This window comes from Rhodococcus sp. UNC363MFTsu5.1 (assembly GCF_000686785.1).
Taxonomy (GTDB): Bacteria; Actinomycetota; Actinomycetes; order Mycobacteriales; family Mycobacteriaceae; genus Rhodococcus_G; species Rhodococcus_G maanshanensis.
Map to the genome: position 1 here is coordinate 1 of NZ_JMLO01000005.1, position 57,671 is coordinate 57,671.

General features: G+C 68.7%; 51 protein-coding genes (1 of these 51 running past the window's edge). 8 read left to right on the plus strand and 43 right to left on the minus strand.

The window, feature by feature from the left end; all coding sequences use genetic code 11:
- From BR31_RS27920 to BR31_RS0108275, 5 genes are all read right to left on the minus strand, one after another.
- Positions 1-2,315: AMP-binding protein (locus BR31_RS27920; RefSeq protein ID WP_197023575.1), on the minus strand; the 2,315-nt coding region annotated here is incomplete at its 3' end.
- 629 nt (positions 2,316-2,944) lie between these two features.
- A complete protein-coding gene (locus tag BR31_RS0108260; RefSeq protein WP_027500542.1) occupies positions 2,945-3,370 on the minus strand; it encodes a PPOX class F420-dependent oxidoreductase in 426 nt (141 codons plus the stop codon).
- 40 nt (positions 3,371-3,410) lie between these two features.
- Positions 3,411-4,160 (minus strand): SDR family NAD(P)-dependent oxidoreductase, encoded by a 750-nt coding sequence (locus BR31_RS0108265; RefSeq protein WP_027500543.1) that lies wholly within the window; start codon positions 4,158-4,160, stop codon positions 3,411-3,413.
- Entirely contained in the window at positions 4,157-5,164 is a 1,008-nt protein-coding gene (locus tag BR31_RS0108270; RefSeq protein ID WP_027500544.1) for a phosphotransferase family protein, read from the minus strand. The genes BR31_RS0108265 and BR31_RS0108270 overlap by 4 nt, the downstream gene beginning before the upstream one ends.
- Positions 5,165-5,175: 11 nt before the next feature.
- Positions 5,176-6,384 (minus strand): acyl-CoA dehydrogenase family protein, encoded by a 1,209-nt coding sequence (locus BR31_RS0108275; protein ID WP_027500545.1) that lies wholly within the window; start codon positions 6,382-6,384, stop codon positions 5,176-5,178.
- Between the two features lie 146 nt (positions 6,385-6,530).
- Between BR31_RS0108275 and BR31_RS0108280 the strand changes: the two genes are divergently transcribed.
- On the plus strand, positions 6,531-7,424 hold the full coding sequence (locus tag BR31_RS0108280) for a TetR-type transcription factor C-terminal domain-containing protein (protein ID WP_027500546.1): 894 nt from the start codon (positions 6,531-6,533) through the stop codon (positions 7,422-7,424).
- 7 nt (positions 7,425-7,431) lie between these two features.
- Here BR31_RS0108280 and BR31_RS0108285 read toward each other — a convergent pair whose 3' ends face one another.
- Both BR31_RS0108285 and BR31_RS0108290 read right to left on the minus strand, forming a co-directional pair.
- Positions 7,432-8,346, minus strand: coding sequence for an SDR family oxidoreductase (locus tag BR31_RS0108285; RefSeq protein WP_027500547.1), 915 nt, complete (start codon positions 8,344-8,346; stop codon positions 7,432-7,434).
- Positions 8,347-8,372: 26 nt separating this feature from the next.
- Positions 8,373-8,837, minus strand: coding sequence for a MarR family winged helix-turn-helix transcriptional regulator (locus BR31_RS0108290; RefSeq protein WP_037176030.1), 465 nt, complete (start codon positions 8,835-8,837; stop codon positions 8,373-8,375).
- A gap of 128 nt (positions 8,838-8,965) precedes the next feature.
- On the opposite strand from BR31_RS0108290, the gene BR31_RS27925 reads away from it, so the two are divergent.
- Positions 8,966-10,426: an MFS transporter gene (locus tag BR31_RS27925; RefSeq protein WP_051637088.1), complete on the plus strand. Its 1,461-nt coding sequence runs from the start codon at positions 8,966-8,968 to the stop codon at positions 10,424-10,426.
- A 62-nt stretch (positions 10,427-10,488) separates the two neighbouring features.
- Complete coding sequence (locus BR31_RS0108300; protein WP_027500549.1) at positions 10,489-11,553, plus strand: DUF6777 domain-containing protein; 1,065 nt, start codon at positions 10,489-10,491, stop codon at positions 11,551-11,553.
- Positions 11,554-11,598: 45 nt separating this feature from the next.
- Here the strand turns inward: BR31_RS0108300 and BR31_RS0108305 are convergent, their stop codons facing one another.
- From BR31_RS0108305 to BR31_RS0108365, 13 genes are all read right to left on the minus strand, one after another.
- Entirely contained in the window at positions 11,599-12,354 is a 756-nt protein-coding gene (locus tag BR31_RS0108305) for a FadR/GntR family transcriptional regulator (RefSeq protein WP_156042406.1), read from the minus strand.
- Between the two features lie 87 nt (positions 12,355-12,441).
- Positions 12,442-13,179 carry an ABC transporter ATP-binding protein gene (locus tag BR31_RS0108310; protein ID WP_231496417.1) on the minus strand — a complete coding sequence of 246 codons (738 nt, stop codon included), beginning with the start codon at positions 13,177-13,179 and terminating at the stop codon, positions 12,442-12,444.
- On the minus strand, positions 13,176-15,917 hold the full coding sequence (locus tag BR31_RS27930; protein ID WP_037176032.1) for a branched-chain amino acid ABC transporter permease/ATP-binding protein: 2,742 nt from the start codon (positions 15,915-15,917) through the stop codon (positions 13,176-13,178). The genes BR31_RS0108310 and BR31_RS27930 overlap by 4 nt, the downstream gene beginning before the upstream one ends.
- Positions 15,918-15,979: 62 nt before the next feature.
- Positions 15,980-17,203, minus strand: a complete 1,224-nt coding sequence (locus BR31_RS0108320) for an ABC transporter substrate-binding protein (protein WP_027500552.1) — start codon at positions 17,201-17,203, stop codon at positions 15,980-15,982.
- 145 nt (positions 17,204-17,348) lie between these two features.
- Positions 17,349-18,185 (minus strand): alpha/beta hydrolase, encoded by an 837-nt coding sequence (locus BR31_RS0108325; RefSeq protein WP_037176034.1) that lies wholly within the window; start codon positions 18,183-18,185, stop codon positions 17,349-17,351.
- Between the two features lie 46 nt (positions 18,186-18,231).
- Positions 18,232-20,190 carry an acetoacetate--CoA ligase gene (locus tag BR31_RS0108330; protein ID WP_027500554.1) on the minus strand — a complete coding sequence of 653 codons (1,959 nt, stop codon included), beginning with the start codon at positions 20,188-20,190 and terminating at the stop codon, positions 18,232-18,234.
- Positions 20,191-20,207: 17 nt separating this feature from the next.
- On the minus strand, positions 20,208-20,606 hold the full coding sequence (locus BR31_RS0108335; RefSeq protein ID WP_027500555.1) for a carboxymuconolactone decarboxylase family protein: 399 nt from the start codon (positions 20,604-20,606) through the stop codon (positions 20,208-20,210).
- A 17-nt stretch (positions 20,607-20,623) separates the two neighbouring features.
- Positions 20,624-21,820: an acetyl-CoA C-acetyltransferase gene (locus BR31_RS0108340; protein ID WP_027500556.1), complete on the minus strand. Its 1,197-nt coding sequence runs from the start codon at positions 21,818-21,820 to the stop codon at positions 20,624-20,626.
- 59 nt (positions 21,821-21,879) lie between these two features.
- Positions 21,880-22,725, minus strand: a complete 846-nt coding sequence (locus BR31_RS0108345) for an HpcH/HpaI aldolase/citrate lyase family protein (RefSeq protein WP_051637089.1) — start codon at positions 22,723-22,725, stop codon at positions 21,880-21,882.
- Positions 22,722-23,207, minus strand: a complete 486-nt coding sequence (locus BR31_RS0108350) for a MaoC family dehydratase (RefSeq protein WP_027500558.1) — start codon at positions 23,205-23,207, stop codon at positions 22,722-22,724. Before BR31_RS0108350 ends, BR31_RS0108345 begins: the two co-directional genes overlap by 4 nt.
- Positions 23,204-24,367: an acyl-CoA dehydrogenase family protein gene (locus BR31_RS0108355; protein ID WP_027500559.1), complete on the minus strand. Its 1,164-nt coding sequence runs from the start codon at positions 24,365-24,367 to the stop codon at positions 23,204-23,206. Before BR31_RS0108355 ends, BR31_RS0108350 begins: the two co-directional genes overlap by 4 nt.
- Positions 24,364-26,409 carry an acetyl/propionyl/methylcrotonyl-CoA carboxylase subunit alpha gene (locus BR31_RS27935; protein WP_051637090.1) on the minus strand — a complete coding sequence of 682 codons (2,046 nt, stop codon included), beginning with the start codon at positions 26,407-26,409 and terminating at the stop codon, positions 24,364-24,366. The genes BR31_RS0108355 and BR31_RS27935 overlap by 4 nt, the downstream gene beginning before the upstream one ends.
- A gap of 5 nt (positions 26,410-26,414) precedes the next feature.
- On the minus strand, positions 26,415-27,992 hold the full coding sequence (locus BR31_RS0108365; protein ID WP_027500560.1) for a carboxyl transferase domain-containing protein: 1,578 nt from the start codon (positions 27,990-27,992) through the stop codon (positions 26,415-26,417).
- A 116-nt stretch (positions 27,993-28,108) separates the two neighbouring features.
- Between BR31_RS0108365 and BR31_RS0108370 the strand changes: the two genes are divergently transcribed.
- Both BR31_RS0108370 and BR31_RS0108375 read left to right on the plus strand, forming a co-directional pair.
- Complete coding sequence (locus tag BR31_RS0108370) at positions 28,109-28,708, plus strand: SACE_7040 family transcriptional regulator (protein WP_027500561.1); 600 nt, start codon at positions 28,109-28,111, stop codon at positions 28,706-28,708.
- Positions 28,709-28,722: 14 nt separating this feature from the next.
- Positions 28,723-29,052, plus strand: coding sequence for a YnfA family protein (locus BR31_RS0108375; protein WP_027500562.1), 330 nt, complete (start codon positions 28,723-28,725; stop codon positions 29,050-29,052).
- Here the strand turns inward: BR31_RS0108375 and BR31_RS0108380 are convergent.
- From BR31_RS0108380 to BR31_RS0108455, 16 genes are all read right to left on the minus strand, one after another.
- Positions 29,033-29,686, minus strand: a complete 654-nt coding sequence (locus BR31_RS0108380) for a YoaK family protein (protein WP_027500563.1) — start codon at positions 29,684-29,686, stop codon at positions 29,033-29,035. The two genes, BR31_RS0108375 and BR31_RS0108380, sit on opposite strands and share 20 nt — an antisense overlap.
- A 52-nt stretch (positions 29,687-29,738) precedes the next feature.
- Positions 29,739-30,002 carry a GlsB/YeaQ/YmgE family stress response membrane protein gene (locus BR31_RS0108385; protein ID WP_174562934.1) on the minus strand — a complete coding sequence of 88 codons (264 nt, stop codon included), beginning with the start codon at positions 30,000-30,002 and terminating at the stop codon, positions 29,739-29,741.
- Positions 30,003-30,192: 190 nt separating this feature from the next.
- Positions 30,193-31,302, minus strand: a complete 1,110-nt coding sequence (locus BR31_RS0108390) for an NDMA-dependent alcohol dehydrogenase (RefSeq protein WP_027500565.1) — start codon at positions 31,300-31,302, stop codon at positions 30,193-30,195.
- Positions 31,303-31,331: 29 nt separating this feature from the next.
- Positions 31,332-32,834 (minus strand): aldehyde dehydrogenase family protein, encoded by a 1,503-nt coding sequence (locus tag BR31_RS0108395; RefSeq protein WP_027500566.1) that lies wholly within the window; start codon positions 32,832-32,834, stop codon positions 31,332-31,334.
- 87 nt (positions 32,835-32,921) lie between these two features.
- Positions 32,922-34,589: a sigma-54-dependent Fis family transcriptional regulator gene (locus tag BR31_RS0108400; RefSeq protein WP_027500567.1), complete on the minus strand. Its 1,668-nt coding sequence runs from the start codon at positions 34,587-34,589 to the stop codon at positions 32,922-32,924.
- A gap of 9 nt (positions 34,590-34,598) precedes the next feature.
- Positions 34,599-36,236 carry an AMP-binding protein gene (locus BR31_RS0108405; protein ID WP_027500568.1) on the minus strand — a complete coding sequence of 546 codons (1,638 nt, stop codon included), beginning with the start codon at positions 36,234-36,236 and terminating at the stop codon, positions 34,599-34,601.
- A 159-nt stretch (positions 36,237-36,395) separates the two neighbouring features.
- Positions 36,396-37,730: an MFS transporter gene (locus tag BR31_RS0108410; protein WP_027500569.1), complete on the minus strand. Its 1,335-nt coding sequence runs from the start codon at positions 37,728-37,730 to the stop codon at positions 36,396-36,398.
- Between the two features lie 128 nt (positions 37,731-37,858).
- Positions 37,859-38,377 (minus strand): hypothetical protein, encoded by a 519-nt coding sequence (locus BR31_RS0108415; RefSeq protein WP_027500570.1) that lies wholly within the window; start codon positions 38,375-38,377, stop codon positions 37,859-37,861.
- A 97-nt stretch (positions 38,378-38,474) separates the two neighbouring features.
- On the minus strand, positions 38,475-39,329 hold the full coding sequence (locus BR31_RS0108420) for an alpha/beta fold hydrolase (RefSeq protein ID WP_051637091.1): 855 nt from the start codon (positions 39,327-39,329) through the stop codon (positions 38,475-38,477).
- A 62-nt stretch (positions 39,330-39,391) separates the two neighbouring features.
- Positions 39,392-40,963 (minus strand): long-chain-fatty-acid--CoA ligase, encoded by a 1,572-nt coding sequence (locus BR31_RS0108425; RefSeq protein WP_027500572.1) that lies wholly within the window; start codon positions 40,961-40,963, stop codon positions 39,392-39,394.
- 48 nt (positions 40,964-41,011) lie between these two features.
- Positions 41,012-41,659 (minus strand): 3-oxoacid CoA-transferase subunit B, encoded by a 648-nt coding sequence (locus BR31_RS0108430; RefSeq protein ID WP_027500573.1) that lies wholly within the window; start codon positions 41,657-41,659, stop codon positions 41,012-41,014.
- Positions 41,656-42,420 carry a CoA transferase subunit A gene (locus BR31_RS0108435; protein WP_027500574.1) on the minus strand — a complete coding sequence of 255 codons (765 nt, stop codon included), beginning with the start codon at positions 42,418-42,420 and terminating at the stop codon, positions 41,656-41,658. The genes BR31_RS0108430 and BR31_RS0108435 overlap by 4 nt, the downstream gene beginning before the upstream one ends.
- The gene (locus tag BR31_RS0108440) at positions 42,417-42,998 is read right to left on the minus strand and encodes an RBBP9/YdeN family alpha/beta hydrolase (protein ID WP_027500575.1); all 582 of its coding nucleotides are present in this window, start codon (positions 42,996-42,998) and stop codon (positions 42,417-42,419) included. Before BR31_RS0108440 ends, BR31_RS0108435 begins: the two co-directional genes overlap by 4 nt.
- A gap of 157 nt (positions 42,999-43,155) precedes the next feature.
- The gene (locus BR31_RS0108445; RefSeq protein WP_027500576.1) at positions 43,156-44,211 is read right to left on the minus strand and encodes a beta-keto acid cleavage family enzyme; all 1,056 of its coding nucleotides are present in this window, start codon (positions 44,209-44,211) and stop codon (positions 43,156-43,158) included.
- A 57-nt stretch (positions 44,212-44,268) separates the two neighbouring features.
- Positions 44,269-45,117 carry a TauD/TfdA dioxygenase family protein gene (locus BR31_RS0108450; protein WP_197023578.1) on the minus strand — a complete coding sequence of 283 codons (849 nt, stop codon included), beginning with the start codon at positions 45,115-45,117 and terminating at the stop codon, positions 44,269-44,271.
- Between the two features lie 89 nt (positions 45,118-45,206).
- A complete protein-coding gene (locus BR31_RS0108455; RefSeq protein WP_027500578.1) occupies positions 45,207-46,181 on the minus strand; it encodes a quinone oxidoreductase family protein in 975 nt (324 codons plus the stop codon).
- A gap of 245 nt (positions 46,182-46,426) precedes the next feature.
- On the opposite strand from BR31_RS0108455, the gene BR31_RS0108460 reads away from it, so the two are divergent.
- The 3 genes from BR31_RS0108460 to BR31_RS0108470 all read left to right on the plus strand — a co-directional run bounded on the left by BR31_RS0108460 (position 46,427) and on the right by BR31_RS0108470 (position 49,392).
- Positions 46,427-47,431, plus strand: coding sequence for an AraC family transcriptional regulator (locus tag BR31_RS0108460; RefSeq protein ID WP_027500579.1), 1,005 nt, complete (start codon positions 46,427-46,429; stop codon positions 47,429-47,431).
- A 174-nt stretch (positions 47,432-47,605) separates the two neighbouring features.
- Positions 47,606-47,992 carry a carboxymuconolactone decarboxylase family protein gene (locus BR31_RS0108465; protein WP_027500580.1) on the plus strand — a complete coding sequence of 129 codons (387 nt, stop codon included), beginning with the start codon at positions 47,606-47,608 and terminating at the stop codon, positions 47,990-47,992.
- A 47-nt stretch (positions 47,993-48,039) separates the two neighbouring features.
- Complete coding sequence (locus BR31_RS0108470; protein WP_027500581.1) at positions 48,040-49,392, plus strand: MFS transporter; 1,353 nt, start codon at positions 48,040-48,042, stop codon at positions 49,390-49,392.
- 54 nt (positions 49,393-49,446) lie between these two features.
- Here BR31_RS0108470 and BR31_RS0108475 read toward each other — a convergent pair whose 3' ends face one another.
- The 7 genes from BR31_RS0108475 to BR31_RS0108505 all read right to left on the minus strand — a co-directional run.
- On the minus strand, positions 49,447-50,742 hold the full coding sequence (locus BR31_RS0108475) for a haloacid dehalogenase-like hydrolase (protein ID WP_197023579.1): 1,296 nt from the start codon (positions 50,740-50,742) through the stop codon (positions 49,447-49,449).
- Between the two features lie 108 nt (positions 50,743-50,850).
- Positions 50,851-51,648, minus strand: a complete 798-nt coding sequence (eutC, locus tag BR31_RS0108480) for an ethanolamine ammonia-lyase subunit EutC (RefSeq protein ID WP_051637092.1) — start codon at positions 51,646-51,648, stop codon at positions 50,851-50,853.
- Positions 51,645-53,057 carry an ethanolamine ammonia-lyase subunit EutB gene (locus tag BR31_RS0108485; RefSeq protein WP_027500584.1) on the minus strand — a complete coding sequence of 471 codons (1,413 nt, stop codon included), beginning with the start codon at positions 53,055-53,057 and terminating at the stop codon, positions 51,645-51,647. Before BR31_RS0108485 ends, eutC begins: the two co-directional genes overlap by 4 nt.
- On the minus strand, positions 53,054-54,487 hold the full coding sequence (eat, locus tag BR31_RS0108490; RefSeq protein ID WP_027500585.1) for an ethanolamine permease: 1,434 nt from the start codon (positions 54,485-54,487) through the stop codon (positions 53,054-53,056). The genes BR31_RS0108485 and eat overlap by 4 nt, the downstream gene beginning before the upstream one ends.
- A gap of 120 nt (positions 54,488-54,607) precedes the next feature.
- Positions 54,608-55,138 carry a DUF779 domain-containing protein gene (locus BR31_RS0108495; RefSeq protein ID WP_027500586.1) on the minus strand — a complete coding sequence of 177 codons (531 nt, stop codon included), beginning with the start codon at positions 55,136-55,138 and terminating at the stop codon, positions 54,608-54,610.
- A 164-nt stretch (positions 55,139-55,302) separates the two neighbouring features.
- The gene (gene adh, locus BR31_RS0108500) at positions 55,303-56,826 is read right to left on the minus strand and encodes an aldehyde dehydrogenase (RefSeq protein WP_027500587.1); all 1,524 of its coding nucleotides are present in this window, start codon (positions 56,824-56,826) and stop codon (positions 55,303-55,305) included.
- Positions 56,827-56,943: 117 nt separating this feature from the next.
- On the minus strand, positions 56,944-57,671 hold the 3' portion of the coding sequence (locus tag BR31_RS0108505; RefSeq protein ID WP_231496424.1) for a sigma-54-dependent transcriptional regulator family protein. 511 nt of this gene lie beyond the right edge of the window; the window shows 728 of its 1,239 coding nt (coding positions 512-1,239); its start codon lies beyond the right edge, outside the window — the gene reads right to left on this strand; its stop codon occupies positions 56,944-56,946.

A 57,671-nucleotide genomic window follows, 5' to 3' on the forward strand; every position in this document is an offset into this window, starting at 1 on the left:
GTCGGGCCGTACAAATTGTGCAACCGCGCCGACGGCAACACCTCACGCAACAACCCCGCCGTCTGCGCGGGCAACGCCTCACCCGAAGCGAACACCCGCCGCAACGACGACGCCTCCACCACCGACGGCTCCGCCACGAACACCGCCAACATCGACGGCACAAAATGCGCCGTCGACACCGACTCCTCCGCAATCACCCGAGCCAGATACACCGGATCCCGATGCCCATCCGGCACCGCGATCACCATGCGAGCACCAACCTGCAACGGCCAGAACAACTCCCACACCGACACATCGAAGGTCACCGGAGTCTTCTGCAACACCACATCATCAGCAGTCAGCCCGTACTCGGCCTGCATCCACACCAGACGATTCACGATCGCCGCATGCGACACAGCCACACCCTTGGGCCGACCCGTCGACCCCGACGTGAAGATCACATACGCCGTGTTCTCCGGCACCAACGGCGCCAACCGATCCACATCCGACACCGGCCCACCGTCGACCCCGGACAGATCCAACGCATCGATCAACAGGACAGAGCTGTCCCCCGCAGCCGTGAACCCGTCCCGCGACGTCGACAGCACACACGCAGGCGCCGCGGTCTCGAGGATGTTCCCGATCCGATCCGCCGGCTGATCCGGATCCACCGGCACATACGCACCACCGGCCTTGACCACCGCATACACACCGACCAACAGATCGACCGAACGACGCATCGCCAACGCAACCAACGACTCCGGACCAACCCCGACCGAAATCAGATACCGCGCAAGACGATTAACCCGAACATCGAACTCCGCATAGGAAACCGACGCACCATCGAACGACAACGCCACCGAACCCGGCGACCGCAAAACCTGAGCATCGAACATCGACACCAACGTGCCGTCCTCGACCACCCGATCGGTGGCGTTCCAACCCGACAGCGCGAGCGTCCGCTCGGCCTCGGTGGTGACAGTCAGGTCCCACACCCGCTGGGCCGGGTCCGCGGCGAGGAACTTGTCGAAGAAGGCGAGGAAGCGGTCGTGGTGCCCCTTCGCCTGCTCCTCGGTGTACAGGTTCGGGTTGGTCTCGAAATCGACGTGGGTCCGGGTGCCCGCGACGCTCTGGTAGAAGTTGACGGCGAGGTCCTCGACCGTGCCGGTGGACAGAATGCTGAGCTCACCGACGACGGGACCAAGGACGAGCTCGCTGTGGAACAGCATGATGTTGACCAACGGGCCGAGCAACTCGCGCTGCATCGTGCTGTTGGACGAGTCGCGCCGGATGTCCTCGTGGCGGTACCGCTGGTGGCGCAGCGCCCCGGCGACCGCGACCTGGACGGACTTGAGCAACTCCTCGACGGTCGTGTCCGTGCCCACGTGCATCCGCAGCGGCACCACGTTGGAGAGCATGCCGCCGGACTTGCGCATCGAGGCCGTCGTCCGGGCCGTCACCGGCAGGCTGAGGATCACGTCGCCGGCGTCGGTCATCTGGGCCAGGTACGCGGCGAACGCCGCGATGAGCATCCCCGACGGCGATGAGTCGTGCCGGGCCACCGATTCGGCCATCAGCGCCTCGGTGCCGCCGGACAGCGCCGCGCTCGCGATGCCGTTGAGCGCGGCGGGCGGCGCGGTCCGCTCGGTCAGGCTGGTGCCCTCCTCCATGCCCTTGACGCGCTCGGCCCAGTAGGCGGCGTCGGACTGGAACCGGGTGCTCTCGCGGTACGAGACCTCCGATTCGTAGAGGCTGCGCAGCGTGCTCGCATTGGACGGTGTGGGCTCGCGTCCCTCGATCAGCGTCGAGTAGAGCTCGGCGACGCGGGTCATGTAGGCCATCGCACCGAAGCCGTCGAGCGCGATGTGATGCACGCGGGAGTACCAGAAGTACCGCTCATCCTCGATCTGCAGCACGACCGCGGCGATGAGGCGGTCCTCGAGCAGGTCGATGGGTGCGCTGAACTCGGCCTGCATCCAGTCCCGCGCGGCGCGCTCCGGGTCGTCGTAGCCGCGGAAGTCCTGGTAGCCGACATGGTCGTCGATGGTCAGGTCGATCACCTGATGCGGGGTCCCGTCCACCTCGATGAGGCGGAGGAACCCGGTACCGAACTCCGCGGACCCGATCTGGCTGGCGTCGTCGAGGATCTTCAGATCCAGCGGGCCACGCAGGTCAACGAACTGCGCGATGTTGATGGGGACCTCAGGGTCGACATGCTGCGCGTACCACATCCCGAGCTGCGCGGGCGAGAGTGGAAAGACATCGGGCTGGCACTCGATCGAGCTGCGGCCGTCGTTGTCTCCGTTGAGCATGGTCGGCTTCAACTGATACCTCATTTTCCGGAACACCGCGGAGTCCCAAACAACCACTTGAATCCCTCGCCCCCAGCCCATGGGCGCAGCAAAAGACAGAAGAGGATCCAAGCCAGATTCGACAAGGAAGAGACCGCATCGCCGAGAAGTGCGAGCGGGAACGGGTGCGCTACGTGCGCACTGAGAACTATCGTCTGGTCATGCGACCTGTCACGTGGTCACACAACTTCCCGCGGTTCGCGCAATCGCCGAACTGCGACGAGGTCTCAACCTCATCGTGAAGGACACCGAAGCAGCCCCCTGCGCACCGAGTCCATGGATCCACCCTGCGCTCATTGATCGCCCTCCCGAGGAACAATCACGCCGCCACGAGTGGCAACGTCCCGAAATCGCGGCGAGTTCTGCCCGCACCGCAGGATGTAATCTACATCTCAACCAGGTCCGGTCACGCCCTTTTGGTATTTCTTCTAACAAGCGTCCAAGACCTCGCCCAGATTGTCGCGATTCGCGCGCCCCGTCAGCTCGCCCTCACGCCGAGCGTGCGCGCATTTTCCGAGGTCAACGACATTTCGAGCGCCAGGAACGGGCGTTGTGCGCGAGTCACAGCGGTATTGTGATTCGGTCACAGTCCGTGACCTTGGCACACGACCCGGTCAGCCCGTGACGTCCAGATCGGCGATCACCTTGGTCGGACGGAGGCGCACCACCAGCTCTCCCGGCACGCCGTTCCGACGACCGAACTCCTCCGCCCGGTCGGGCCCCATGTACCGGCCACCGATCGCGGTCGCGATCCGGATCAGTTCCTCGGGGTCCTCGGACACCGTTGCCACCCCCTGCACCTGAACGAAGGCATACGGCGGCTGTTCGAGGTCGACACAGATCACCACCCGGCCGTCGCGTGCGACGGCGCGCCCCTTGGCGGTGCCTGCGCCGGTGTTGAACACCAGATCATCACCGTCGACGACGAACCACACCGGAGCAACCAGCGGCCGGCCGTCGGAGGCGGTGAAACCGAGCTTGCCCGTTCGGGTGCCCGCGGACAGGAATTCGCGAACCGCGGGATCCGCCAGAGTGGTCATCCGCGGGAGGCTACGCGGTCGGGCCGCCGCGCGCGAGAATTCAGGCGCGATATCCGTCGGTGCCCGCCCTGGTCATGACGATGTTCGGGATCACGGCCCGCGACGAGAGTCTCAGCAATGCGTCGACCATCTCGACGACGTCGTTGACCTCGAGCATCGCCCCCGGCGGCACCTGATCGTGGGTCCAGGCGCTCATGTCGGTGTCCACGAAGGCCGGCGAGATGGTCGTGGCGCACACACCGTTGCCGGATTCCTCGGCGTTCAACGTCGCGGCCACACTGATCAGCGCCGCCTTCGTCGCGCCGTACACCGCAAGGCCCTGCTCCGCGTACACACCCGTGATGGACGCAAGCGCGACCACCTTCGCGCCGCGCCCCGGGTCGGCGGCGGCGCCCGCCCGCAGCAGCGGTAGCGACTGCTGGAGCAACTGGAACGGCCCGCGGAGGTTCACCGCCAGGGTCTTGTCGAACCGGCGCAGCGGGAAGTCCTCGATCGCGCCCGCGGTGCCGACCCCCGCGTTGAGGATCAGTGCGGTCATCGGACCGAGCCGATCCGCATGAGTCGCGGTCACTCTGGCGATATCGGCCTCGTCGGCCATGTCGCCCGCGATCGAGACCACTTCGGCCGCACCCGCGGCCCGCAGCTCGCCCGCGACGGAGTCGAGCCGCGCGGCGTCCCGTGCGGTGATCGTCAACGAGTAGCCCGACTGCGCGAGCCGCGTCGCGATCCCGAGCCCGATTCCCCTCGATGCACCGGTGACCAGTGCCGTCCGGTTCCCGCCGCCGCTCACAGCGTCGCTCCCTTCAGGGCACGCAGCCCGGCCGCCATGAATTCGGGTGTCGCCTCGGCGGCCCGCACCGCTCCCGCGCCGGAGTCCGATCCCTGCAGCGCGCGATGGGTGATCCCCTCACCGATCACCCCCAACTTGAAGTTGGCGAGCGCGAGGTAGAAACTCCAGTCACCGAGGTCGCGACCCGACGCGACGGCGTAACTCTGCGCCAAAGCGCCGGCCGACGGCAGCCGATCGCTGGTCCAGGCCGCCTGGGAACCGAGCACCAGGTCGAACACCGGATCCCGGTACACACACATCAGGGCGACGTCGGTCAGCGGATCACCCAGTGTCGACATCTCCCAGTCCACCACGGCCCGGACCTGACCGGGGTCACGCGAATCCAGGATCGTGTTGTCGATCCTGAAGTCACCGTGCACGATCGACGAGGCCGAGGCCGTCGGTATGGCATCGGCCAGCGCCGCATGCAGGACCGCCACGTCGGGCAGCTCCCTCGTCTTGACCCGATCCCATTGTCCCGCCCAGAGTTTCACCTGGCGCGCGACGAACCCATCCGGCCGCCCGAAGTCACCCAGCCCCACCGCCCGGTAATCGACAGCGTGCAGATCGGCCAGGACCCGCACCAGTGCGTCGGCGCTGACCGCGACCTGATCGTCGGACATCTCGGCGAGATCGGCCTGGTCCCGGACCACCGTGCCCTCGACGAACTCGACCACCGTCATCGGAGCGCCGAGGGCGGAGCCGTCGGCATCGAAGGCGACGGTCCGCGCAACCGGCACGGCCGTGCCCTGCAACGCCGAGGTCACGGTGTACTCCCTGGCCATGTCGTGCGCCGACGGGGTCAGCCCACTGGTCGGCGGCCGCCGCACCACCCACGACGACCGGTCGTCCCAGGCCCGGTAGGTCAGATTGGATCGGCCGCCGCTGATCAGCTCGACGCGCAGCTCCCCATGCAGCTCGATGCCGCTGTCGAGCAGGAAGCGTTGCAGCGCAGCAATGTTCATACCGTGAGGGTTCACTTTGCCTCCCTCAGCTCTCGCTTGGCCGCCCCGACGACCCGTTTGGCGATGGCCCAGCGGTGCACCTCGGACGGCCCGTCGTAGACCCGGAACGGCCGAACCTCCCGCGAGAGCCGGGCCAGCGGCAGGTCGCCGGAGACCCCCATTCCGCCGCACATCTGCATGCTCCGGTCCACGATCCGGAAGACCGCCTCGGCCGCATAGGTCTTCGCGATCGACGTCGCATTCGATGCCGGGTCGCCCCTGTCGAGCTCCCAGCAGGCCCGCACCAACAGCGCCCGGGTGGCGGCGATGTCGATCTCGTTGTCAGCCACCATCTTCTGGACCATGCCGAGGTCACCCAATCTGGACCCGAAGCCTTCCCGCTCCGCCACCCTGGCCACCGCGACGTCGTGGCCACGGCGGGCGGCACCCAGCCAGCGCATCACGTGGGTCATCCTGGCCGGGCCGAGACGGACCTGGGCGTACTCGAAGCCGCGGTCGACCTCGCCGAGCACCGCGGCGTCGGGCACCAGCAAGTCCTCGAAGAAGACCTCACAGTGCCCGCCGATCATCGCCCGGTCCAGGGTGTCGATGTGTCGTCCGACCCTGATCCCTTGACTGTCGGCAGGCGCCAGGAACATCGTGGCCCCGCCGCGCTGACCGGGCTCGCCCGAGGTGCGCGCCATGATGATGAAGAAGCCTGCACCGTCGGCACCGGTGATGAACCACTTGTGCCCGTTGATCCGCCAGCCGCCGTCCGCCCGGACCGCGCGGGTGGTGAGCGCCGACGGGTCCGATCCCGCCCCCGGCGCCGGCTCCGTCATCGCGAAGGCCGATCGGACGTCCCCGTAGGCCAGCGGCGCGAGGAACTGCTGCTTCTGCTCGGGGTTGGCGATGTGCGCCAGCATGTGGACGTTGCCCTCGTCGGGTGCCGCGATGTTCAACGCGGTGGGACCGAACAGCGAGTAGCCCGCCTCCTCGAACACCGGGGCCCGGTCCGACATGTTCAACCCGTGGCCACCGAACTCGAGCGGGGCGTGCGGGGCGAACACCCCGGCATCCTTGGCCGCCTGCTGCATGCCGATCCGCAGCGCGTCGCCGCCGCCTGCCGTGATGTCCCCGGCGTGCTCGTCCTCGATGGGCAGGACGATGTCGCGGGTGAAGGTCCTGGTGCGGTCGATGAGGTCCTGCACCTCGGGGGAATAGGTCAGATCGATCGACACACTCACTACCTCCTGCGTCATGGAGCCGAGCGATCGCTCGGCAGATGATTTCCACACGATCTCACAGGTTTATCTGCCCGTCAAAGAGGTTCACCAGATAATGTCGGCTAGAATGTTCAGCATTCCTGAACAGATTGGACGGAAAGTTGACCAAGACCGAACATCTGCCCGATGCGATCAGGCGGACGCGCAGGTCGGCGGGCCTGACGCTGCGAGAGCTCGCTAGGCAGCTGGCGATCAGCCCGGCGACGCTCAGCGCCATCGAGAACGGCAAGACAGGCGTCTCGGTCGAGCGACTACATGCTCTCGCCGGGGCACTCGGCACAACCGCCGCACAGCTGATGGGCGAGCCCGGCACCACCTCCGCCAGGGGAGCCCCCGCCGCGGACCGCCGAGTGCGCACTTCCCGGCGCGAATCCCCAGGAACGGCGACGGCAGCTGCACAGTCGGCGGGTGACTGGCGCGTGTTCCCGTCGCTGCGCATCGATCCGGTGCTCGCGGCAGCGATCGAGTCGTTCGTCGAGACCGGGTATCACGGCGCGACCATGCGGTCGATCGCCGAGCGGGCCGGCATGAGCGTTCCCGGCATGTATCACCACTACCGGGACAAACAGGAGCTACTGGTGCGGGCGCTCGATCTCACGATGGACGAGCTGCACTGGCGGGTGCGCGCGGCCCGCGACCACGGCACTGGCGGAATCGAGCGGGTCGGCCTCATCGTCGAGGCGCTCGCGCTCTATCACACGCATCGCCGGGAACTCGCGTTCATCGGCGCCAGCGAGATGCGCAGCCTCGAACCGGCCAACCGAGCGCGGATCACGGACTCCCGCAATCAGATTCAGTATCTTCTCGACGACGAGATCGACGCCGCCATCGCCGAGGGAAGCCTCACGACGCGGCATGCGAGAGACGCCGGACGGGCCATCTCGACAATGTGCACCTCGCTGCCGCAGTGGTTCCGGATCGACGGACCGTCCACGCCCGAGCAGATCGCCACGGAGTACGCGGGTTTCGCTCTCGATCTGCTCGGGCGGCGGTGAGCGAACGCTACAGACCCAGACGCGAGTTCTCGTTGCGCGGCTGCCCGGCCATGTCCGAGTTCGGTCGCGCCTCGGCGACCAGGGCCGGGATGACCTCACCCAGCTCGGCCGGATCCCACCGGGCGTTCTTCGACACCCCCGGTCCCGCCACCCAGGTCTCCGCGACGCTGATCGAGCCGCCATGCACATTGAAGATCCGGCCGGTGATGCCGTCGGACTCCGGCGACCCGAGCCAGACCACGGTCGGCGAGATATTCGCCGGCGCTGCCGCATCGAAGCCGGTGCGCTCCTTCTCGGCCTCCATCGCGGCAACGAAACCCTCGAGGCCCGCGGTCATCTGGGTGAGCGCGGTGGGGGCGATCGCGTTGACGGTGACGCCGAGCCGGGCGAGCTCGTCGGCGAGGATCACGGTGAACGCCGCGATGCCCGCCTTCGCGGCGCCGTAGTTCGCCTGCCCGATGTTGCCGTACAGGCCCGACGGCGAGGAGGTGTTGATGATGCGCGGGTGCGCGACCGGAGTGCCCGCCTTGTGCTGCTCCCGCCAGTACGACGCCGCGTGCTGCGAGGGCGCGAACGTCCCCCGCAGGTGCACGCGCATGATGTCGTCCCACTGATCGACCGTCATGTTGACGAACATCTTGTCGCGGAGGATGCCCGCGTTGTTGACGAGCACGTGCACGGTGCCGAACGTGTCGATCGCGCTGCGCACCAGTCGGCCCGCGCCGTCGAAGTCCGAGATGTCGTCCTTGTTCGCGATGGCCTCACCGCCGAGCGCCTTGATCTCCTCGACGACCGCCTCGGCGGGCCCGAGGTCGTTGACGACGACCTTCGCTCCCTGCCTGGCGAACTCGAGCGCGTGCTCGCGGCCGATGCCGCCCGCGGCGCCGGTCACGATCACGACGCGTCCCTCGTTGATGCCCATCCGTGCAACTCCTCGCAGCTTGTCGGTCAGTCCCGCGGCCAGCTCAGACCCTGTCGGTCCTCGATCTGTTCGTTCAGCCGCCGCAACAAGGTAACCAGATCCCGTCGATCCTTCTCGTCCCAATCGGCGACGAGGGAGTTGATGCCGTCGACGTTGTGCTTCCGGTCGGAATGCAGCGCACGCAGTCCCCCGTCCGTCGGCCGGAGTTTCCTCGCCGTGCCGCCCTGCGGGTCGGGAATTCGCTCGGCCAGTCCCTGCCGGACGAGCGCGGCGGTCTGCCGGTTGATCGTGGACACGTCGAGGCCGAACGAGTCCGCCAGTTCCTTCAACGTCATCGGCTCGCTGATCTCGAGGCGGCTCAACAGCAGATACGCCGATCGGTCGAGCGCCTGCTGTTCCAACCACCGCTTGGTCACCAGGGTGGTGTGGCGGGCCATCAACGTGATCTCTCGCTCCAACCCGCGACCCGGGTCGATCTCCTCGGATTCCATCGGGGTCATCCTCGCATCACGTCGCCACACTCCCACCGATTGTGCACGATACACACGATGTGTACCGTACACACCTGTTGCTTTCTCGGAATCGATAAGCGCTTAGAACACAAGAGAAGAGATCCGTCGTGACCCTTTCGGCTCCCGGTGCAGCGCGGCGCACCCATTCCCCCACCTGGATCCTCGCCACGCTGGCGTTCTCCGGCATCGTCGTCTCGCTCATGCAGACCCTGGTAGTGCCGCTGATCCACGTGCTACCCGAGCTGCTGAACACCTCGGCCTCGACCGCCTCCTGGGTCATCACCTCCACCCTGCTGGCCGCGGCCGTCGTCACGCCGGTCTCCGGCCGCCTCGGCGACATGTTCGGCAAACGGCGAATGATCCTGATCAGCATGGCTTTTCTGGTCGCCGGATCGGTGGTGTGTGCACTGAGCGAGACCGTCCCGCTGGTGATCATCGGCCGCATCCTGCAGGGCGCGGCCACCGGCGCGATCCCACTCGGCATCAGCATCCTGCGCGACGAACTGCCCGCCGAGAAGGTGGGCGGCGCGATCTCGGTGATGAGTTCCACGATGGGTGTCGGCGGCGCGATCGGCATGCCGCTGGCCGCGGCGACGGCGCAGAACTTCAACTGGCACGTGCTGTTCTGGGCGTCTGCCGCGCTCGGCGCGCTGGTCGCGATCGCGGTCGCCGTCCTGGTCCCCGAGTCCCCTGTTCGTAATCCGGGACGGTTCGACTACCTCGGCGCGGTGGGGCTCGCGGCCGGACTCGTCTCGCTCCTGTTGGCGATCACCAAGGGCGGCGAATGGGGCTGGACCAGTGCGACCACCCTCGGGCTGCTCGCCGCGTCCGTCGTCGTGTTCCTGGCATGGGGCTTCGCCGAGCTGCGCACCGCCGAGCCCCTCGTCAACCTCCGGGTCTCCGCCTCCCGCCCGATCCTGCTGACCAACTTGGCGTCGGTCATGACCGGATTCGCCATGTACGCAACGTCGTTGACCGTTCCGCAGTTGCTGCAGTCACCGCCGGAGACCGGCTACGGGCTCGGCCAGTCGATGGTCATGGCCGGGCTGTGCATGGCCCCCGCCGGCATCGTGATGATGCTGCTCTCGCCGGTGTCGGCCCGCATCACCAACCGGTACGGCCCGCGGACCACGCTGATGGTCGGCACCGTCGTCATCGCGGCCGGCTACCTGATCGGTGCCGTGCTGATGAACGAGGTCTGGCAGATCGCGCTGGTCTCGACCATCATCGGCGCGGGAATCGGCATCTCGTATGCGGCCATGCCCGCGCTGATCATGCGCGCGGTCCCGCTGCACGAGACGGCGGCAGCGAACGGACTCAACTCCCTGATGCGGATGGTCGGAACGTCGTTCGCGAGCGCCGTGATGACCGTGGTCCTGGCCAACATGACCATGTCCTTCGGCCCCGCCCTTGTGCCGACGCACCGGGCGTTCGTGGTGACCTTCCTGATCGGCGCCGCGGCCGCGCTGCTTGCACTGCTCATCGCGGTCTTCATCCCGCGTGCGACCACTGCGTCCGTCGCCACTGCCCCGCCGGTCGCGGAGTTGGAGCCCGAACCGGCTCGCTGACCATCGCGGCACGCCCACGCAATAGAGCCCTGCCGACCAGCCGCTGTGCTTACGATGAGCGGGTGGCCACCGTCATCGCCGGGCAGGCCGCACGGTTTGCCCGACGAAGCACTGTCGCGAGGACCGGCCCGCGTGTGGGACACGCGCCGGGTCGATGGCTCGTGGTCGCGTGCGCGGTGGCGGTCGCGGCGTGTTCGAACGGGTCGGAGCCACAGCCGCGGCCCCTCGCGCTGGACCGCGTGGTCTCCGATGGCCAACAGCCATGGACCGATCGCCTGCTACCCCCGCAGATCCCGACGGTCGTCCCGCCCGGTCCGCCCGGCGCCGACCTCCCGAATGCGGGCGACGGCATCAGCATCCCCGGTGATCGCGTCGGGTTGTACGGCGGAAGCCTCGACCGGGTCCTGTGCGATCGGGAAAGGCTGGTCGCAGACCTCGAGAGCGATCCCATCAAGATGCAGGCCTGGTCGGGCGTGCTCGATGTCGACGACGTGCGCAGCTACGTGCGCACCCTCACGCCGGTGCTGCTGCGCGCGGACACGAGGGTGACCAACTACGGCTACAGCGGCGAACGTGCCACGTCGTATCAGTCGGTGCTCGAAGCCGGGACCATCGTCCTGATCGACGACCACGGGACGCCGCGGGTCCGGTGCGCGCGGGGAAGCCCGCTGATCGATCCGCGGCCGAGTTCGGAGCCGGCCGCGACGGAGGACGCGTGGCCCGGCTACGACGCCGAGCGACTGCTGGTCGTGCAACCCGCCCAGCAGCCGATGGCGCAGGTGACGGTCGTCGACCTGATGTCCGGTGGCCTGGCGGCCGTCCCGATCGGGGCGGGACCACAGCAGCCCGCGGACCGACCCGGTCCACCGCCTCCGGCCCCACCACCTGGCCCGCCGCCCCCGCCACCTCCGCCCGTGGTGGAACCCGAACCGCTCGCGGTCGCGCCGCCCCCGGTCCAGCGGCAGGCGCCCGCGCCGCCGCCCGAGCCACCACCGGCCCCCGAACCACCACCTGCGCCGGCACCACCACCGGCGCCCGCGCCGGTTCCCGTGGCCCCGCCACCACCGCCGCCGCAGATCCAGGTCCAGATACCGGGTCTGCCGCCGCTGGTGATCCCGATGCCCTGACGCCTGCGGGTCCCTGACGTCGGGACCGCGGCTACGACGACACCGCTACGACAGCACCTCGACGAGGGTCGTCTCGGTGTCGCCGATCATGTACTTCTCGATCGCGTCGAGGTGCTTGCGCCAGAACTCCTGGGCGGCGGTCGCATCGCCCTCGCGCAGCAGACCGAGCAGCTTGAGATAGGCGCGATGCGCCGCGCGGGCCGCCGGTCGCTCGTTGCCGCCGCCGTGCGCGGCGATGAAGAGGGCGTTGTGCGCGTCGATGATGTGCACCAACATCCCACCGAGCACGGCGAGCGTCTGGTTCCCGGCGAGGTCGATCAGCGCCTGGTGGACATCGACGTCGTGGCGCGCGAACGCCGCGGAGTCCTCCACGAGATCGGCACCCGCTTCGATCAGTTCCGCGAAAGTCGCGAGTGCCTCGCCGCGATTACCCTCGGCCAGCATTCCCACCGCGGACACCTCGAGCGATGCCCGCGCCCGGTACACGTCGACGAGCGGGGTGCCCTGGTACTGCAACAGCAGGCCGGTGTACCGCGCGGCCACCGACGCGTCGGGTGCCAAGACCCTCGCGCCGCCGTGCGCGCCGCGCAGCACCGTGATGATCGATTCGGATTCGAGGATCCGGAATGCCTCGCGCAGGGTCGGCCGCGACACCCCGAACTGTTCCATGAGCACGGCCTCGTTTGGCAACGGGTCGCCCACGTTCAGTTCGCCGGTGATGATCCGCCGCCGCAGGTTGGCGGCCACCAACTCACCGGCCTTCGGCACCCGAACCACCGTCGACTTCGTTCCGGACGTCACTCGCACCCCTCGCTCCTTTTGGGTCACGCCCCGCGCTGACCAGGACGGATGACCGACCAAGGGTACAAGAGTTGACCGAATTGCTTGTTACCCGCTCTCCCCCTGCTCGCCCGACGAGAGGTAGGCACGCTGCACGGCGTCGAGGTCCGCGCCGATCTCGGCTGCCGTCCCCTCCAGCATCACCTGACCGCGGCGCATCACGTACACCCGATCCGCGACCCGCAGGACCTGGCGAACGTGCTGCTCAACCAGGAGCACGCCGAGGTTCTTGGTGTCCGCGGCCGCCCGCACCACATCGAGGAGTCGCGCCACGATCTGCGGCGCCAGCCCGAGGGACAGCTCGTCCGCCAGGAGCAGCTTCGGGTTCCTGACCAGCGCCCTTGCCAGGGTGAGCATCTGCTGCTCACCGCCGGACAACAGCCCGGCCGGACGCCCGAGCAGCGCGCGCAGCTCCGGGAACACCGCGCATGCGGCCTCGGCGCTGACGCCAGCCAATCGCAGGTTGTCCGCGGTCGTCAGCCCCATGATCACCGACCGCTCCTCGGTGACGTAGCTCAGGCCGCGCTTCGCCAGGGTGGCGAGCGAGGCCCGCTTGTCGGAGCCGAGCACGGACACCCGGCCCGAGATCGGCGCCAGCTCGCCCGCCACCGTCAGCATGGTGGTGGACTTGCCTGCGCCGTTGGCCCCGATGAGCGCCACCACCTCCCCCGAACGCACGGTGATGTCGAGGCCGCGGCACACGACGGTCCCGCCGTACCCGGCGCTCAGGCCCTGGCACTCGAGCACCGCGGTGGACGGCATCGCCTTTTCCTGAGTGATGGTCATCGCGCTGCCTCCGTCGTCTCGTCCTCGGTACCCAGATAGGCGTCGCGGACCGCCGGGCTGGCGGCGATCTCGTCCGGCGTACCCGCCGCGATCACCCGGCCCGCCTCGAGCACCACGATCCGATCGCAGGTGGACATCACCAGACCCATGTCGTGTTCGACCAGCAGCACGGCGGCGTTGCGCTCGACCGCCAACTGCCTGATGCACAAGGCGAGCTCGCGGCTCTCCGCATCGTCCAGCCCCGCGGCCGGCTCGTCGAGCAGCACAACCGACGGCCCGGACGCGACCGCCCTGGCGATACCGACCAACCGCCGCCTGCCGTACGACAGTTCACCGGGCAGCGAGCCCAGATCCCCCTCCAGCTCGAAGTCGCGCACCGCGGTGGACGCGCTCGGCGAGAGCGGATGGTGCCCCGGTCGGATCAGGTCCGTCAGCCAGGTGCGCCACGTCGATTCGTCGGCGCCCGCGTGGATGTTCTCGGCGACGGTGATGTCCTCGAACAGTTCGAGGGACTGGAAGGAGCGCCGCAGTCCACCCTTCGACCGTTTCGCGGTCGACCATCCGGTGATGTCCTGCTCACCCAGCGTCACCTGCCCCGCCGCTGGGCTGACGAATCCGGTGATCGCGTCGATCACCGTCGTCTTGCCCGCGCCGTTCGGTCCGATCAGGCCGACCACCTGACCCGGTTCCACCGCGAGGTCTACCCCGTCGACGGCCGTGACCCCGCCGAACCGCACGGTCAGGCCCCGCACGGAGAGCGGCGTCGGCGTAGCGGTGCCCAAGGTCGTTTCGGCCGAGAGCTCGGGTGCCCGAACGGGCTTGCGCGTCGGCAGCGCCCGCATCCAGGGCTGCCTCCTGATCGCCGCAACGACCCGGGAGGCCATGTCGGCGATGCCGTTCTGATTGGTCAGCAGGATCACGATGAGCACGATCCCGCCGATCAACGTCGAGATGGCGCCGGTGGCGGAGCTGCTCTCCACCAATCGGCTGAAGAGGGCGCCGGGGGCCATCAACGCCCCGATGACGCCACCGATGACGAATCCGAGTCCGCCGGTCACCGCCTGCACCACGGCGTTGATCGACGCGAACACGTTGAACTCCAGGTAGGTGACCGCCGTGTTGCGCAGGCCGAGCAGGATGCCACCGACGCCAGCCAGCCCAGCCGCGAGCGCGAACGCGTAGATCTTCACCGCGAACACGCTGATGCCGAGGGACGCGGCCGCGCGCTCGTTGGTGCGGACCGCGATCAGCCGCCTGCCGGTCCGAGACCGCCGCAGGTTCGCCACCATCAGCCCGCACAGCACGAGCACCACCAGGCACAGCAGGGCCCACCGCTCCGGGTACTCGGTCGCCGTCACCTCGAATCCGAACAGGCTCAGCTCCCGGATCCGCACCGCCCCGTCGATCTTGTCGCCGGTGAAGGTCGGGTTGTTGAAGACCATCTCCTGGATCGTGAACCCGAGCCCGAGGGTGACCACCGCGAGGTTCACCCCGCGGGTGCGCAGCGCGGGTAGCGCGAAGACGACGCCGATCGCGATCACCGACCCGACACCGACGACCGCGGCCGGGATGAGCGGCCAGCCGGCCTGACCGACCAGCCGCGCGGTGAACAGGGCGCCGAGTCCGCCGACGGTGTACTGGGCGAGTGAGAGTTGGCCTGCGAAGCCGGTCAGCACGACCACCGACAGCAGGAACACCGCCGCCGCGAGGGTCAGCGTCAGCGAGCGCAGCCAGTCGCCGCTGAAGGCGATGACCACGACCGCGAGCGTTCCGGCCACCACGGCCAGTGTGCGCCAATGGATCTGGCCCGAACCCAGCCGCGGCATCCGCTCCGAGATGTGGCTGCGCAGCGGCAGCCCCTTCCCGCGTACGACGAGCACCACGAGGATGACCAGGAACGGCACCGCGCGGTTGATGCCCGTCAGCGTCTCCAACCCCAGCAGGTCGCGGATGCGATCCTGGTACAGCACGACCAGGCTCTCGCCCACGCCGAGGAGCAGCCCACCCAGCAGGGTCAGCGGGAACGACTTGAACCCGCCGAGCAGGGCGGCGGCCAACGCGGACACCGTGACGATGATGATGAAGGCGGTGGGGGTGAGTCCGGTGAGCGGAGCCACCAGGATTCCGGCCGTACCAGCAAGCGCACCGCCGACGGTCCAGGTCAGTGCGGCCAATCGCTGGGGTGACCACCCGAGCGCGGCCGTGGCCCGTTCGTTCTCGGCCGCCGCGGTGATCGCCAGGCCGACCCGGGTGTATCGCGTCAGCCCCCAGAGCACCGCGGTCATACCGACCGCGATACCCAGCAGGATGAGCCGATCCTGCTGCACCACGACGTCACCCCAGTGGTAGGCGTCGTTCGGCAGATATGCCCGCACGCGAATGGATTTCGTTCCGTAGTACTGCTGCACGCCCGCCTGCAGGATGACGAGCAGGCCAAGTGTGGCGGCCAGCCGGACGATCGGTGCGGCGTTCGTCAGCCACCGCAGCACCAGCACCTGGAACAGCAGCCCGATGAGTCCGGCCACCAGCACGGCGACCGCGAAGGCCACCGGAAGCGACCAGTCGTACTCGCCCTTCAGCGTTTCCAGGCACACATAGGCGGCGACCATCGCGATGGCGCCCTGGGCGAAGTTGACGACCCCGGATCCGCGGTAGACCAACACCACGCCGTGCGCCAACAATGCGTACGCCGAGCCCGCGCCGAGGCCGAGGATGGCGAACTGCAGGAATTCAGTCATTGGACTCTCTCCGTGGACTCGGGCGCGGTCCCCGCGTCACCGCAGGGACCGCGCCGGTCGTGCTACTGACCGCGCAGGTCGTACTGCTTGGGATCGGTGACCACCGTGTCACCGTCGAACTTCATCCGGTACATCATCGAGTTCGACACCCGCTGGAAGATCCCGAACGGCTGCACCGCGCCCGGAGTCCAGTTCGGAACCAGGCCCTTCATGTCCAGATCCTTGGCGTTCTCGAAACCCTGCATCACGGTGTTGGGGTTGACGGAGGAACCGAGCCCCTCGGCCACCTGGCTGAAGGCGAGCACCGAGAGCCACGAGAACAGTTCCGTGCCCGTGAGGTTCTCGCGCTCGAGTCCTTGCTCGTCGGAGGCCTCCATGTCCGCGAGGAACGGCTCGAGTCCGGGGAAGTCCTCGGTGCTCGACGACGGCGCCGGGACCGGGCTGGTGTACACCGCGCTGGTGGCGAAGGCGCCCAGGTTCTGCAGGTCCGCCTGCGTGAACGAGGTGGCGGCGTTGCCGTAGCTCAGCTTGGACCCGAGCTGGTCGAAGGACTCGGCGATCTGGTTGGACTCGTTGGCGGTCAGGGCCATGATCACGCCCTGCGCGTCGTTGCGTTCGGCCGCGACGACGAACTGGGTGTAGTCGGTGGCACCGGCACCGACCGCGACCTCGTTCACGATCTCCGCGCCCTTGGCCTGCACCGCGGGTCCGAGCAGCTGGATGAGCATCGCCGCGACCGGGACGTCGGGGCGCATCAGCGAGAGCTTCGTCTTGCCCTCGGCCACCAGGGTGTCAACGAGCCCGTACAGCGTGAGCAGCGAGCCGGAGAACGGGGTGAACACGTTGGGTGCGGTGAAGTCGGCGATGTTCATCGGGTTCAGGCCGATACGCGGGATCCCGGCGGTCTGGAGGATCTGCGACACCGATTCCGCGGAGGTGGGCGTGAAGTCCGCGAGGGTGGCGACAACCCCCTCCGAGACCATCTTGTTGGCGCAGTCGACTTCCTTGTTGGGATCACCCGTCGAGTCGCACTGGATCAGCTCGAGCGGGCGGCCGCCGACACCGCCGCGCGAGTTCAGCGCGTCGATGGAGGCGGTCAGGCCCGCGGCCTGGGTGGCGACGGACAGACCTGCGGATTCGATGGGAATGATCTGCCCCACCTTGATCGGCTGACCGGTCGCGGCGCCTTCCGTCGATTCCGCTTCGCTGTCGCCGCTACAACCGGCCGCGACGAGGCTGACTGCGGCGAGCGAGGCGAGAACGGGGGCGAGTCTCTTCAGTTTCACAGTGCGTCCTTCGAGGTAGGCAGCGAGTTGGCAGGAGCGTATGGGAATGCGCGACGCAATTTCGGTGGAACGGGGATTTTCGTTGCACCCTGCGACGAATTCCGTCCAGCCCGGTTCCCGCTCCGCGGTCACCAGATCGGGCGCGTCACGGCCCGACCGCCCGCCGGGCCAGGTCGACGAGGGCCCCGACCACCTCTGCACCGCCGACCAGCTCGGCGTCGTTGTGCCCGGCCCCCGGCACGGCGACCCGCACGACGGGCCCCCCGGCGCATTCGGCGACCCGCTCACTGTGGTCGGGAGGGACGATGGTGTCGGCGGTGCCGTAGACGACGGTCGTCGGCGCATCGATCCGCGCGACGGACTCCGCCACCGGGAAGCTGTCCCACAACAGGAGCCTGACCGGCAGAAACGGGTAGTGCCGCTGACCGAGGGTGGCCAGGTCGACGAACGGCGAGCGCAACATCAGGCCGGCCGGGCGGTGCTCCGTCGCGAGCTCCGCCACGACGCCCGTCCCCAGGCTCTCGCCGAGATACAGCAGCCGCCCCGGCGGCACCGCCCTCTCGTCGACGAGGTAGCTGCGGGCGGCCCGGACATCGAGGGCCAGGCCCTCTTCGCTGGGACTCCCGGGGTTGCCCCCGTACCCGCGGTAGTCGAAGAGCAGCGTCGCGAACCCGGCCCCGGCCAACGCGCGGGCCAGCTGCGCACGATCTGCCCTGTTCCCGGCATTGCCGTTGGCGACGAGAACGGTCACGCCGCGATCGGCGGCGGTGGGCGGCACGTACCACGCGCCGAGCCGGAGGCCGTCGGAGGTGGTCAACCAGACGTCCTCGGCGCGGTCGGTCACCTGCTCCGCCGGACCCGGCGCGGCGCCGTCCGGGAGGTAGATCAGCCGACGCTGACCCAGCCACAGGGCGACGAGCAGCGCGGCGACCACGGCCACCGCGACCAGCGCGGTCCGCACGAGAAACCCACCGGGGGCCATGCCCCCAGTCTCCCCGCTCGGGTCGGGCCGCACACCCGCCGCGGGGTCAGCGCTTCTGCTGGAGGTACCAGTCGATGAGCTCGGGGGCGTCGATCGCGCTCCGGTCGAGGATTCGGTCCGCGTCGGCGCCCTGGAACATTCGCTTGATCGGCACCTCCAGCTTCTTGCCGGTGCGGGTGTGCGGGACACCGGGCGCCGCGATGATCTCGTCGGGGACGTGCCGCGGCGACGCCTGCTCGCGGATCGTCGCCTTGATCCGGTCCTCGAGCGCGCCATCGAGCACGGCGCCGTCCGCGAGCACCACGAACAGCGGCATCCAATACCCGCCGTCCGGCTGCTCGGCCCCGATGACGAGCGCCTCGGTGATCTCGGGCAGGCGTTCGACGGCCTGGTAGATGTCGGCGCTACCCATCCGGATCCCGTTGCGGTTGAGCGTCGAGTCCGAGCGGCCGTGCATCAGCACGCTCCCCCGCTCGGTGATGGTGATCCAGTCGCCGTGCCGCCACACTCCGGGGAAATCATCGAAATACGCGTCGTGGTAACGCTTTCCGTCGGGGTCGTTCCAGAACCGGATCGGCATCGACGGCATCGGCTTGGTGATGACCAGTTCCCCCACGTCACCACGGATGGGCACGCCGCCCTCGTCGTAGGCCTCGAGCGCGACCCCGAGGAAGGGCGTGGACAGTTCACCCGGCCAGACCGGGACGGTGGGCGCACCACCGATGAACGCGGAGACCACGTCCGTGCCGCCCGTGATGGAAGCCACTGGCACACCGACGTTCTCGGCAATCCACAGCGAGGACGACGCAGGCAGGGTCGACCCGGTGATCCCGACCGTGCGCAACGCGCTCAGATCGTGGTCACGGCGCGGGACCACGCCCGCCTTCGCGCAGGCGAGCACATAACCCGGGCTGGTGCCGAGCACAGTGGCCCGGTGCCGCGCGGTGAGCGCCCACAGCGAATCGACGTCCGGGTAGCCGGGGTTGCCGTCGTAGCAGACGACGGTGGCGCCGACCAGCAGCCCGGCGACCTGGAAGTTCCACATCATCCAGCTCGGGCTGGTGTACCAGAAGAAGGTGTCCTCGGGCCCGATGTCCATCTGCAGGGCAACCGATTTCAGGTGCTCGAGGATCACGCCGCCGTGCCCGTGCACGATCCCCTTCGGCAGACCGGTGGTGCCCGAGGAGAACACCACCCACAGCGGATGGTCGAAGTCGACGTCCACCGGTTCGAGCGGCGCATCTCCCGCTGTCGCCTCCGCCCAGGACATCACGCCCTCGGGTCCACCGCCCTCGAGGTCAACGGCCGCAGCGAGCCGCGGCACGAGCACGGTCGTCGTCAGGCTCGGCATCCCGGCCCGCAGTTCCGCGATGGACTCGTGGCGATCGTGCTGCTTGCCGCCGAAGCGGTAGCCGTCCGCGGTGATCAGGACGGACGGTTCGAGCTGGCCGAGTCGGTCCAGCGCGGCCGGTGCCGAGTAGTCCTGTCCGCAGGCCGCCCAGATCGCGCCGAGGCTCGCCGTCGCGAGGAAGGCCACGACGGTCTCCGGGATGTTCGGCAGGTAGCCGACCACCCGGTCGCCGGGGCCGACCCCGCTCGACCGCAGGGTCGCGGCCAGTGCGCCGACCTGCCTGCGCAGCTCCGCCCACGACATCGTGACGTCCTCGGCGGCCGTCTCGCCGGAGTAGACGATGGCGGGCCGGTCCGCACGCTCGTTGCGCAGCACCTGGTCCACGTAGTTGAGCCGGATCCCCGGGAACCACACCGCACCCGGCATCCGGTCCTGCGCGAGCACCTCGCCGACCGGCGTCGCGGACCGGACCCCGAAGTAGTCCCAGACCGACCGCCAGAAGTCGTCGAGGTGTTCGACCGACCATCGCCACAGCGAGTGGTAATCGGGCACCGACACCGAGTACTCCCGCTCCACCCACGAGGCGTAATCGGTGATCCGGGCGTTCCGCACGTCGTCGCGTGTCGGTTCCCACTGCGGCTGTGGCGATTCCATGCGGTTCGTCCTCTCAGTCAGTCTGTTTTCGGCCCGAGGTCCTCGGTGAGGACCTCCTGCACCACTCGCATAGCGGCGAGCGCGGCGGGCGCACCGCAGTACCCGCTGGTGTGGATGATCACCTCGGTGATCTCCTCGCGACTCAGGCCGTTCCTGAGCGCCCCACGGACGTGCCCGCGCAGCTCCGATTCCGCGCGCAGCGCCGTCAGCATGCCCAGGTTCAACAGGCTGCGGTCCCGCCGGCTCAGACCGTCGCGGGTCCAGACCGAACCCCACACCGTCTCGGTGATGTGCCGCTGGATCGCCTCGCTGTCGGTGCCGAGGTCACGGGTCAGCGCGCGATCGACGAAGTCGTCGCCCATCACCTCACGCCGGACGGCGAGGCCGGCGTCGAACCGGCCGTCGCCCTCCGGCATGCCCTCGACCCGTCCGGTCACTGCGCGGGGACCCGGATGATCAGGGCGTCACCCTGACCGCCGCCACCGCACAGCGCGGCCGCGCCGACGCCGCCACCGCGACGCTGCAGTTCCAGCGCCAGGTGCAGGGCGATCCGCGCGCCGGACATGCCGAGCGGATGTCCGACGGCGATCGCGCCGCCGTTCACGTTGACCTTGGCCGGGTCGAGACCGAGCTCGCGGGTCGACGCGATGCCGACGGCCGCGAAGGCCTCGTTGATCTCGACGAGGTCGAGATCGGTCGGGGCGATGCCCTCCTTCGCACAGGCCTTGGCGATCGCGCGGGCCGGCTGCGACTGCAGCGTCGAGTCGGGGCCCGCCACCACGCCGTGCGCGCCGATCTCGGCGATCCAGCTCAGGCCCAGCTCCTGCGCCTTCGCCTTGCTCATCACGACCACTGCGGCGGCGCCGTCGGAGATCGGCGAGGCCGAGCCTGCGGTGATGGTGCCGTCCTTGCTGAAGGCCGGGCGCAGCGTGCTCAGGGACTCGACGGTGGTGTCGGCGCGGATGCCCTCGTCCTCGGCGAAGACGATGGGATCGCCCTTGCGCTGCGGGATCTCCACCGGCACGACCTCGTTGTCGAACAGGCCGTTCTTCCATGCGCGCGCGGCGTTCTGGTGCGAGGTCGCCGCGAACGCGTCCTGCTCCTCGCGGGTGATGTGGGTGGCCTCCTGCTGGTTGACCTGTTCGGTCAGCAGCCCCATCGCCTGATCCGTGAAGATGTCGTGCAGACCGTCGTAGGCCATGTGGTCGCGCATGGTCACGTCGCCGTACTTGAAGCCCTCGCGGCTCTTCTCCAGCATGTGCGGTGCGCGGCTCATCGACTCCTGGCCGCCGGCGACCACGATGTCGAACTCCCCGGCACGGATCAGCTGGTCGGCCAGCGCGATCGCGTCGATACCCGACAGGCACACCTTGTTGATCGACAGGGCGGGCACGTCCATCGGGATGCCGGCGGCCACGGCGGCCTGCCGCGCAGGCATCTGACCGGCGCCCGCCGTCAGCACCTGACCCATGATCACGTACTCGACGCTCTCGGGCGCGACGCCCGCCTTCTCCAGCGCGCCCTTGATGGCGATGCCACCGAGATCGGACCCGGAGAAGCCCTTCAGCGAACCGAGGAGCCGCCCCATCGGGGTGCGGGCTCCGGCGACGATGACAGTGGACTCGGACATCAGCTTGCTGTTCCCTTCAGATTTCTCAGTGCCTTCGGATTTCTCGGCGACCGAACTGTTCACAACGATTCACTCCTGCGGACGATCGCCTCCGCGTGCCGAAGCACCGGCGCGTCCACCATCTTCCCCTCGAAGGCGAAGACCCCGCGCTCCTCGGATACCGCGGCGAGCACCCTGCGCGCCCAGGCGAGGTCCTCCGCGCTGGGTTCGTAGGCGGCCCGGATCACGGCGACCTGGCTCGGATGGATCGCCACCTTGGCGTCGAACCCGACCGCGACCGCGTCGAGGGATTCGGCGCGCAGGCCATCGAGGTCCTTGATGTCGAGGTAGACCGAGTCCAGCGCGAACCGGCCGTGCGCCTTGGCCGCGAGCAGCGATCCGGAGCGCACGTGCCTGGCCACATCGCGATAGGAGCCGTCGGTGTGGCGGCTGGCGTTCCCGCCGAGTGCCGCGACCAGGTCCTCCGCGCCCCACATCACCCCGATCGCGTTCGCGACCTGTGCGGACTCGGCAACCGTCAGGGCGCCGAGCGGGGACTCGATGAGGGCGATCACCTCGCGCGGGGCGAGCGAGCGCACCTGTTCCGCCGACTCGCACTTGGGCAGCATCACCCTGGGGTAGCGGGTCTGCAGCAGTGCCTCCAGGTCGAGCGCCTGATCCTCGGTGCCTGCGGCGTTGATCCGCACCACGGTGCGCTCGGGGTCGAGCGGGGTGTCGATCAGCGCGCGACGGGCCGCCGCCTTGTCCGCGGGGGCGACGCCGTCCTCGAGGTCGAGGATGACGACATCCGCGGCGGCCGCGGCCTTCGCATAGCGCTCCGGCCGGTCCGCAGGGCAGAACAGCCAGGCCGGGCCGGGCGGTGCCCACGCGGCGGGGCCCGGGGTGTGACCGGAATTCGCGGTCATGACGGCCTCTTTCGGACCAACGTCTTGCGCACCGCCGTCGCCACCACGTCGCCGTGCTGGTTCCGTGCGGTGTGTGCCAGGGTGATGATGCCCTCGCCCGGCCTGCTCTTCGACTCCCGCTTGTCGGTGATCACCGTCTCGGCGTACATGGTGTCACCGTGGAAGAGCGGCTTGGGGAACGAGATCTCGGAGAACCCGAGGTTGGCGACGATCGTCCCCTGGGTGAGCTGGGCGACCGAGAGACCGACCAGGGTGGACAGCGTGAACATCGAGTTCACCAGCCGCTGGTTGAACGGCGGCAACTGCTCGCTGAAGGCGGCGTCCAGGTGCAACGCCTGGGTGTTCATCGTCAGCGTGGTGAACAGGACGTTGTCCGCCTCGGTGATGGTTCGCCCGGGGCGGTGCTCGTAGACGACGTCGGTCTCGAACTCCTCGAACCAGAGCCCGCGCTGCACGACCCGCTTGCGGTCCGGCTCGCTCACAGCCCGGCCTCGCGCGCGATCAGCATCAGCTGCACCTCGGTGGTCCCCTCGCCGATCTCGAGGATCTTGCTGTCCCGGTAGTGGCGGGCGACCGGGTACTCGTTCATGAAGCCGTAGCCGCCGAAGATCTGGGTGGCGTCCCTGGCGTTGTCCATCGCGGCCTCGCTGGCGATCAGCTTGGCGATGGAGGCCTGCTTCTTGAAGGGCTTGCCCGCCAGCATGAGTGCGGCCGCGTCGTAGTACGCGGTGCGGGCGACGTGGGCGCGCACCTCCATCCGCGCGATCTTGAAGGCGATGGCCTGGTTGGCGCCGATCGGCTTGCCGAACGCCTCGCGCTCCTTGGCGTACTTGACCGATTCGTCCACGCAGCCCTGCGCCGCACCGACGCTCAGCGCCGCGATCGCGATCCGGCCCTCGTCGAGGATGCGCAGGAAGTTCGCGTAGCCGCGTCCGCGCTCGCCCAGCAGGTTCTCCTGCGGCACCCGGACATCCTGGAAGGTCAGCGGGTGGGTGTCGGAGGCGTTCCAGCCGACCTTGTTGTACGCCGGCTCCGCGGTGAACCCCGGTGTGGAGGTCGGCACCAGGATGGTGGAGATCTCCTTCTTGCCGTTCTCCTTCTCACCGGTGACCGCGGTGACGGTGACCAGCCGGGTGATGTCCGTACCCGAGTTGGTGATGAACTGCTTGTTGCCGTTGATGATCCAGTCGCCGCCGTCTTGCTTCGCGGTGGTCCTGGTGCCGCCCGCGTCGCTGCCCGCTCCCGGCTCGGTGAGGCCGAACGCGGCCAACGCCTTGCCACTCGTGAGCTGCGGCAGCCACTCCTGCTTCTGCGCCTCGTTTCCGAAGCGGTAGATCGGCATCGCGCCGAGCGAGACGCCTGCCTCCAGGGTGATCGCCACGGACTGGTCCACCTTGCCGAGCTCCTCGAGAGCGAGGCACAGTGCGAAGTAGTCGCCGCCCTGTCCGCCGTACTCCTCGGGGAAGGGCAGGCCGAACAGGCCCAGCTCGGCCATCCCGGAGACGACCTCGTACGGGAAGGTGTGGTTGGCGTCGTGCTCTGCGGCGACCGGCGCGACGACGGTCTGCGCGAAGTCGCGGACCGCCTTCGCGAGCTGCTGATACTCGTCGGGCAGCGATCCGGAGGAGAGGTAATCGGTCATGACGCGGCGCCCTTCGTGGTCGTCTCTGCGAGTTCGGGTTGTCCTGAGTTATCGGGTGTTTCGGGTGCGTGCGGGATCACGCGAGCGAGGATCTGGTCGACCTTCACCTGGTCGCCCGCCGCGACGAGCAGCTCGACCGTGCCGTCGATGGGCGAGGTCAGCGAGTGCTCCATCTTCATCGCCTCGACCACGACCACCGCGGTGCCCGCGGTGACGGTCGCGCCGTGCTCAACGCCCACCGCGATGACGGCGCCCGGCATCGGGCTGGTGATCTCGGCCTCCCCCGCGTGCGCGTCACCCGTGCGGACGCTGACCTCCCGAACCTCGCGCAGGACCGCGGTCCCGTCGGTGCCCGAGAGCCAGATGTGTCCGTCGTGGGCGGCCACCAGGTAGCTCGCCCGCAGACCGTCCACCGCGACAGACAGCGTCGAACCGTCCAACGATGCTGTCAGCGTGCGTGTTTCACCGTCCTCCATCGACACCGTCGCGTCGCCTGGCGTGCCGACGATCCGCACGTGGTCGGTGCGGGCGGGCGAGGCCAGCCGGATGCTGGTCGGCGCAGGGGCGCCGACGCGCCAGCCGGTCGGCCGCGCCCACAGGTCGGCCTCGGCGCCCTGCGGCCAGCGCGTCAGCCACCGGTAGGCGCCTGCCGCGATGAACTGCGCGTCCGAGGCGTCGGCCGCGACGTAGTCCTCGAGCCTGCGGTCGAGCAGGCCGGTGTCGAGGCGGCCCGCGACGACATCGGCGTCCGCCAGCAGGAATCGCGCGAAATCGATGTTGGTGACCACGCCGAGCACTGCGGTGTCGGCGAGCGCCCGGTCGAGCTTGCGCAGCGCCCCGGCACGGTCGGCGGCGTGCGCGATCACCTTCGACAGCATGGGGTCGTAGTCGCTGCCGACCTCGGTGCCCGCCCGCAGGCCCGAATCGATCCGGATCCCCGGACCGGACGGCTCCACGACGTCGAGGACGAGGCCGCCCGTTGGCAGGAAGCCGCGGGCGGGGTCCTCGGCGTAGACGCGGGCCTCGATCGCGTGGCCGGTCATGGTGATCTCGCCCTGGGAGATGCCGAGCTTCTCACCCGCGGCCACCCGGACCTGCCACTCGACCAGGTCCAGCCCGGTGACCATCTCGGTGACCGGGTGCTCCACCTGCAGTCGCGTGTTCATCTCCATGAAGAAGAACTCGTCGGGCCGGTCCGCCGAGACGATGAACTCCACCGTTCCAGCGCCGGTGTAGTCGACGCTGCGCGCGGTGTTGCAGGCCGCCTCGCCGATCCGGGCGCGGGTGACCTCGTCGAGCAGCGGCGAGGGCGCCTCCTCGATGACCTTCTGGTGACGACGCTGCAGGCTGCACTCGCGCTCTCCGAGGTGCACGACGTTGCCGTGGGTGTCGGCGAGGATCTGCACCTCGATGTGCCGGGGACGCAGCACGAACCGCTCGAGGAAGAGGGTGTCGTCGCCGAAGGCGGAGGCGGCCTCGCGGCGCGCGCTGGCCAGCGCGTCGGCGAGCTTGTCCGGCTCCTCGACAAGGCGCATGCCCTTGCCGCCGCCGCCCGCGGACGGCTTCACGAGCACCGGGTAGCCGATGTCCTCGGCCGCGGCGATCAGCTCGGCGTCCGTCAGTCCTGGCCTTGCGATGCCGGGCACCACCGGGACGTCGAACTCGGCCACCGCGTTCTTGGCGGTGATCTTGTCGCCCATCACCTCGATGGCCCGGGCGGAGGGCCCGAGGAAGGCGATGCCGGCGTCCTCGAGGGCGGCAGCGAAGGCCGCGTTCTCGGAGAGGAATCCGTAGCCGGGGTGCACCGCCTGGGCGCCGGTCCGCTTCGCCGCGTCGACGACCTTCGCGATGTCGAGGTAGCTCTCGCGCGCCGCCGCGGGGCCGAGCAGAACCGCGGTGTCGGCCTCGCGCACGTGTCGCGCGCCCGCGTCCGCCTCGCTGTACACCGCAACCGAGCGGATGCCCATGGCACGCAGGGTGCGGATGACGCGGACCGCGATCTCGCCGCGGTTGGCGACGAGAACTGTGGAAAATTCAGTCACTTCACTCACATCCTGAAGACGCCGTAGGAGACCGGCTCGAGCGGCGCCTGAGCACACGCCGAAAGTGCCAGTCCTAGAACAGTTCTGGTGTCCGCGGGGTCGATGATCCCATCGTCCCACAGTCGGGCGGTCGAATAGTAGGGGTTGCCCTGCGCCTCGTACTGCGCGCGGATCGGCGCCTTGAAGGACTCCTCGTCATCCGCCGACCACGGCTTGCCCGAGGCGTCGAGCTGATCGCTGCGGACGGTGGCCAGCACCGAGGCCGCCTGCTCGCCGCCCATCACCGAGATCCGCGCGTTCGGCCACATCCACAGGAACCGGGGCGAGTAGGCGCGTCCGCACATCGAGTAGTTGCCCGCGCCGTACGAGCCGCCGATAACCACGGTGAGCTTGGGGACCCGCGCGCACGCCACCGCGGTCACCATCTTGGCGCCGTGCTTGGCGATGCCGCCAGCCTCGTAATCGCGGCCGACCATGAAGCCGGCGATGTTCTGCAGGAACAGCAGCGGCACGCTGCGCTTGTCACACAGCTCGATGAAGTGGGCGCCCTTCATCGCGGACTCGGCGAAGAGCACGCCGTTGTTGGCGACGATGCCGACCGGGTGCCCGTGGATGTGGGCGAAGCCGGTGACCAGGGTCTTGCCGTACTCGGCCTTGAACTCCTGGAACTCTCCCCCGTCCACGATGCGGGTGATCACCTCGTGCACGTCGTAGGGGGTGCGCGGGTCCGTCGGGACGACGTCGTAGAGCTCCTCCTGCGGAGCGATGGGCTCCACCGCCGGGATCACGTCCCATGGCCGGTCCGTGCGCGGACCGAAGGTCGCGACGATCCGGCGCACGATGCGGAGCGCGTCCTGATCATCCTCCGCGAGGTGGTCGGTGACGCCGGAGACCTTCGAGTGCAGGTCACCGCCGCCGAGGTCCTCGGCCGTGACGACCTCGCCGGTCGCGGCCTTCACCAGCGGCGGGCCGCCGAGGAAGATGGTGCCCTGGTTGCGCACGATGACGGCCTCGTCGCTCATCGCGGGGACGTACGCGCCGCCCGCGGTGCAGGATCCCATCACCGCCGCGATCTGCGGGATGCCCTTGGCACTCAGGTTGGCCTGGTTGAAGAAGATGCGCCCGAAGTGCTCACGATCGGGGAAGACGTCGTCCTGGCGGGGCAGGAAGGCTCCGCCGGAGTCGACGAGGTAGAGGCACGGCAGGTTGTTCTGCAGCGCGATCTCCTGCGCGCGCAGGTGCTTCTTCACGCTCATCGGGTAGTAGGTGCCGCCCTTGACGGTGGCATCGTTGGCCACGATGACGCACTCACGGCCGGAGACCCGGCCGATGCCCGCGATCACGCCCGCGCCGGGGCACTCGTCGTCGTACATGCCGTTCGCGGCGAGCGGGGAGAACTCGAGGAACGGGCTTCCCGGGTCCAGGAGGGCGTCCACCCGCTCGCGCGGCAGCAGCTTGCCCCTGCTCACGTGGCGTTGTCGCGATTGCTCACTGCCGCCGAGCGCCGCGGTCGCGAGCCGCTCGCGCAGCTCGGTCACCAGGCGTACGTGCTCGCCCCGGTTGCGCTCCCCGTCGATGGTCATGTCGTCGCCCTGTCTGCTCAGATCGGCTCGCGGTCAGTTAATTGCCAATAACCGAATCTAAGATAACTATGATTAACTGAGTTGTCCAGACCCACAGGTTGAAGGGAGGTGCCGACGTGACACCCGACGATTCGGCGCTGACCAAGCGCGGCCGCGCGAAGGCCGATCGCCGTCGGCAGCTCCTGCAGGCCGCCGCACGTCTGATCGCCGAGCGGGGGTTCGCCGGGGTTCGTCTCGAGGACCTCGGATCCGCGGTCGGGATCAGCGGCCCCGCCGTCTACCGGCACTTCCCCAACAAGGAGGCGCTGCTGGTGGAGCTGCTGGTCGACATCAGCCGTCGCCTGCTCGAGGGCGCCATCGCGGTCGCCGACGCGGCCTCGAGCCCGGACGAGGCGCTCGCGGGACTGATCGAGTTCCACCTCGACTTCGCGCTCGGCGAGCCCGACCTCATCCGCGTGCAGGACCGAGACCTGGAGTCGCTGCCCGTTGCCGAACGCAGGCAGGTCCGGCAGTTCCAGCGCCGCTACGTCGAGGTATGGGTCGAGGTCCTCAGGAAGGTCGACGCGGAGCTGGCGGAGTCGGACGCCCGGATCAAGGCGCACGCGACGTTCGGCCTGATCAACTCCACCCCGCACAGCGTGAACCCCTCGGCCCCCGCCCACACCCGCGCGGTACTGCGTGCGATGACGGCGGCGGCGCTCGCGCCTGGGGTGTAGCTAGGGTTCTGCGCGTGACCGTCGCGAAATCCGTCGCCCTGTTCGTCGTGGCCGCCCTGCTGGAGATCGGCGGCGCCTGGCTGGTCTGGCAGGGCGTGCGGGAACACCGCGGCTGGATCTGGGTCGGCCTCGGCGTGATCGCGCTCGGTGCCTACGGGTTCGTCGCCACCATGCAGCCCGACGCGAACTTCGGCCGGATCCTGGCCGCGTACGGCGGTGTCTTCGTCGCGGGCTCATTGCTCTGGGGCATGGCCATGGACGGCTTCCGACCCGACCGATGGGATGTCACGGGAGCGCTGATCTGCCTCGCGGGCGTCGCCGTCATCATGTACGCGCCGCGCTGAGCCGATCCCGCGCGAACAGTACGGCGAGCAGCAGCGCCAACGCGACCGCGGCCCATAGGCCGGCCAGCCCGACCCCGCGGTGCACCGCCGCGCCCGCGACCACCCCGAGCACCAGGCCGAGCCACAACCCGGCGAACCGCACCCACTCCCATCGCGGCCCGCCGGTCAGCGCCGCGGCGATGCGTTGCCCCAGCTTGACCAGCGTGCCGGTCATGTAGGTGAGGCTGATCGACGCCTCGCCGGTCCGCTCGAACACCGTGTTCTCGGCCCCCATCGCCAGCGCCAGCGCGGCGATCACCACCTGCCGCGGGCCGATGGCCGAGGCCGTCACAGCCGCCACCAGCAGGCCAGCGACGAGGCACATCACGAGCGCTCTGCGGCGCGCACGAGCAATCCGCCCCAGCACCGAACCCAGCACCACGCCGAGCACGAACAGCCCGATGACCCCGGCGCCGACGGCAGCGACGTGCCAGTGGCCGTCGACCGCACCGACCGCCATGCGGGTGGAGTTGCCGCTCATGAACGAGACGAAGAACCCGCCGAGGGTGATGTACCCCATGGCGTCGACGTAGCCCGCCAGAGCCGCGAGCAGCACCGCGACGACGAACGTCCGGCGACCGACGTCGACTACCACTTGGTCCCTACCCGGACCGGTCGCCGACGCCGCGACAGCACGCCGTCCGCGGCTACTCCTTCCTGGTCAGGGCGGTGTAGCCGAGGGTGAGCGCGGCCGCCGCCGCGATGCTGATGATCCAGCGCCACCAGTCGATGCCCTTCGTGTCGCCGGTGTCGCTGATCATGCCCCAGATCCAGTACCCGATGAGCGCGCCGGCGATGCCGAGCACGACGGTGATGACCCATCCCATTGCCTGCTTGCCCGGGATCACCAGGCGTGCGAGCACACCGATGACCGCGCCGAAGATGATGGTGCCGATGATGTCGCCGATCATTGTTGGCTCCTCTCGTGCCACCTCAGTCGCGCGACTGCGTGCTGGGTTGTCGATCTTGATAGTGACACGGCGAGGTCCTCCAGAGGAACCCTCGCCTGACCCCGACCCGGCGGTGCCCCGCCGTCCGGCCGAGGGAACCGGAGGGCGGGGCACCGAGGGGGACCGTCGGCCGGGCGACCCGGCCGGACGGTCAGGCGTGCACGATCACCCCGCGGATGTTCTTACCGTTGCGCAGGTCCTCGTAGCCCTGGTTGACGTCCTCGAGGCGGTACTGCGTGGTGACGAGTTCGTCGAGCTTGAGCTGGCCCGCGTCATAGAGCCGCAGCAGCTTGACGATGTCGTACTGCGGATTCATCGACCCGAAGAGTGAGCCCTTGATGGTCTTCTGGTTCAGCGTCAGGTCGCAGCCGGACACCTGCACCGTGAGCTTCGCCGGATCGGCCAACCCCGTGATCACGACGGTGCCGCCCTTGCCGATCACCGCGGTCGCCGCGGACACCACCTCCTCGTCCACGGTGCCGACCAGGATCAAGGCGGCATCGGCGCCCTGGCCCCAGGTCAGTTCGTTCACCTTCTCCGCGGCGCTCGCGGCGTCGGCGAAGGCATGCGTGGCGCCGAACTTCAGCGCGGTCTCGCGCTTGAGCGCAACGGGGTCGACGACGACCACGTACTTGCAGCCCGCGCTGACCGCGCCCTGCACGGCATTGATACCGAGGCCACCGACGCCGTAGATGACGGCGGTGTCTCCGGCGTGCAGGTTGCCGGCGTTGACCGCGGTTCCCCATCCCGACGGGACCCCACAGCCGACCAGCACGGCGGTCTCCAAAGGCAGCCAGTCGTCGACCTTGACCACCGAGTGCTGCGAGATGGTGGCCCGCTCGGCAAACGTGCCGAGCATGCACATGGCACCGAAATCGGTTCCCTTGGAATGGAACCGGAAGGTGCCGTCCGGCATCGACCCCTCCAGGATGGTGGCGCCCATGTCGCAGAGGTTCTGCCTGCCCGTCGAGCAGTAGCGGCAGGTTCCGCAGTTCGGGATGAAGCTGCACACCACGTGGTCGCCCGGCTTGACCTTGGTGACGCCGGGCCCGACCTCCTCGATGATTCCCGATCCCTCGTGCCCACCGACGATCGGATAGCGCGGCGGAAGGTCTCCGTCGGTCAGGTGCAGGTCCGAGTGACACAGGCCCGCGGCCGTGTACTTGATCAGCACCTCCCCCGGCCCGGGGCCGTCGAGCTCGAGCTCCATCAGTTCGAACGGCTTTCCGGCCTCGAGCAGGACTGCGGCTGTGGTCTTCATGTGTGATTCTCCTTCTGAGGACGGGCAGGTCAGAGTGCGACGTTGACGGACTTGGTGATCGTGTAGGCGTCGAGGCCTGCGGCGCCGAGCTCGCGGCCCCAGCCGGACTGCTTGTAGCCACCGAAGGGCATGGCGGTGTCGAAGCCGTTGTACTGGTTGATCCACACGGAGCCGGCCTTGATCTGCCGCGCGGTGCGATGCGCCTTGGAGATGTCGCGGGTCCAGATTCCAGCCGCGAGACCGTAGATGGAGTCGTTCGCGGCCGCAGCGACGCCTGCCTCCGCGTTGAACGGCAGCGCCGCGACCACCGGGCCGAAGATCTCCTCGCGGACGATGCTGAACTCCGGCTTGACGTCCACGAAAACGGTCGGCTCGACGAAGTAGCCGGTCTCGCCCCAACGCTTGCCTCCGGTCAGCGCCCTTGCGCCGTCCGCCAGGCCCTCGCGCAGGTAGCCGGTCACCTTGTCGAACTGTTCCTTCGAGACGAGCGGGCCGAGCTGGGTGGCCGGGTCGAGGCCGGGCCCGATCTTCACCTGGCTCGCCGCGTACGCGACCGCCTGAGTGAACTCGTCGAAGATCTTGTCCTCGACGAACAGTCGCGTACCCGCGACACAGCACTGGCCGTGGTTGAACAGCCAGGCGTTGAGCGAACCCTCCACGGCGGCATCGAAATCGGCGTCCGCGAAGACGATGTTCGGACTCTTGCCGCCGAGCTCGAGCGAGACCTTCTTGAGATTGCCCTTGGCGGCCTCGACGATCTTCTTCCCGACCTCGGTGGAGCCGGTGAAGGCGATCTTGTCGACGTCGTCGTGCGCGGACAATGCGGCACCCGCGTCGCCGAATCCACTGATGATGTTCACGACGCCGGGCGGGAACCCGGCCTCCTGGAACACCTCACCGAGCAGCAGCGCCGTCAGCGGCGTCTGCTCGGCAGGCTTGAGGATGACGGTGTTACCTGCGGCGAGGGCGGGCGCCAGCTTCCACGAGGCCATCAGCAGCGGGAAGTTCCACGGCACGATCAGCCCGCACACACCGACCGGCTCGCGCAGCGTGTACGCGTGGAACTGGGCGCCGGGCGCAAAGGGCATCGACACGTTGACCGTGCTGCCCTCGATCTTGGTTGCCCAGCCCGCGTAGTAGCGGAAAACATCGGCGGCCCATGCCACGTCGACCGCGCTGGCGATGCCCGCCGACTTGCCGTTGTCCAGCGCCTCGAGCTGGCCGAACTCCTCGGCCCGCTCGCTGAGGATGTCACCGACGCGCCAGAGCAGGCGCTCGCGTTCGTTCGGCTTCATGCCCGGCCACGGGCCGTCGTCGAACGCGGCCCGCGCCGCACGCACCGCACGGTCGACGTCCTCGGCCTGGCCGTGCGCGACCTCGGTCAGCGCGTTCCCCGTCGCGGGGTCGTAGGTCGGGAAGGTGCGACCCGAGGCGGCCGGGGTCCATTCGCCGCCGATCAGCAGCTTCTTCGGTCCGCCGGTCAAGAACGCATGAACCTCGGACTTGAGCGGGAAATCGGCGATCGCCGTCATCGGTTCCTCCTGCGAGAAAGTAGGTGTGTGATGCACGCCATACTTCGCCGGTTCCGATGCGGATAACTGTGCGACTTCCGGACAGCCTCAGGGCGTCACGTCGAGCGCGCGGATTCTCGAATACAGTGTGCTGCGGCTGATTCCGAGTTTCGCGGCGGCATGCACCTTGTTGCCGCCACATTCGTGCAACGCATCGATGATCGCCTGGCGTTCCGCACGCTCGCGGCCCGCGAGGCGGGTGACCCGCGAGCTGGTCCGGTACGCGTCGGGCAGGTCCGCGAGCCCGAGTCTGGTGCTCGCCCGGTCCCGCGCCGCCCTGGCCAGCACCACCCGCAACTCGGTCAGGTTGCCCGGCCACTCCCCCGCCACCAGCGCCTCGAGCGCGGTCGAGGTCAGGCTCAGCCCTGGCTCGATCTCGTCGAGCATCGCCTGGGCGATCTCCGGCAGTTCGCCGAGCCGCTGACGCAACGGAGGCACCACGATGCGTTCGGGGCACCGCGCTATCATGGCGGCTGTCGCAGGGGGTAGATCCTCGATCGGGCTGCTCGTCAGCACCATCCGGGGTCCGCCCGGGGCCGCCAGGAGGTCGGTGACCACGGGCAGTGTCGCCGCGGGCAGCAGGTCCGCGTGTTCGACGGCGAGCACACCGCCGGTCGCGGACGCCTGCTCGAGCAGCGCCGACAACCATCGGTCGATCCCGACGATCGGTATCCGGGAGGCATCCGTCCAATGCACGGGGTCGGCGCCCGCGAGATCGCGCACGGCCGTGGTGCGCCCCGAACCGGACTCGCCGACGATCGCAACGGCCTCGACGCTCCCACGCACCCGGCGCAACCCCTCGCGCGCCCGGTCCGCGACGCCCGTACCGTCGGGGCGGCGCCGGATCGGCACATGCGGTCGGTGTACGTGCTCGACCAAAAACAGTGTGCCGCCGTTTGTTCCGGCGATCCGGTCGGCCTGCACCGTCGCCAGCTGCCCGGACGCCAGCTCGAGGTTCACCGTGCGCGACTGGTCCGGCAGGAGATCGGCCGCGAGCCCGCGCAGCGCGGCGTGGTCGGCCACGTCGAGGAGATCGAGCGCGGTCCGGTTGCTGAGCAGGATGTCCTCACCGATCGCGGCGACGGCGACATGGCGCTGGGGCGAGACCCGCTGGAAGGCGTCCACCAACCGCTGCTCCGACGCCCGCGAACCCTCGAGCAGCCGACGCTCGATATCCGCGGCGGCGCGTTGCAGGTAGGGCGCGAACAGCGAGTTCGCCCGCGGGGCAATGCAGGTCATGTCCAGGATCCCCTCGACGCGGTGCGTCACCGGATGCAGGATCGGGTGCCCGTAGCAGCTCAGACCCTTCAAGCGCTCCAGGTAGTGCTCCTCCCCGTTGATGACGATCCCGCGCCGCACCTCGACCGGGGTGCCGATCGCGTTGGTGCCTGCGGTGTCCTCACCGAACCGCGAGCCGATCACCGCGCCGAGTTTCTCCAGGTGCCGCTCCACCTGATGGTTGTCGAACACCCGGGCCACGACCCTGCAGTCGCGATCGGCGAGCAGGAGGCACAGCCCGGTGCCCGCGATCTGGATGGCGACCTCGTCGAGGATCGGGCCGGCGGCCCGCAGCAGCCGGCTGGAGAGGTCCAGGTCGGTGGCCGGGTCGGCGTCGAACCCGTCCCCCGGGCCGACGCCGCTCAGCGCGGATCGCTTCCAGGACAGCGCGATCTCGGGCCGGACCGGCTCGCGCCCACTCGTCTCGCCGGAGTTCATCGGCCGGCCCTAGCCCTGACCGATCAGGTCGAGGGACTGCTCACGCATCTCGATCTTGCGGATCTTGCCGGTCACCGTCATCGGGAACTCGTCCACCACGTGGACGTACTTCGGGATCTTGTAGTGCGCCAGCTTGCCCTTGCAGAAGGCCCGCACCGAGTCCGCGTCCAGTTCGAGCGCGCCCTCCCGCATCCGGATCCACACCATCAACTCCTCCCCGTACTTCTCATCGGGGACGCCGATCACCTGGGCGTCGAGAATGTCGGGATGGGTGAACAGGAACTCCTCGATCTCCCGCGGGTAGATGTTCTCGCCGCCCCGGATCACCATGTCCTTGATCCGGCCCGTGATCGCCACATAGCCGTCGGCGTCCATCACCCCGATGTCGCCGGTGTGCATCCACCGCGCACTGTCGATCGCCTCCGACGTCTTCTCCGGGTTCTCCCAATACCCCAACATCACCGAATACCCACGCGTGCACAGCTCCCCCGCCTCCCCGCGCGGCAAGGTCAGCCCCGTCGCCGGGTCGACGATCTTAACCTCCAGATGCGGACCCACCCGCCCCACCGTGGACACCCGCTGCTCGATCGTGTCATCCGAACGGGTCTGCAACGACACCGGCGACGTCTCCGTCATGCCGTAACAGATCGACACCTCCGCCATCCCCATCCGCTCGATGACCTGCTTCATCACCTCCACCGGGCACGGCGAGCCCGCCATGATCCCCGTCCGCAGACTCGACAGATCAAAGCTCGCGAAATCCGGATCCGCGAGCTCGGCGATGAACATCGTCGGCACCCCGTACAACGACGTGCACCGCTCGGCCTGCACCGCCTCCAGGGTGGCCTTCGGATCGAACGCCGGGCCCGGGATCACCATCGTGGCGCCGTGGGTGGTGCACGCCAGGTTGCCCATCACCATGCCGAAGCAGTGATAGAACGGCACCGGGATGCACACCCGGTCCGCCTCCGTGTAATGGCACAGCTCCCCGACGAAGTACCCGTTGTTGAGGATGTTGTGGTGACTGAGCGTCGCCCCCTTCGGGAATCCCGTTGTCCCCGAGGTGTACTGGATGTTGATCGGATCGTCGGCGGAGAGCTTGGCCTGCGCGGTCGCCAGCCTCACGGGGTCGGCGGCCTGGGCAGCGGTCCCATCCTCGACCAGCGCCTGCCAGTCCGTGCTGCCGAGCAGGATCACCGATTCCAGGTCGGTGCACTGCGGCCGGACCATCTCGATCATCCCGGCGTAGTCGGAGGTCTTGAAGCTCGCCGCGGCGACCAACATCTTGATGCCCGCCTGGTCGAGCACGTACTGCAACTCGTGCGAGCGGTAGGCGGGGTTGATGTTCACCAGGATCGCCCCGATCTTCGCGGTGGCGAACTGGATCAGCGTCCACTCCGGACAGTTCGGCGCCCAGATGCCCACCCGGTCGCCGAGGCCGATCCCGCGCTGCAGCAGACCCGCCGCGACGCCGTTCACGTCGGCGGCGAGCTCGGCGTAGGTCCATCGCCTGCCCGAGGGCCGGTCCACGAGCGCGTCACGGCCGCCGTGGGCCGCGACCGTCCGATCGAAGTTGTCCCCGATGGTGTCGCCCAGCATGGGGGCATCCCAGACTCCCGAGGCATAGCTGGGCAGTGCGGTGCTCATGTGTTTCCTCTCCTGGGCGCCGGCGAGCGCCTCGGGGAGGGCTCGCCGTGGCGAGCCCTCCCGTGGTCGAACCTACTCGTGTTGATGTGACCTACGACATAGTCGGTGGTGCGGGGTGGCCGTAACTGTCCAAGCTCCGGACACCCCGACCGCGGATGGCTAGAGCGCGTGGTCCTTGGTCTCGACCAGGGCCTTGGTGCAGAAGAAGCTCAGCACCGACAGTCCGGCCAGCATGAGCCCGATCGCGAAGCTGCCGTAGGTGGAGGCGAGCGGCGCGGCGATCAGCGGCGGGATCGCGCCACCGAGCACGCCTGCCAGGTTGTAGCCCAGTCCGGCGCCGGTGTAGCGGTACTGCGTCTGGAACATCTCGGGCAGCAGCGCACCGCAGGGGCCGTAGGCGATTCCGAAGATGGCGAGCGTGCCGAACATGCCGAGCACGAACGCGACGGGCGACCCGGTGTCGAGGATCGGGAACAGGGCCAGCGCCCAGACCAGCGCGGCGACGCAGGACGCCATGATCACCTTGCGGCGACCGATCCGGTCCGAGTACAGCGCGGAGACGATGATTGCGATGCCGAAGACGACCGCGGAGGCGATGCCGACCATCAGCACGAACGGCCTGCTGAAGCCGAGCGTCTTGGTTCCGTAGCTGGTGAGGAACGCCGTGCCGAGGTAGAAGAAGGCGAACAGCGTGGCCAGGGCGCCCGCAGAGAGCAGGATCTCCTTGCGCTGGTAGCGCCAGGCGTCGAGGAACGGCAGGGTTCGGGGCGCCGCGTCGGGCCCTTCGAGTGCCCGTTGCGCCTGGTTCGCACGGAACACCGGGGTCTCCTCGATGGCGAGGCGCATGTACAGGCCGATGCCGACCAGGACGATGGAGAACAGGAACGGCACGCGCCAACCCCAGTTGAGGAAGGTCTCGTTCGAGTCGCCGAGGACGGCCCCGGTGATGAGGAAGGTGCTGCTGGAGAGGATGAAGGCGATGGCAGGGCCGAGCTGCGGGAACATCGCGTACAGGCCGCGCTTGCCCGGCGGCGCGTACTCGGCAGTCAACAGCGTCGCGCCTGCCCATTCGCCGCCGACCGCGAAGCCCTGCCCGAAACGGAGCAGCACGAGGATCAGCGGGGCCGCGACACCGATCGTGGAGGCGCTCGGCAGCAGACCGATGAGCAGGGTCGAGATGCCCATCAGGAGCAGCGTCGAGATCAGGGTCTTCTTCCGGCCGATCCGGTCGCCGTAGTGGCCGAACAGCATCGCGCCGACGGGCCGGGCGATGAACGCGACGGCAAAGGTCGCGAACGAGGCGACCGTCCCGGCCGTCGATCCCAACGCCGGGAAGAACACCTTCGGGAACACCAGCGCCGCGGCCGTCCCGTAGATGAAGAAGTCGTAGAACTCGATGGTGGTGCCGATGCAACTCGCGATGGCCACCCGGCGCACGCTGGTGCGCGGGGGCGCGGCGATCACCGTTCCCTCTACTGGCGACACTGTCGTCATGTGTTCCTCTTCTCGAGCCAGGAGTGATGCCCGGTCGGGCGTCACTGACTGCGAGGAAAGGTAGTGACGTGGCTCACGTGACGACTACCCCCGAAAGGGGGGTGGCGTGAGCCACGCCACTTCTCGGGCTACTGCCCGGACGCGCTGAGGATCTCGCGGCGCAGCTCGGACCAGACCACGGCGTAGGAGTCGGAGAACGAATCCCCCGACTTCACCCGGTCGAGGGAATCCGCGAGCAGCTCCTGGTACCGCGCCAGGCGGGGCACGTATGCGGAGACGTCGTCGAACACGTCCGACGCGCGACGGTCCAGGTCGACGATCGAATCGACATCGTCGTCGGTGAGCTCGGCGAACTCCTCGTCGAGCGGCTCGAAGCGCTCGACGACCTCCGCGAACAGGTCCTCGTCGATGGAGACGCGCTCGGCGTCGAGCTGATCCTCGAGCTCGGCCACCCCCGCGTCGGTGAGCGAGACCCCGGCGTCGCCGGAATCGGAGGCACGGCCGGCCGCCACCAGCGCGTCGAGCGCGGCCTGAGCCGAGGACTCGGTGACCCCGAGCTGCACGGCCAGCACCGGCGCCGACACCGACCCCTTCAGCCGCACCGACTGCAACAGAGCCAGCTCATCGACATTGCCTGCAAAGGCCATTGTGTATCTCCTTGGTGCCCGGAATCGGGCGTCGTCACCGCCCCGAGGGTCAGGGGCGAGCTACATCCTTTTGGATGACGGTCACCGGCGTCAACAGCTAGGTCAGGCCGTCGAGAAAACCGCCGACCTCCATGGTGAACACGGCATTGTCGTCGCCCGCGACCATGTGCCCCGCGGCCGAGACGTTGACGGCGGTGGCGTGCGGGATCAGCCCGAGCAGCTCCTCGACCCCGTCCGTGCTGACGATGTCCGACTTGCCGCCGTGCACCAGCAAGGTCGGCACCTCGACGCCCTGCGCCGCCGCGACCATCCGGCCGTGGTGATCGGAGGTGATGATGTCGCCCATTCCCCCCGGCTGGGCGAATGCCGGATCCCAGTGCCAGTACAGGCGGCCGTTGGACCGTTCCCTGACGTTCCTGCGCAGCCCCTCGATGTTCGACGGCCTGCTGCGGTGCTGCTGGTATGCGGCCACCGCGTCGGCGACCTCGTCGAGACTGGCGAATCCGTCCGGGTTGCCCTGCATGAAATCGGCGATCCGTTTGACGCCCTCGGGCTCCACCTTGGGCGTGATGTCGACCAGGACCAGGCCACGCATCAGCCCGGGGTTCTCACCCTCCGCGATCAGCCCGGTCATCCCGCCCAGGGAGGCCCCGAACAGCACCGGCGCCTCGCCGAGCTGGTCGATGACCCCGCGCAGGTCATCGACCAGGCTGTCGACCTGGTAGTCGCCGTCCGGCGCCCAGTCGCTGTCCCCGTGACCGCGCGCGTCCAGGGTGTAGACGGTCCAGCCGTCGCGCGAGAGGGTCGCCGCGGCCCGGTTCCAGGAGTGACGGGTCTGGCCGCCGCCGTGCAGCATCAGGACCGCACCGCGGCCGGCCAGCCCGTCGTCCGATGTCCAGCGGTCGGCGGCGATGGTCCCCGCTCCACCGCGGAACTCGATGGTTTCATTCACGCCTCACACCATAGGAAGCGCTCGGCACCGCCCTGTCGGCGGTGCCGGGAGACGTGCCGGGATCAGCGCGCGGGTTCGGCCATCCCCGCGAGTTCGCGCTTGAGGATCTTGCCGGTGGCGGTCATGGGCAGGACGGTGGCGAACTCGATCGAGCGGGGGTACTTGTAGTTCGCCATCTGTTCCTTGCACCAGGTGATCAGTTCGTCCTCGGTGATCTGCGCGTTCGGCTCGAGGATGACGAATGCCTTGATCTCCTCGCCGTGGCTCTCGTGCGGCACGCCGATGACGGCGACGAGGGAGACGGCCTCATGGGTGAGCAGCACCTCCTCGATCTCGCGCGGGTAGACGTTGAACCCGCCACGCACGATGAGGTCCTTTGCCCGGTCGACGATGTAGTAGAAACCGTCCGCGTCCCGGCGGGCGAGGTCGCCGGTCCGGAACCATCCGTCGTGCATCACCTCGGCGGTGGCCTCCGGACGATCGAGGTAGCCCGCCATGATGTTGTGCCCCCGCAGCGCGATCTCCCCCACCTCGTCCGCGCCCGACACGGTGTTCCAGTTCTCGTCGACCAACCGCGCCTCGACGCCCCAGACCGGCACGCCGATCGACCCGGGGCGCGGGTCCCGCTCGGGGTCACTGAAGAGGGCTAGCGGGGAGGACTCGGAGAGCCCGTACCCCTCGAGGATCTGCACCCCGAACCGTTCGGCGAAGCGGGTCAGGATCTCCACCGGCAGCGCCGCGCCGCCGGAGATGGCCCGCCGCATGGTGCCTGCGATCCGGTCGACGTCGACGGTCTCGTCCAGGGCACCGAGCAGGGCCCAGTACATGGTCGGAACTCCTGCGAACACGGTGATGGCCTCGTCGAGCATCAGCCGCAGCGCGGCCTTGGCCTCGAATCGGGGCAGCAGGACCAGGGTGGCGCCGACCGAGAGACCCGCGTTCATGACGACGGTCTGCCCGAAGGAGTGGAACAGCGGCAGGGTGACCAGGTAGTTGTCGTGCCGGATCGGGTTGCTGTCGAACAGGCGGTTCGCCGTCGCCGCGTTCATCACCATGTTCGAGTGGGTGAGTTCGGCGCCCTTGGGCTTACCGGTGGTCCCGCTGGTGTACAGGATCACCGCGGCGTCACCCGCCTCGCGGACCACCGACTCCGCCTCCGTCGACATGCCCTCCAGCGCGGCGGTCAGGGTGGTGACGCCGTCGACCGGCGCCACCGCGCCCGGGCCCGCGGTGATCAGGAACATCTCCCGGCACCCGTCCGTCGCATCGAAGCCCGCGCGGCCGAACTCGCCCATCGGGAGCTCCGTGCCGCCCTCGAAGCAGAAGTACGCCTTGGCGCCCGAATCCGCCAGGTGGTAGGCGATTTCGCGGCCCTTGAGCATCACGTTCAGTGGCACGACCACCGCACCGGCCTTGAGGATCCCGTAGTAGACGATCGGGAACTGCGGCAGGTTCGGGCAGGAGAGCGCCACCCGATCCCCCGGCTCGATGCCCCGCGACGTCAACAGGTTCGCCACCTGGTTCGCACGGGCGTCGAGCTGCCCATAGGTCAGCCGCTCCCCGTCGAGGACAAGGGCCGCCCGGTCGGGGTACCGGCGGGTGGAGTCTTCCAGGAGCATGGACAGGTTCAGCACGCTGAACTCACTTTCGATTGTCGTGGTGACGGTGGTCGGCGCCTGCGCCTATGCGAGCGGCGCGTCGGTGGCCGCGCGCACGGACTCCTCGCTCACGCCGGGTGCGCACTCGCGCAACACCAGACCCCCCTCGGTGACGTCGAGGACGGCGAGGTTGGTGATGATCCGGTGCACCACACCCTGACCCGTGAGTGGCAGGGTGCACTCGCGCACGATCTTCGATGCCCCGGACCGGTCTGTGTGTTCCATCAGCACGAGGACCCGGCGGGCGCCGTGGACGAGGTCCATCGCCCCACCCATGCCCTTGACCATGGCGCCGGGCACCATCCAGTTCGCCAGGTCGCCGGTCTCGGACACCTGCATCCCGCCGAGGACCGCGGTGTCGATGTGCCCACCCCGGATCATTCCGAACGAGAGCGCGGAATCGAAGAACGAGGCACCTGGCGTCACGGTCACTGTTTCTTTGCCCGCGTTGATCAGATCCGCGTCCACACCGTCCTCGTCCGGATACGCCCCGGTACCGAGTATCCCGTTCTCGCTGTGCAGGACCACCTCGAGCCCCGCGGGGAGGTGGTTCGGGATCAGCGTCGGCAGCCCGATACCGAGGTTGACGTACTCGCCTGCCGAGAGTTCGGCGGCAGCCCTAGCCGCCATCTGCTCGCGGGTCCAGCCGACCACTGTCACTGTCGAGGTCATAGGGGTAGGTCCTTCCGCGCCGTCACCGTACGCTTCTCGATCTGCTTGTCCTGCACGCCCGTTGCGACGATGCGGTCGACGAAGATCCCCGGCAGATGCACCTGCGCCGGGTCCAGCACACCGGGACGCACCAGGGTTTCCACCTGCGCGATACACACCCGGCCGGCCATTGCGGCGAGCGGGTTGAAGTTGCGTGCCGCCATGTTGAACACCAGGTTCCCCTCGGTGTCCCCCACCGCCGCGTGCACCAACGCGAAGTCGGTGGTGATCGATTCCTCGAGCACGTACCGTTTGCCCGCGTACTCGCGGACCTCCTTGGGCGGGGATGCCAGGGCAACCGATCCGTCGCCGTCGTAACGCCACGGCAGCCCACCCTCCGACACCGGGGTGCCGACCCCAGCGGGTGTGAAGAACGCCGGGATACCGGCACCACCGGCGCGGAGCCGCTCGGCCAGCGTGCCCTGCGGCGACAACTCGACCTCCAGCTCACCGGCCAGGTACTGCCGCGCGAACTCCTTGTTCTCCCCGACGTACGACGCGATGACCCGGCGAATTCTCCTCTGCTCCAAGAGCAGACCGAGCCCGTGACCGTCGGTTCCGCAGTTGTTCGAGGCGACCTCCAGATCGGTTGCCGACCCGCGCGCGATCGCCGCGATCAACGCATCGGGGATCCCGCACAGACCGAATCCACCCACCGCCAACGAGGCACCACTGCCGATGTCGGCAACCGCCTCCTCGGCCGAGACGAACACCCGGGTCACGAGGCGACCTGCTTCGCCCGCGTCAGTTCAAGCAAGAGTTCCTCCGCTTGCGGCCAATACCCGTAGCCGGCAGCGGGATTGAGATGTCCGACGTCGCCGAGGTCGACCAGTCGACTGCCCCAGGTCTCTGCCATGCCTGCGATCCGCCGGTGGCCCCCGAGCGGGTCATTGCTACTGGCCGCGACGATGCTGGGGAACGGAAGCCGGCCCCGCGGGATGGGGTTCCAGCCATTGCGCTCGAGGTCCTCGATCACCGGGTAGCCCTCTGGCAGTGGCTGCTCCAGGTCGGCGGGGGTGGCCAGCAGGGCGCCCTGGATCGGCCGGGTCGGCCGCTGCGCCCAGTGCACGGTGATCATGCAGCCCGCGCTGTGGGCGACCAGCACCACCGGTCCGTCGATCTCGCCGAGCACGGCGTCGAGCGCCGCGACGCGCGCCGCCAGGCTGAGCTTGTCGTGTTCGAGCGGCGGCACCGTGCGCACCCGGTCGAGCTTGTCTGCGAGGAGGGTCTGCCAGTGGTCGGCGACGTGGTCGCGCAGACCGGGCACGATCACCACGGTCGGATCGGCGATGCTGTTCAAGTGGACTCCCGAAGCTGCTGTTTCACAATGAGATCGGGACCCGGATCGGATCCCTGTCGGGTCGGGGCGCGGCACAAGCAGGTGCCGCGCCCCGACCCGTCGGGCGATCGTCGAGCCGCCGCTGCTGCGTCGGCTCGACGATCGGTTGGTGGCCTGTTCAGGCGTGCTGGGTGAAGCCGACCTGGCCGGGCTTGCGGTTCGGCGCGTAGCCGAGCCGGGCGAGGGTCTCGTCGGCGTCGGCGTAGGTCTCGCCGATCCGGTAGATGTCGCGGGCCTCCTTGGCGGTAGCGACCTCGCGGCCGAGCTCGTTGGCCACGCGCACCAGCTGGCGGACCTGCTCAGCGGAGGTGATCTTGACCTCGCCGCTCGGCGCCCACAGGTTGTCCTCGTTGCCGCAGCGCGGGTGCAGGCCCATCGCGATGGCCATCGTGTTCACCGGCAGCACGCTGCGCATCAGCGTCTCCAGCGTCAGGCAGGCACCGTCCGGGACCCGATTGATGAACTGCATCATGTTGTACGGGTTGGGGCCGTCGAAGCCGCCGCCGATGGCGACCCAGGTCAGGTTCAACGGGCCGGTGTAGACGCCCCGACGGATCAGCCGCTCCACGGTCTCGAGCTGCGGGATGGACGAAAGCTGGAAGTGCGGCTGGATGCCGGCGGCCTGCAGGCGACGCAGGTGCTCCTCGACCCACTCCGGGCCCGCGGGAACGGTCATCTCGCGGTAGGTCGCGGACAGCTCGGCGTTCTCCAGGGAGGTGCCCTTGATGTCGCCAGGGGTCATCAGCTCCATGATGTTCATCTGGCTGGTGTTGATCGCGATGGTGACCTGGTCCGGCTTCGGATCCAGCTCGGCGAGCATGTGGCGCACGTCGTCGGAGAGCCACTTCGCGTCCGCACCGTCGCCCTCGGGGGCGAAGGAGATCGAGCCGCCGACCTGCAGGATCATCTCCGGCACGGCCTCGCGGAGGCGGCCGAGGAGCTCGTTGAACTTCGACAGGCGCTTGGAGCCCTTGCCGTCCTCCTCGCGGACGTGGATGTGCAGCACGGTGGCGCCGGCCTCGAAGCAGTCGACGGCCTGCTGGACGTGCTCGTCCATCGTCAGCGGCAGGTCCTCGGGGAAATCCTCGACCGCCCACTCCGGGCCGTACGGCGCAACGGTGATGACCAGCTTGTCCTGGTTCTCCGGGAACAGCGCGTCGTCGTGAAAGTGCATGTCGATCTCCTGTCGATTGGGCTGGAAAAGTCTGGGGTGAAAGAGAATTCGTCTGAATCAGAAGGGACGGTCGCCGACGATGCCTGCGCGTTCCATCTTTCGGACCGCGGGCCAGTAGTCCTGGACCGCGTAGTGCTGCGTCGACCGGTTGTCCCAGATCGCCACGCTGTTGCGCGTCCACCGCCACCGCACCTGGTACTCGGGGATGGTGGCCTGGCTCTGCAGGTAGCGCAGCAGTTCCCCGGCGCCGGGCGCGTAGTCGATGCCGCAGCGCACGTGCTCGGCGGTGTGGAAATTCGTCAGGTGGGTGGTGAACGAGTTGACGAACAGGATCTTCTCCCCCGTCTCCGGGTGGGTGCGCACCACCGGATGCTCGGCGTCCGGGAATCGCTCCTTGAGCTCGAGCCGCTGCTCGATCGGCATCCGCGCTCCGAACGACGCCTCGATGCTGTGCCGCGCCCGCAGGCCCTCGATCTGCTCCTTGACCCGCTCGGGCAACTTCTCGTAGGCCAGCGCCATGTTCACCCACATGGTGTCGCCGCCCACCTCCGGTCCCTCGACGCATCGCAGCACCGACCCCATAGGCGGGTTCTCCCGCCACGTCGCATCGCAGTGGAAGGCATTCTCGAACGCCTCCGGCGGGCTGTCCAGGTCCTTGTAGATCCGAACCAGTCCGGGGTGCTCCGGGTCGCTGCCGAGCACGGGGTGGTCCTCGAGCGAACCGAATCGCTCTGCGAGGGTGACGTGCTCGGCCCGGCTCATGCCCTGGTCCCGGAAGAAGAGGACCTTGTACTGGAGCAGCAGCGACTTCAGTTCCGCGAAACGCTGGTCGTCGCGCGCGACATCGGCGAGATCGACGCCGAGGACCTCCGCGCCGATGCTGCAGGTCAGCGGTCGTGCATCCATCGCAGGCACGGTGGCGCCCGCGGTTCGATCGGCCACGCGGTCGATGGTTGTGGTCATGACGCTCTCCCTTGCGAACGAGTGGTTTGGATTCAGACCGAGAAGACCGAGGAGCCGATGCTGATGCCGGACTCCAGGTCGCGATGGGCCTTCTCGGCGTCCTCGAGCCCGTAGCGCTGGTTGATCTCGATGGAGATGCGGCCTGCCGCAACATGACCGAACAGTTCGCCGGCGAGCTCCGCCCGCTCGGCCGGATCGGCGATGTAGTCGGCGAGCGCGGGCCTGGTCACGAACAGCGACCCCTTGACCGCCAGCTGCATGGCGTCGATCGGCGGGATCGGGCCGGATGCGGTGCCGAAGGCCACCAGTAGGCCGCGCCGGGCGAGCGAGTCGATCGACGTCTGGAACGTGGAAGCCCCGATGCTGTCGTAGACCACCGGCACGCCCGCCCCGCCGGTGAGCTCGCGCACCCGCTCGGCGACGTTCTCCCTCGTGTAGACGATGACCTCTCCGCACCCGTGAGCGCGCGCGACCGCCGCCTTCTCGTCGGTCGACACGGTGCCGATCACGTTGACGCCCAGCAGCTTCGCCCACTGGCAGAAGATCAGCCCGACGCCGCCCGCGGCCGCGTGCAGCAACACCGTGTCGCCAGCCTCAAGGGGATGGATCCGGCGGAGCAGGTACGAGGTGGTGAGGCCGCGCATGGTCATCGCGGCCGCGGTCTCGAACTCGATCGCGTCCGGAAGTGCGATGAGGTGTTCGGCGGGCATCACGCGCTCGGTGCTGTACGCACCGAGCGGGCTCCCGGTGTAGGTGACGCGGTCACCCTCCCGGAAGTCGGTGACACCGGCACCGACCGCCTCCACGACGCCCGCACCCTCCACACCCATACCCGCAGGCAGGGGCGCGGGGTACATGCCCGTGCGGAAGTAGGTGTCGGCGAAGTTCAGGCCGACCGCTCCGTGGCGGACCCGCACCTCACCCGGACCCGGGTCGCCGACCTCAACGGATTCCCATCGCAGGACCTCCGGGCCGCCGGTTTCGTAGAAGCGGATCGCCTTTGCCATTGCCTTCTCCTTGATCGTGGTTCGACCCCTTGGCGGCCATCTCGCTGCGCTGTCGCGGAGCGGTCCGATGTGCCCTTTGCGGGGTCCGCCACCGGAAGCAATCGCGCATCCGGTGTGACTCAGCTGACACAACAGTAGCCATGCGACGGGGTTCACACTTATCCTCAGGGGACATATTTGTTTCCCGTTCGGGACACCCCAGCCGCGGGCGCCGAGCGGGACGCATGCAACGGAAGGTGATGCGAATGGCCAAGCCCCTCGCTCGATATGCCGCGCTGACCGGCTACATAGAACTGGGCCGCACCCTTTCGCTCGATCCGGTGCAGCTGCTCAGGAGTGTCGGACTCGACCCCGCCGGGCTGGACCTGCAGGACCGCTGGGTGCCCGCATCCTCGGTCGCGCGCCTCCTTGAGCTGTCCGCGGCGACATCGGGGCGCCAGGACTTCGCGCTGAAGCTGGCCGAGCGGCGGCGCCTGTCCACCCTCGGCCCACTGAGTGTGAGCATCCGGGACGAGCCGGACGCCCGCAGCGCACTCCGGATGCTGATCCGCTACCAGCACACCTACAACGAGTCACTGCACATCCGGCTGTCCGAGCGCGACGGTCTGGCCACGATCCGCATCAGCATCGATCCCGGCGACCCGGTCCCGGTCCGGCAGTCCGTCGAACTGGCGGTCGCGGTGACCCACCAGCTGCTGCGACACCTACTGGGCGAACGGTGGCATCCGGTGTCCGTCAGTTTCGAACACGACCGGCCTGCCGACGACGCGACGCACCGCCAGGTCTTCGACGCGCCACTGCACTTCAACAGCGAGTTCTCCGGAATCATCACCTACACAGGCGATCTGGACGAACCAAACAGGCTCTCCGACCCACTGCTGCGGTCCTATGCGCAACAACTCCTCGACACGCTCACCACACCCGAGGAACCAACGCTCACCAATCGCGTTCGCGAACTCGTCGAACTCCTGCTGCCGAGCGGACGCTGCTCGATCGAGCAGGTCGCCCGCAGCCTCGGCGTCGACCGCCGAACGGTGCATCGGCACCTCGCGAAGTCGGGCGAGACCTTCACCTCGGTCGTCGACTCAACCCGCGCCGAACTCGCGACACGCATGGTCGCGGGCCGGCGTTACTCGTTCACCGAGATCTCCGAGCTGCTCGCCTTCTCGACACCGAGCAGCTTCTCCCGGTGGTTCCATCAACAGTTCGGCATGAGCCCCCGAGAGTGGCGCAAACAAACCGAGGGTTAGGTCGGTTTCGGTTCGACCTGCGCCCAAACCCGGGAGCATGTCCCGAAATGCAAAGAATCCCGTCCCGCACGGGCAATTATTCGGCTCACAGGCGACGTAACGTGATGCAGGCCACTATCGGGCCGGGCCATCGCCCACATCACACCCGATTCGTTCTCCGTGAAACGAGCCGCCATGACCGCTGAGCCGATACCCACCCCGACGCTCGACCGCATGAAGCAGGCGGGAAGCTGGAATCCACTGTGGGACAACTTGTCCCAATGGGATCCGGAGTGGACCGAGCAGTTCATGGCGATGAACGCCACCCCCGTGCGGCGTGGGGTGTTCACACCCGAGTTCGTCGAACTGCTGAGCATCGCCATCGATGCCGCCGCCACCCACATGTACGCGCCTGGAGTTCGCCGGCACATCCGGGCCGCGCTCGAGCTCGGCGTGTCGAGAGACGAGATCCTCACCGTCCTCCAGATGGTGAGCGTCCTCGGCATCCACGCCTGCAATCTCGGCGTGCCGATCCTCGCGGAGGAACTCGACGCGTACGAGTCCCGACGCGCGGCACACTGAGCGCCGGTCCCACACTTTCCCCTCCAGCCGCACCCCCAGGAGCACTCATGGGACTGACATCCACCACCACCACCGAACTCGAGATCGCAGCCGTTGAACCGCCGAGTTCCGCAACGACCGCCGACCGCCGCAGCAGGCGCTCGTCGTACTACCCCTGGCTCGTCTTCGCCCTCACCTTCGCGTTGCTGTTGTCCGACTACATGTCCCGGCAGGTGCTCAGTGCCGTCTTTCCGTTCCTGAAGGCCGACTGGGCACTGTCGGATTCCCAGCTCGCCTCGCTCACCAGCATCGTCGCGCTGATGGTCGGCCTGCTGACGCTCCCGCTCTCGCTACTGGCCGACCGATGGGGCCGGGTGAAGAGCCTGGTGCTGATGGCCACGCTGTGGAGCATCGCGACGCTCCTGTGCGCGATCGCCTCCAACTACGAGCAGATGCTGGCCGCCCGCTTCCTCGTCGGTGTCGGCGAGGCCGCCTACGGAAGCGTCGGGATCGCCGTTGTGCTCGGCGTCTTCGCACCGCGGGTTCATTCGACACTGAGCGGCGCCTTCATGGCCGGGGGTTCCTTCGGCTCCGTTGTCGGCGTCTCCCTCGGCGGCGTCATCGCCGTGCATCTGAGCTGGCGTTGGTCTTTCGCCGCAATGGCGGTACTCGGCCTCCTGCTCGTCGCCCTGTTCCGGGCCCTCGTCACCGAACGCCGGTTGGCAGAGCACGCCGCCGACCAGAACGTCGTGACGGTCGGGACCACCGGTGGCACCATCCGGGTCCCGGTGTCGAGCCTGTTCACCAATCCCGCGGTGTGGTGCGCCTATCTGGGAGGCGGCCTACAGATGTTCACCGCCGCGGTCCTGCTCGCCTGGACGCCCAGCTTCTTCAACCGGTACTACGGCATGGCGCCCGACAAGGCGGGCGCGATCGCATCGGTGTTCGTGTTGCTCATCGGGACGGGAATGATCGTGTGCGGCATCATCACCGACCGGGTGAGCAGGAACAACCCGGCCGGAAAGTGGTCGAGCGCGATCGCTTTCTGCCTGATCTCGTTCCTCGCACTCGGCCTCGGACTCCGCCTGGACACCGGGGCGCCACAACTCGTCCTGCTGGGAGTCGGAGCCTTCTTCGCCGCGGGATCATCGGGCCCCTCGGCGGCCATGGTGGCCAGCCTGACCCACCCGTCGGTGCGGTCGTCCGCGCTCGGCACCCTCACCGTCGCCAACAACGTCCTCGGCCTGGCGTTGGGCCCCTTCGTCATCGGCGTCCTCGCCGATCACCTCGGCCTGCTCGAGGCCCTGCAGCTGTCGCCACTGGTGTACCTCCTCGCGATCGTCGCCCTTGTCGCAGGCAAGCGCCTCTACCCCGCCGGGCTCAGGAAGCTCTCGGCACAGAGCGCCGCCGCAGCGGCCTGACCGTCGCGAGTGGGGTCGGTTCACCGAACCGACCCCACTCGCGGCGTTCACACGTCAGTAGACGGTGTCGGCCTGATCCTCGATCACCGATCCGTCGGCCCGGTGGACCGCCCCCTTGCCGCCGTCCGCGGCGGTGAAGGCCTTGGTCGAGCAGGGGTAGGGCTCCTCCGCGCGGTCCTTCGGATCGAGGAACATCGGATTGACCAGCCACCGCTCGTCACTGTTGTCGTAGGCGTTGCACATGAGCTCGGCGTTGTTGCGGTTGATCACCAGGCGCGCCCCGGTCGCGTCCCCGAGGAACGTCACGTCGGTGACGGAGTCGCCCGCCGCGAACACCTGGCGCCGGTCGGCGGGCAACTGATCGAACGCCGCGGGCCCGCTCACCCCGAACACGACCTCGTTGACCTGGCACCGCTTGCCGTCGATGTACGGGATCACCGAGTCCTCACCGTCGGCCACGCCGCCACAGCCGACGAGGTGCCTCGTGAGGACACCGTTCTCGACGACCGGACGTACGCCCATCGCCCGTTCGGGCGCAAGGCCCAGCTCCTCCGCCCACACCCGCACCACGGGCTCCGCCGATGCGGAGATGATGCGAACATCGAAACCGTTGGTACGCAGTACCTTCACGAGGTCGGCGATCTGGGGGTAGTACCTCACGTACCCGTCGACCTCGGTGGTTCCCACGGTCTGCTCGGCGCCCTCCTCGGCGGCGAGGTTCTCCGTTCTTGCCGCCCTGGCGTAGTCGGCCACCTCGTCGGCGGAATGCCCACCCATCAGCGCAACCGCCCAGGCGTACGCGGGCTTCGTCCGCCGATGGTCGTAACCGGCGAAGGCCGGCTTCCCCGACGTGGTCTCGTCGTCCAGCACGGCGACCATCTCGTCGGCGCAGTCGAGATCGGAACGGGTGGGCAGCGGGCCGCCGGGCGCCACCTCGGTGCCGCAGGCCGCGCCAAGCGCCGCAACCGCGTCCGGGGTCAGGAATCGGCTCGTCGTCGCCCAATCCGCACCCTCGGGCTGAAGGATCTTGTCGTTCTTGATCATCCAGTACGCGGTCGCACTGCCGATATCGTTCTTGACCACGGTGTTGTCCCAGTCGAACAGCGCGAGCGGGGCACCGTCGGCGACGTCACCGTCGACACCACAGGTGCCCTTCTCCGCGATCATGCGGTCCAGCAGTTGCCGGTTCTCGCCGAACCATTCGAGCCCCGGGTCGAGAACGGCGCAGCTGCTGGTGTCGGGCGCGGCAGCGGCGGCGCCGTCACCGCCGGACGAGCAGGATGCGGTCAGCGCGATCACGCCGGACAGGGCACACGCCCAGGCGGCGCGCGTACGGAACGACTTCACCAGGAAACCTCTTTCTCGAGTGGTGCGGGCGCGCGGAAGCACGCCGGCACATGAATCACGCGGAAACACAGTGGCGACGAAGGGAGGACCTCTCAGCGGCGGCCGAGCAGGTCAGTCGAGGGTGAGAACCTCTCCGGAGGACAACGCGTCGGACCGCGAGGTGTCCTTGAGGTCGACTCCGGAGCGTCCCAGCTTTCGGGCGCCGGACACCAAGCCCGCCACCACCTTTGCGGCCTGGGCGTAGCCGAGTCCCTCCGGTGGGTGGATGTTGGAGACGCAGTTTCGATCGGCATCGGTGCGACCGGGCCGGGGTAGATGCGTCAGGTAGATGCCGAGGCTGTCCGCCACCGACAGTCCCGGCCGCTCCCCGATCAACACGATCAGGGTCCGGACCCCCATCGCCTCGGCGATGTGGTCACCGAGCGCCACCCGCGCCTCCGTCGCGATCACCGGCGGCGCGAGCGAGTACCGGTCCGAGAGTTCCTCGGCCAGCGCCCCCAGCAGCGCGGCACCGTGATCCATCAGGGCTCGGGGCGAGAGACCGTCCCCGAGAACGAAACCCAGGTCGGCTCCGCTGCGCGGTACTCCCGCCAGATCGGCGGGCAGCCGACCGAGGTCGGGCCTGCGCAGGTACTCGGCGCGGCTGCCTGCCCGGCTCGTCACCCGCACGGGACTGCCGAGCCCGAGCGCCTCGACCTGCTGGGACAGCACATCGGCGTCCAACGGCAGGTGCACCGCATCGCGGGCCGCGGCGTGCGCGGCGCGGAACTCGAGCACCCGGTCGGTCGGCAGCGAGTCCCCGGCCCGGCCGAGCCCGATCCGGGACTGCGTGCTGAGCCGCAGCTCCTCCCAGAAGTCCCGTGGCTCCGCATCGGCGCGTGCCGTACCCGCACGCTTCTCGAGGTTCACAGCGCCCCCGTCAGAGCGCGCAGCGGTGAGGCCGCCGCGTCCACCGGGAGGACCCGGCCCGCCGCGTCGGTCATGCCGAGCCGGTGCAGCCAGGCCTCGAACTCCGGGGCGGGCCGCAGGCCGAGCACCTGCCGGACGTACAGCGCGTCATGGAAGCTCAGGCTCTGATAGCCGAGCATCACGTCGTCCGCCCCCGGCACCGCGATGACGAACGCCGCCCCCGCCGCGCCGAGGAGGGTGAGCAGGGTGTCCATGTCGTCCTGGTCGGCCTCGGCGTGGTTGGTGTAGCAGACGTCGACGCCCATCGGCAGCCCGAGCAGCTTCCCGCAGAAGTGGTCCTCCAGTCCGGCCCTGATGATCTGCTTGCCGTCGTACAGGTACTCCGGACCGATGAAACCCACCACCGTGTTGACCAGGAGCGGTTCCAGGTCGCGGGCCACCGCGTAGGCGCGCGTCTCCAGCGTCTGCTGGTCCACGGGACGTCCCCCGGTGCCCAGGTGGGCACCCGCGCTCAGCGCGGAGCCCTGGCCGGTCTCCAGGTACATCACGTTGTTGCCGACGGTGCCCCTCCCGAGCGAGCGCCCCGCGGCATTGGCCTCCCGCAGCAGTGGCACGGTGACACCGAAGCTCGCGTTCGCGCCCTCGGTGCCCGCGATGGACTGGAACACCAGGTCCACCGGCACGCCCGCCTCGATCAGTTCCATCGTGGTGGTGACGTGGGAGAGCACGCAGGACTGAGTGGGGATCTCGAATCGCTGCCGGATCTCGTCGAGCAGGTGGAGCAGGTCCGAGGTGGCGTGCGGCGAGTCGGTCGCCGGGTTGATCCCGATCACCGCGTCGCCGCAACCGAGCAGCAGCCCGTCCAGCGTGGCGGCCGCGATGCCGCGCGGGTCGTCGGTCGGATGGTTCGGCTGCAGCCGGGTGCTCAGCCTGCCGGGCAGGCCGACCGTGGTCCGGAAACCCGCGGTGACCACGGCCGCCCGCGCGACCGCGATGAGGTCCTGGTTCCGCATGATCTTGCTGACCGCCGCCACCATCTCCGGCGTCAGCCCCGGCGCGACCGCCCGCAGCGTGGTGGCCGCGTCGTCACCCGCGGCCACCTCGAGCAGCCAGTCACGCAGACCCCCGACCGTCAGGTGCGAGATCGGCTGGAACGCAGCGCGATCGTGCGAGTCGATGATCAGCCTGGTGACCTCGTCGGTCTCGTACGGCACCAGCAACTCGTGCAGGAACGTCTCGAGCGGGACGTCGGCTAGTGCCCACTGCGCCGCCGCGCGCTCGGCATCGGAGGCGGCCGCGCATCCGGCCAGCTCGTCGCCGCTGCGCAGCGGGGTCGCCTTCGCCATCAGCTCGACGAGCCCGTCGAAGCTGTGGGTGGTGCCGCCGATCGTCTGGCTGTAGCGCGTCATTCCAGTTCTTCTTCCGCCTTCGCGAGAATCGCGAACTCCTCATCGGGCGAGTTGGCCACCAGGTGGTGCCGGCTGTAGAAGCCGAAGTAGGCCATGAAGGCGCCGAACGCGACCACGGTCCACATCGCCGCGGTCGGGTCGACCAGGAAGGTGGCGATCACCGCCGCGATGGCGATCACCAGCGCGAAGGACGTCGTCACGATGCCGCCCGGGGTGCGGTACGGACGCGCCATGCCCGGCTCACGCTTGCGGAGCACGATGTGGCTGATCATCATCAGCACGTAGCTGACCGCCGCGCCCAGCACCGCCATGTTGAGCAGCATCGCGCCCTCGCCGGTGAGCGAGAGGATGAAGCCGATGACGCCGGGGACGATCAACGCGAGAGTCGGGGCCTTGCGGGAGTTGGTCACCGAGAGCCGGGTCGGCAGGTACCCGGCGCGCGAGAGCGCGAAGGTCTGACGGGAGTACGCGTACATGATCGAGAAGAAGCTCGCGACCAGGCCCGCCAGGCCGATGTAGTTGACGGCCTTGGCCGCTCCGCCGTCGCCGAGCGCCTGCACCAGCGGGTTACCGGAGGTCGACAGGGCCTCGGCCCCGAGCGCGCCGGTGGCGAGGAAGAGCACGGATGCCCCGGTGATGATCAGGAGCAGCATGCTGATGATGATGCCCTTCGGCACGTTCTTCTCGGGCTCGCGGGCCTCCTCGGCGGCGAGCGGAACACCCTCCACCGCAAGGAAGAACCAGATGGCGAACGGCACGGCGGCCCAGATCCCGAACCACCCGAAGGGTAGGAAGCTGGAGCTGCCCGCGGCGGCGGGGTCCGCCGCGATGTCGGTCAGGTTGCTCGGGTCGAACAGGCCCCACGCGGACACCGCGAACACGACGAGGCCGACCAGCGCGATCGCGGTGATCACGAACATCGCCTTCAGCGCCTCGCCGGCGCCGGTCAGGTGGATGCCGATGAAGATGGCGTAGACGGCGAGATAGACCCACCAGCCGTCGGTGATCCCGAACAGGTCCAATGACTCGACGTAGCCGCCGATGAAGGTCGCGATCGCGGCCGGCGCGATCGCATACTCGATGAGAATTGCTGTGCCGGTTGCGAATCCGCCCCAGGGTCCGAGCGCCCGCCTGGCAAAGGTGTAGCCGCCGCCCGCGGCGGGCAACGCCGAGGACATCTCGGCCATGCCGAGCACCATCGCCAGGTACATGCCTGCGATGACGACGCCCGCGATGAGCAGACCGCCGAAGCCGCCCTCGGCCAGCCCGTTGTTCCACCCGGCGTAGTCACCGGAGATCACGTAGCTCACGCCGAGCCCGGCCAGCAGCAACCAGCCGGCGGAGCCCGACTTGAGCGTCCGCTTCGCGAGATACTCACTGTCCTCGTTGTGGAAGTCCTCGTGCGAGGCCTTCTTGGTGGTGATCGCCATGGCGACCTCCTTCTCCTAGTGAATGATCACACGACACCGGCGGCGCCACCAGGGGCGACGCGGCTGCGCACAGTCTCGAAGATCTATGTCATGAATTGATGTCCACGGGGTAACGGCTGTTCAGTTCCTCGGGCCACCGGGGACGGGACAGGCATCGACCGCCTCGGCGACCACCTGGGGTTCGGCGGGCGGGTCGGGGCGCCGCCCCTCCTCCCAGCTCTGCCCGGTGACCGGTTCGGTCTCGGCGAGCGCGACGGTCTCCTCAGGCGTGAACGCGCGGGCCCGGCTCAGAAAGCGCACGCCCTCCGGCGCCTCGAGGCTGAAACCCGAACCGCGCCCGGGGACCACGTCCAGCACCAGCTGGGTGTGCTGCCAGGCCGCGAACTGCGTGCCCGAGATCCACACGGGGACAGCGTCATCACCGTCGGGAGTCGAGCTCGGCACCTCGCCGACCCCGAGCCGCAGGTCGAGCAGGCCGACCAGGACGTCACGGTCTCCGACGATGAACTCGCCTGCGGGATAACACATCGGGGCCGAGCCGTCGCAGCATCCGCCGGACTGGTGCATCATCAGCGGTCCGTGCATCCTGCCGAGGCGACGGAGCAGGTCCATCGCCGCCGCGGTCGCGACGATCCGGCCGGGCACCGTCATCGGGTCCGCCATCGGAACCTCCGTCTCGGCGTGAAGTGGAGACACGGCGCCCGCCTCGGGGGGATGAGCGGGCGCCGTGTCATGGTCACGGCGCCCGCCGCAGGGGGGCATTGGCGAGCGCCGTGCGATCGTGGGCTCGGGCCATGAGGCCACGAGCCTCGGGATCAGAAGAAGCCTTGCGCCTTCGGGGCGTAGCTGACCAGCAAGTTCTTGGTCTGCTGGTAGTGATCGAGCATCATGTGGTGGTTCTCGCGGCCGATGCCGGACTGCTTGTAGCCGCCGAACGCCGCGTGCGCGGGGTACTGGTGGTACGTGTTCGTCCACACCCGGCCCGCCTGGATGTCGCGGCCTGCGCGGTAGGCCACCCCGCCGTCGCGGGACCAGACCCCGGCACCGAGGCCGTACAGGGTGTCGTTGGCGATCTCGATGGCCTCGTCGTAATCCTTGAAGGACGTCACCGACACCACCGGCCCGAAGATCTCCTCCTGGAAGATCCGCATCTTGTTGTTGCCGGTGAACACCGTCGGCTGCACGTAGAAGCCGCCGGACAGGTCGCCACCGAGCTCGGCACGCTCGCCACCGGTCACCAGCTGGGCGCCCTCGGCCTTGCCGATCTCGATGTAGGACAGGATCTTCTCCAGCTGGTCGTTGCTGGCCTGCGCGCCGATCATGGTCTCGGTGTCGAGCGGGTCACCCTGGCGTACCGCCTTGGTACGGACGGCCGCCATCGCGAGGAACTCGTCGAAGATCTCGCCCTGGATGAGCGCGCGGGACGGGCAGGTGCACACCTCGCCCTGGTTGAGCGCGAACATGGTGAAGCCCTCGAGTGCCTTGTCCTGATAGTCGTCGTTGGCGGCGAGCACATCGGAGAAGAAGATGTTCGGGCTCTTGCCGCCGAGCTCCAGGGTGACCGGGATCAGGTTCTGCGACGCGTACTGCATGATCAGCCGGCCGGTGGTGGTCTCGCCGGTGAAGGCGATCTTCTTGATCCGCGGGCTCGAGGCGAGCGGCTTGCCCGCCTCGGTGCCGAAGCCGTTGACGATGTTGAGCACCCCTGCGGGCAGCAGGTCACCGATGATGCCGATCAGGTGCAGGATCGAGGCGGGCGTCTGCTCGGCGGGCTTGAGCACGATCGCATTGCCCGCGGCCAGCGCGGGCGCCAGCTTCCACACCGCCATCAGGATCGGGAAGTTCCAGGGGATGATCTGGCCGACCACGCCGAGCGGCTCGTGGAAGTGGTACGCGACGGTGTCGGAGTTGATCTCCGAGAGCGATCCCTCCTGGGCCCGGATGGCCCCCGCGAAGTAGCGGAAGTGGTCGATGGCGAGCGGGATGTCGGCGTTCAGGGTCTCGCGGATCGGCTTGCCGTTGTCCCAGGACTCGGCGAGGGCGATGGACTCGAGGTTCTGCTCCATCCGGTCCGCGATCTTGTTGAGGATCACGGCGCGCTCGGCGACCGAGGTCTTGCCCCAGGCGGGGGCGGCGGCGTGCGCGGCGTCGAGGGCGAGCTCGATGTCCTCGGCGGTGCCGCGGGCGATCTCGCAGAACGGCTGACCGGTGACCGGGGTCGGGTTCTCGAAGTACTGGCCCTTGACGGGCGGCACCCACTGTCCACCGATCCAGTTGTCGTAGCGGGACTGGAAGGACATGACGGAATCGGGTGAACCCGGACGGGCGTACACGGTCATCGAAGGCTCCTCGTGGTGTGCTGTCTCTCCCCTGCCGACGACGCGAGTGTCGCCCCGGGGGTGTGATTCAGAACACTAGGATCGCGAGGGTTGCAACAACGTTGCGTCCGGCGGGGCTCAGACCCCCAGCCGCCGGTCGAGTGTCTCGATCCGCGACTTGACCTGGTCATACATCGGCGATCGGCGGTCCATCGAGGACAGGTAGGCGGCCCACGCGCCGGTGTCCTCCCTGCCCTCGACCGTGCTCGTCCACTTGGCGAGCAGGCCCTGGTCGCCTGCTCGCAGCAGCGCCGCACGCATGCGGCCGCGCAGGTCGTTCCTGATGTCCTCGACCCCTGGCGCGACCGAGCCCGGCAACACCGGACCGCGATAGACCCGGAGCGCGGCGGCCGCGTCACCGCGGTCGAGCGCGCGGCGGACCTCGTCCACGTCCGAGCCGAGTTCCGTCAGCAACCGATACGGACGGGATCCGAGTCCCGCGGCGCCGAACACCTTGCGCAACCGCGACATCTCCGCGCGGATCGTCACCGAGTCCAGCTCCGACTCGTCGAGCAGCACCGCGAGGTGGTCGGAGCTGAGCCCCTCGGGGTGTTCGGACAGCAGCAGCAGGATCTCGGCGTGCCGCTGCGAGAGGCTCGTCCGGTCGCCGTCCCGCACCAGGGTCGGCCGCTCGGATCCGAGAACCTGGAGGCGCGGCGAGGTGTCGCCGAGCAGCCGGGGCGAGTTCAGCAGGTGCAGGCGTAGCTCGGACTCGGCAGCGGCGACGGTGGCCCGGATCAACGAGAGCACCTCGGGCACCGCGACCCGCGGCCCGCCGGTGATGTCGATGGCGCCGAGGATCTGGC

What these genes read in the sequence shown, in the direction of transcription:
- BR31_RS0108260 (WP_027500542.1), bottom strand. Translation starts at nt 3,370, where the DNA reads ATGACCACTCTGGCGGATCCCGCGGTTCGCGAATTCCTGTCCGCGGGC.
- BR31_RS0108270 (WP_027500544.1), bottom strand. Translation starts at nt 5,164, where the DNA reads ATGAACATTGCTGCGCTGCAACGCTTCCTGCTCGACAGCGGCATCGAG.
- BR31_RS0108285 (WP_027500547.1), bottom strand. Translation starts at nt 8,346, where the DNA reads ATGGGCATCAACGAGGGACGCGTCGTGATCGTGACCGGCGCCGCGGGC.
- BR31_RS0108290 (WP_037176030.1), bottom strand. Translation starts at nt 8,837, where the DNA reads ATGGAATCCGAGGAGATCGACCCGGGTCGCGGGTTGGAGCGAGAGATC.
- BR31_RS0108310 (WP_231496417.1), bottom strand. Translation starts at nt 13,179, where the DNA reads ATGACCATCACTCAGGAAAAGGCGATGCCGTCCACCGCGGTGCTCGAG.
- BR31_RS27930 (WP_037176032.1), bottom strand. Translation starts at nt 15,917, where the DNA reads ATGACTGAATTCCTGCAGTTCGCCATCCTCGGCCTCGGCGCGGGCTCG.
- BR31_RS0108325 (WP_037176034.1), bottom strand. Translation starts at nt 18,185, where the DNA reads ATGGCCCCCGGTGGGTTTCTCGTGCGGACCGCGCTGGTCGCGGTGGCC.
- BR31_RS0108330 (WP_027500554.1), bottom strand. Translation starts at nt 20,190, where the DNA reads ATGGAATCGCCACAGCCGCAGTGGGAACCGACACGCGACGACGTGCGG.
- BR31_RS0108335 (WP_027500555.1), bottom strand. Translation starts at nt 20,606, where the DNA reads ATGCCGGAGGGCGACGGCCGGTTCGACGCCGGCCTCGCCGTCCGGCGT.
- BR31_RS0108340 (WP_027500556.1), bottom strand. Translation starts at nt 21,820, where the DNA reads ATGTCCGAGTCCACTGTCATCGTCGCCGGAGCCCGCACCCCGATGGGG.
- BR31_RS0108345 (WP_051637089.1), bottom strand. Translation starts at nt 22,725, where the DNA reads ATGACCGCGAATTCCGGTCACACCCCGGGCCCCGCCGCGTGGGCACCG.
- BR31_RS0108355 (WP_027500559.1), bottom strand. Translation starts at nt 24,367, where the DNA reads ATGACCGATTACCTCTCCTCCGGATCGCTGCCCGACGAGTATCAGCAG.
- BR31_RS0108365 (WP_027500560.1), bottom strand. Translation starts at nt 27,992, where the DNA reads ATGACCATCGACGGGGAGCGCAACCGGGGCGAGCACGTACGCCTGGTG.
- BR31_RS0108385 (WP_174562934.1), bottom strand. Translation starts at nt 30,002, where the DNA reads ATGATCGGCGACATCATCGGCACCATCATCTTCGGCGCGGTCATCGGT.
- BR31_RS0108390 (WP_027500565.1), bottom strand. Translation starts at nt 31,302, where the DNA reads ATGAAGACCACAGCCGCAGTCCTGCTCGAGGCCGGAAAGCCGTTCGAA.
- BR31_RS0108395 (WP_027500566.1), bottom strand. Translation starts at nt 32,834, where the DNA reads ATGACGGCGATCGCCGATTTCCCGCTCAAGTCCGAGGTTCATGCGTTC.
- BR31_RS0108400 (WP_027500567.1), bottom strand. Translation starts at nt 34,589, where the DNA reads ATGAACTCCGGCGAGACGAGTGGGCGCGAGCCGGTCCGGCCCGAGATC.
- BR31_RS0108405 (WP_027500568.1), bottom strand. Translation starts at nt 36,236, where the DNA reads ATGAGCACCGCACTGCCCAGCTATGCCTCGGGAGTCTGGGATGCCCCC.
- BR31_RS0108410 (WP_027500569.1), bottom strand. Translation starts at nt 37,730, where the DNA reads ATGACGACAGTGTCGCCAGTAGAGGGAACGGTGATCGCCGCGCCCCCG.
- BR31_RS0108415 (WP_027500570.1), bottom strand. Translation starts at nt 38,377, where the DNA reads ATGGCCTTTGCAGGCAATGTCGATGAGCTGGCTCTGTTGCAGTCGGTG.
- BR31_RS0108430 (WP_027500573.1), bottom strand. Translation starts at nt 41,659, where the DNA reads ATGACCTCGACAGTGACAGTGGTCGGCTGGACCCGCGAGCAGATGGCG.
- BR31_RS0108445 (WP_027500576.1), bottom strand. Translation starts at nt 44,211, where the DNA reads ATGCACTTTCACGACGACGCGCTGTTCCCGGAGAACCAGGACAAGCTG.
- BR31_RS0108450 (WP_197023578.1), bottom strand. Translation starts at nt 45,117, where the DNA reads ATGGATGCACGACCGCTGACCTGCAGCATCGGCGCGGAGGTCCTCGGC.
- BR31_RS0108455 (WP_027500578.1), bottom strand. Translation starts at nt 46,181, where the DNA reads ATGGCAAAGGCGATCCGCTTCTACGAAACCGGCGGCCCGGAGGTCCTG.
- BR31_RS0108460 (WP_027500579.1), top strand. Translation starts at nt 46,427, where the DNA reads ATGGCCAAGCCCCTCGCTCGATATGCCGCGCTGACCGGCTACATAGAA.
- BR31_RS0108465 (WP_027500580.1), top strand. Translation starts at nt 47,606, where the DNA reads ATGACCGCTGAGCCGATACCCACCCCGACGCTCGACCGCATGAAGCAG.
- BR31_RS0108470 (WP_027500581.1), top strand. Translation starts at nt 48,040, where the DNA reads ATGGGACTGACATCCACCACCACCACCGAACTCGAGATCGCAGCCGTT.
- BR31_RS0108485 (WP_027500584.1), bottom strand. Translation starts at nt 53,057, where the DNA reads ATGACGCGCTACAGCCAGACGATCGGCGGCACCACCCACAGCTTCGAC.
- eat (WP_027500585.1), bottom strand. Translation starts at nt 54,487, where the DNA reads ATGGCGATCACCACCAAGAAGGCCTCGCACGAGGACTTCCACAACGAG.
- BR31_RS0108495 (WP_027500586.1), bottom strand. Translation starts at nt 55,138, where the DNA reads ATGACGGTGCCCGGCCGGATCGTCGCGACCGCGGCGGCGATGGACCTG.
- adh (WP_027500587.1), bottom strand. Translation starts at nt 56,826, where the DNA reads ATGACCGTGTACGCCCGTCCGGGTTCACCCGATTCCGTCATGTCCTTC.